The organism is Pantoea sp. ICBG 828 (assembly GCF_002928355.1).
Taxonomy (GTDB): Bacteria; Pseudomonadota; Gammaproteobacteria; order Enterobacterales; family Enterobacteriaceae; genus Pantoea; species Pantoea dispersa.
On the sequence record NZ_POWN01000001.1, the window covers coordinates 1 to 56,573 of the forward strand.

General features: G+C 55.6%; 56 protein-coding genes, 2 tRNA genes, 1 other RNA gene, 1 pseudogene and 1 other annotated feature (1 of these 61 running past the window's edge). Of the genes and pseudogenes, 32 read left to right on the top strand and 28 right to left on the bottom strand.

What is annotated here, in order from left to right:
• Positions 1-306 precede the first annotated feature (306 nt).
• The 5 genes from C1Y43_RS00005 to C1Y43_RS00025 all read right to left on the bottom strand — a co-directional run bounded on the left by C1Y43_RS00005 (position 307) and on the right by C1Y43_RS00025 (position 2,192).
• Positions 307-433, bottom strand: a non-coding RNA gene (locus C1Y43_RS00005) — RtT sRNA.
• 39 nt (positions 434-472) lie between these two features.
• Positions 473-557, bottom strand: a tRNA-Tyr gene (locus tag C1Y43_RS00010).
• A gap of 44 nt (positions 558-601) precedes the next feature.
• Positions 602-686, bottom strand: a tRNA-Tyr gene (locus C1Y43_RS00015).
• Positions 687-830: 144 nt separating this feature from the next.
• Positions 831-1,679 carry a formyltetrahydrofolate deformylase gene (gene purU, locus C1Y43_RS00020; protein WP_031280214.1) on the bottom strand — a complete coding sequence of 283 codons (849 nt, stop codon included), beginning with the start codon at positions 1,677-1,679 and terminating at the stop codon, positions 831-833.
• A gap of 57 nt (positions 1,680-1,736) precedes the next feature.
• Positions 1,737-2,192 carry a YchJ family protein gene (locus C1Y43_RS00025; protein ID WP_040679954.1) on the bottom strand — a complete coding sequence of 152 codons (456 nt, stop codon included), beginning with the start codon at positions 2,190-2,192 and terminating at the stop codon, positions 1,737-1,739.
• A 96-nt stretch (positions 2,193-2,288) separates the two neighbouring features.
• Here C1Y43_RS00025 and rssA point away from each other — a divergent pair, with 96 nt between their 5' ends.
• The 5 genes from rssA (at position 2,289) to C1Y43_RS00050 (ending at position 7,799) form a co-directional block, all read left to right on the top strand.
• The gene (gene rssA, locus C1Y43_RS00030) at positions 2,289-3,194 is read left to right on the top strand and encodes a patatin-like phospholipase RssA (RefSeq protein ID WP_021510074.1); all 906 of its coding nucleotides are present in this window, start codon (positions 2,289-2,291) and stop codon (positions 3,192-3,194) included.
• A gap of 101 nt (positions 3,195-3,295) precedes the next feature.
• Positions 3,296-4,312: a two-component system response regulator RssB gene (gene rssB / locus C1Y43_RS00035; protein ID WP_021510075.1), complete on the top strand. Its 1,017-nt coding sequence runs from the start codon at positions 3,296-3,298 to the stop codon at positions 4,310-4,312.
• Positions 4,313-4,504: 192 nt separating this feature from the next.
• The gene (gene galU / locus C1Y43_RS00040) at positions 4,505-5,413 is read left to right on the top strand and encodes a UTP--glucose-1-phosphate uridylyltransferase GalU (protein WP_021510076.1); all 909 of its coding nucleotides are present in this window, start codon (positions 4,505-4,507) and stop codon (positions 5,411-5,413) included.
• A gap of 23 nt (positions 5,414-5,436) precedes the next feature.
• Positions 5,437-6,777 (top strand): UDP-glucose/GDP-mannose dehydrogenase family protein, encoded by a 1,341-nt coding sequence (locus tag C1Y43_RS00045; protein ID WP_021510077.1) that lies wholly within the window; start codon positions 5,437-5,439, stop codon positions 6,775-6,777.
• Positions 6,778-6,791: 14 nt separating this feature from the next.
• The gene (locus C1Y43_RS00050; protein ID WP_104186560.1) at positions 6,792-7,799 is read left to right on the top strand and encodes an NAD-dependent epimerase; all 1,008 of its coding nucleotides are present in this window, start codon (positions 6,792-6,794) and stop codon (positions 7,797-7,799) included.
• Positions 7,800-7,897: 98 nt separating this feature from the next.
• Here the strand turns inward: C1Y43_RS00050 and hns are convergent, their stop codons facing one another.
• Both hns and C1Y43_RS23535 read right to left on the bottom strand, forming a co-directional pair.
• Positions 7,898-8,305 carry a histone-like nucleoid-structuring protein H-NS gene (gene hns, locus C1Y43_RS00055; protein ID WP_031280215.1) on the bottom strand — a complete coding sequence of 136 codons (408 nt, stop codon included), beginning with the start codon at positions 8,303-8,305 and terminating at the stop codon, positions 7,898-7,900.
• A gap of 82 nt (positions 8,306-8,387) precedes the next feature.
• Positions 8,388-8,699 (bottom strand): hypothetical protein, encoded by a 312-nt coding sequence (locus tag C1Y43_RS23535; RefSeq protein WP_127834136.1) that lies wholly within the window; start codon positions 8,697-8,699, stop codon positions 8,388-8,390.
• A gap of 9 nt (positions 8,700-8,708) precedes the next feature.
• Here C1Y43_RS23535 and tdk point away from each other — a divergent pair, with 9 nt between their 5' ends.
• Positions 8,709-9,329, top strand: coding sequence for a thymidine kinase (tdk, locus tag C1Y43_RS00060; RefSeq protein ID WP_058774613.1), 621 nt, complete (start codon positions 8,709-8,711; stop codon positions 9,327-9,329).
• A 53-nt stretch (positions 9,330-9,382) separates the two neighbouring features.
• Here the strand turns inward: tdk and adhE are convergent, their stop codons facing one another.
• A complete protein-coding gene (adhE, locus tag C1Y43_RS00065; RefSeq protein WP_104186562.1) occupies positions 9,383-12,061 on the bottom strand; it encodes a bifunctional acetaldehyde-CoA/alcohol dehydrogenase in 2,679 nt (892 codons plus the stop codon).
• 444 nt (positions 12,062-12,505) lie between these two features.
• On the opposite strand from adhE, the gene C1Y43_RS00070 reads away from it, so the two are divergent.
• From C1Y43_RS00070 to oppF, 7 genes are all read left to right on the top strand, one after another.
• Complete coding sequence (locus C1Y43_RS00070; RefSeq protein ID WP_031280216.1) at positions 12,506-13,153, top strand: YchE family NAAT transporter; 648 nt, start codon at positions 12,506-12,508, stop codon at positions 13,151-13,153.
• A gap of 570 nt (positions 13,154-13,723) precedes the next feature.
• Positions 13,724-15,358: an ABC transporter substrate-binding protein gene (locus C1Y43_RS00075; RefSeq protein WP_104186563.1), complete on the top strand. Its 1,635-nt coding sequence runs from the start codon at positions 13,724-13,726 to the stop codon at positions 15,356-15,358.
• A 158-nt stretch (positions 15,359-15,516) separates the two neighbouring features.
• Positions 15,517-17,157 (top strand): oligopeptide ABC transporter substrate-binding protein OppA, encoded by a 1,641-nt coding sequence (gene oppA, locus C1Y43_RS00080; RefSeq protein WP_021510084.1) that lies wholly within the window; start codon positions 15,517-15,519, stop codon positions 17,155-17,157.
• 81 nt (positions 17,158-17,238) lie between these two features.
• A complete protein-coding gene (gene oppB, locus C1Y43_RS00085) occupies positions 17,239-18,159 on the top strand; it encodes an oligopeptide ABC transporter permease OppB (protein ID WP_104186565.1) in 921 nt (306 codons plus the stop codon).
• Positions 18,160-18,174: 15 nt separating this feature from the next.
• Positions 18,175-19,083, top strand: coding sequence for an oligopeptide ABC transporter permease OppC (gene oppC / locus C1Y43_RS00090; protein WP_021510086.1), 909 nt, complete (start codon positions 18,175-18,177; stop codon positions 19,081-19,083).
• A gap of 11 nt (positions 19,084-19,094) precedes the next feature.
• The gene (locus C1Y43_RS00095) at positions 19,095-20,114 is read left to right on the top strand and encodes an ABC transporter ATP-binding protein (protein WP_021510087.1); all 1,020 of its coding nucleotides are present in this window, start codon (positions 19,095-19,097) and stop codon (positions 20,112-20,114) included.
• Entirely contained in the window at positions 20,111-21,115 is a 1,005-nt protein-coding gene (oppF, locus tag C1Y43_RS00100) for a murein tripeptide/oligopeptide ABC transporter ATP binding protein OppF (RefSeq protein WP_104186567.1), read from the top strand. The genes C1Y43_RS00095 and oppF overlap by 4 nt, the downstream gene beginning before the upstream one ends.
• A gap of 58 nt (positions 21,116-21,173) precedes the next feature.
• On the opposite strand, the gene C1Y43_RS00105 is transcribed toward oppF, so the two are convergent.
• Together C1Y43_RS00105 and cls are read right to left on the bottom strand one after the other, a co-directional pair.
• Positions 21,174-21,503, bottom strand: a complete 330-nt coding sequence (locus C1Y43_RS00105) for an HI1450 family dsDNA-mimic protein (RefSeq protein ID WP_013509338.1) — start codon at positions 21,501-21,503, stop codon at positions 21,174-21,176.
• A 37-nt stretch (positions 21,504-21,540) separates the two neighbouring features.
• Positions 21,541-23,001 (bottom strand): cardiolipin synthase, encoded by a 1,461-nt coding sequence (gene cls / locus C1Y43_RS00110; RefSeq protein WP_021510090.1) that lies wholly within the window; start codon positions 22,999-23,001, stop codon positions 21,541-21,543.
• A gap of 162 nt (positions 23,002-23,163) precedes the next feature.
• On the opposite strand from cls, the gene C1Y43_RS23540 reads away from it, so the two are divergent.
• Positions 23,164-23,337, top strand: coding sequence for a YciY family protein (locus tag C1Y43_RS23540; protein WP_088517180.1), 174 nt, complete (start codon positions 23,164-23,166; stop codon positions 23,335-23,337).
• A gap of 16 nt (positions 23,338-23,353) precedes the next feature.
• Here C1Y43_RS23540 and C1Y43_RS23865 read toward each other — a convergent pair whose 3' ends face one another.
• Both C1Y43_RS23865 and C1Y43_RS00115 read right to left on the bottom strand, forming a co-directional pair.
• Positions 23,354-23,527 (bottom strand): hypothetical protein, encoded by a 174-nt coding sequence (locus C1Y43_RS23865; RefSeq protein WP_021510092.1) that lies wholly within the window; start codon positions 23,525-23,527, stop codon positions 23,354-23,356.
• A complete protein-coding gene (locus tag C1Y43_RS00115; protein WP_010617723.1) occupies positions 23,527-23,823 on the bottom strand; it encodes a YciI family protein in 297 nt (98 codons plus the stop codon). The genes C1Y43_RS23865 and C1Y43_RS00115 overlap by 1 nt, the downstream gene beginning before the upstream one ends.
• 205 nt (positions 23,824-24,028) lie before the next feature.
• On the opposite strand from C1Y43_RS00115, the gene tonB reads away from it, so the two are divergent.
• Positions 24,029-24,760 (top strand): TonB system transport protein TonB, encoded by a 732-nt coding sequence (gene tonB / locus C1Y43_RS00120; protein ID WP_181444748.1) that lies wholly within the window; start codon positions 24,029-24,031, stop codon positions 24,758-24,760.
• 52 nt (positions 24,761-24,812) lie between these two features.
• Here the strand turns inward: tonB and yciA are convergent, their stop codons facing one another.
• The 4 genes from yciA to C1Y43_RS00140 are packed head-to-tail and all read right to left on the bottom strand — an operon-like array spanning position 24,813 to position 27,062.
• Positions 24,813-25,229 carry an acyl-CoA thioester hydrolase YciA gene (yciA, locus tag C1Y43_RS00125; protein ID WP_058758638.1) on the bottom strand — a complete coding sequence of 139 codons (417 nt, stop codon included), beginning with the start codon at positions 25,227-25,229 and terminating at the stop codon, positions 24,813-24,815.
• Between the two features lie 54 nt (positions 25,230-25,283).
• Positions 25,284-25,823, bottom strand: a complete 540-nt coding sequence (locus C1Y43_RS00130) for a septation protein A (protein ID WP_058758637.1) — start codon at positions 25,821-25,823, stop codon at positions 25,284-25,286.
• A gap of 60 nt (positions 25,824-25,883) precedes the next feature.
• Positions 25,884-26,618 carry a YciC family protein gene (locus C1Y43_RS00135; protein ID WP_058758636.1) on the bottom strand — a complete coding sequence of 245 codons (735 nt, stop codon included), beginning with the start codon at positions 26,616-26,618 and terminating at the stop codon, positions 25,884-25,886.
• A 27-nt stretch (positions 26,619-26,645) separates the two neighbouring features.
• Entirely contained in the window at positions 26,646-27,062 is a 417-nt protein-coding gene (locus C1Y43_RS00140) for a YkgJ family cysteine cluster protein (RefSeq protein ID WP_104186569.1), read from the bottom strand.
• Between the two features lie 245 nt (positions 27,063-27,307).
• On the opposite strand from C1Y43_RS00140, the gene ompW reads away from it, so the two are divergent.
• Positions 27,308-27,940, top strand: a complete 633-nt coding sequence (gene ompW / locus C1Y43_RS00145) for an outer membrane protein OmpW (protein ID WP_104186571.1) — start codon at positions 27,308-27,310, stop codon at positions 27,938-27,940.
• 47 nt (positions 27,941-27,987) lie between these two features.
• On the opposite strand, the gene C1Y43_RS00150 is transcribed toward ompW, so the two are convergent.
• From C1Y43_RS00150 to C1Y43_RS00180, 6 genes and pseudogenes are all read right to left on the bottom strand, one after another.
• Complete coding sequence (locus C1Y43_RS00150; protein WP_021510099.1) at positions 27,988-28,302, bottom strand: BON domain-containing protein; 315 nt, start codon at positions 28,300-28,302, stop codon at positions 27,988-27,990.
• Positions 28,303-28,474: 172 nt separating this feature from the next.
• Entirely contained in the window at positions 28,475-29,278 is an 804-nt protein-coding gene (gene trpA, locus C1Y43_RS00155) for a tryptophan synthase subunit alpha (RefSeq protein ID WP_104186573.1), read from the bottom strand.
• Positions 29,278-30,471 carry a tryptophan synthase subunit beta gene (gene trpB / locus C1Y43_RS00160; protein ID WP_021510101.1) on the bottom strand — a complete coding sequence of 398 codons (1,194 nt, stop codon included), beginning with the start codon at positions 30,469-30,471 and terminating at the stop codon, positions 29,278-29,280. The genes trpA and trpB overlap by 1 nt, the downstream gene beginning before the upstream one ends.
• A 46-nt stretch (positions 30,472-30,517) precedes the next feature.
• Entirely contained in the window at positions 30,518-31,885 is a 1,368-nt protein-coding gene (trpCF, locus tag C1Y43_RS00165) for a bifunctional indole-3-glycerol-phosphate synthase TrpC/phosphoribosylanthranilate isomerase TrpF (RefSeq protein ID WP_104186575.1), read from the bottom strand.
• Between the two features lies 1 nt (position 31,886).
• A pseudogene (trpD, locus tag C1Y43_RS24025) lies at positions 31,887-33,480 on the bottom strand (bifunctional anthranilate synthase glutamate amidotransferase component TrpG/anthranilate phosphoribosyltransferase TrpD).
• Positions 33,480-35,042, bottom strand: coding sequence for an anthranilate synthase component 1 (locus C1Y43_RS00180; protein ID WP_031280219.1), 1,563 nt, complete (start codon positions 35,040-35,042; stop codon positions 33,480-33,482). Before C1Y43_RS00180 ends, trpD begins: the two are co-directional and overlap by 1 nt.
• 23 nt (positions 35,043-35,065) lie before the next feature.
• Positions 35,066-35,170 (bottom strand) — a sequence feature (Trp leader region).
• Positions 35,171-35,325: 155 nt separating this feature from the next.
• Here C1Y43_RS00180 and C1Y43_RS00185 point away from each other — a divergent pair.
• Positions 35,326-36,210, top strand: coding sequence for a PHP domain-containing protein (locus C1Y43_RS00185; protein ID WP_088517175.1), 885 nt, complete (start codon positions 35,326-35,328; stop codon positions 36,208-36,210).
• 12 nt (positions 36,211-36,222) lie between these two features.
• A complete protein-coding gene (locus C1Y43_RS00190) occupies positions 36,223-36,843 on the top strand; it encodes an L-threonylcarbamoyladenylate synthase (RefSeq protein ID WP_021510107.1) in 621 nt (206 codons plus the stop codon).
• On the opposite strand, the gene C1Y43_RS00195 is transcribed toward C1Y43_RS00190, so the two are convergent.
• Positions 36,844-37,500 (bottom strand): serine protease, encoded by a 657-nt coding sequence (locus C1Y43_RS00195; protein WP_199189130.1) that lies wholly within the window; start codon positions 37,498-37,500, stop codon positions 36,844-36,846.
• An 818-nt stretch (positions 37,501-38,318) separates the two neighbouring features.
• Here C1Y43_RS00195 and rluB point away from each other — a divergent pair.
• The gene (gene rluB, locus C1Y43_RS00200) at positions 38,319-39,197 is read left to right on the top strand and encodes a 23S rRNA pseudouridine(2605) synthase RluB (RefSeq protein WP_059011621.1); all 879 of its coding nucleotides are present in this window, start codon (positions 38,319-38,321) and stop codon (positions 39,195-39,197) included.
• Positions 39,198-39,229: 32 nt separating this feature from the next.
• On the opposite strand, the gene cobO is transcribed toward rluB, so the two are convergent.
• Together cobO and C1Y43_RS00210 are read right to left on the bottom strand one after the other, a co-directional pair.
• Positions 39,230-39,817 (bottom strand): cob(I)yrinic acid a,c-diamide adenosyltransferase, encoded by a 588-nt coding sequence (cobO, locus tag C1Y43_RS00205; RefSeq protein WP_021510111.1) that lies wholly within the window; start codon positions 39,815-39,817, stop codon positions 39,230-39,232.
• The gene (locus tag C1Y43_RS00210; protein ID WP_021510112.1) at positions 39,814-40,578 is read right to left on the bottom strand and encodes a YciK family oxidoreductase; all 765 of its coding nucleotides are present in this window, start codon (positions 40,576-40,578) and stop codon (positions 39,814-39,816) included. The genes cobO and C1Y43_RS00210 overlap by 4 nt, the downstream gene beginning before the upstream one ends.
• A gap of 174 nt (positions 40,579-40,752) precedes the next feature.
• Between C1Y43_RS00210 and sohB the strand changes: the two genes are divergently transcribed.
• Entirely contained in the window at positions 40,753-41,799 is a 1,047-nt protein-coding gene (gene sohB, locus C1Y43_RS00215) for a protease SohB (RefSeq protein WP_058758624.1), read from the top strand.
• A gap of 26 nt (positions 41,800-41,825) precedes the next feature.
• Here the strand turns inward: sohB and C1Y43_RS00220 are convergent, their stop codons facing one another.
• On the bottom strand, positions 41,826-42,074 hold the full coding sequence (locus tag C1Y43_RS00220; RefSeq protein ID WP_058771275.1) for a DUF2498 family protein: 249 nt from the start codon (positions 42,072-42,074) through the stop codon (positions 41,826-41,828).
• Between the two features lie 370 nt (positions 42,075-42,444).
• Here C1Y43_RS00220 and topA point away from each other — a divergent pair, with 370 nt between their 5' ends.
• From topA to acnA, 5 genes are all read left to right on the top strand, one after another.
• The gene (topA, locus tag C1Y43_RS00225) at positions 42,445-45,042 is read left to right on the top strand and encodes a type I DNA topoisomerase (RefSeq protein ID WP_058774627.1); all 2,598 of its coding nucleotides are present in this window, start codon (positions 42,445-42,447) and stop codon (positions 45,040-45,042) included.
• 192 nt (positions 45,043-45,234) lie between these two features.
• On the top strand, positions 45,235-46,209 hold the full coding sequence (gene cysB, locus C1Y43_RS00230; protein ID WP_021510116.1) for an HTH-type transcriptional regulator CysB: 975 nt from the start codon (positions 45,235-45,237) through the stop codon (positions 46,207-46,209).
• Positions 46,210-46,701: 492 nt separating this feature from the next.
• Positions 46,702-46,860, top strand: coding sequence for a YmiA family putative membrane protein (locus C1Y43_RS00235; RefSeq protein ID WP_071813666.1), 159 nt, complete (start codon positions 46,702-46,704; stop codon positions 46,858-46,860).
• Positions 46,861-46,863: 3 nt separating this feature from the next.
• Positions 46,864-47,040, top strand: a complete 177-nt coding sequence (locus C1Y43_RS23870) for a hypothetical protein (protein ID WP_021314644.1) — start codon at positions 46,864-46,866, stop codon at positions 47,038-47,040.
• 437 nt (positions 47,041-47,477) lie between these two features.
• Positions 47,478-50,159, top strand: a complete 2,682-nt coding sequence (gene acnA / locus C1Y43_RS00240) for an aconitate hydratase AcnA (RefSeq protein ID WP_104186578.1) — start codon at positions 47,478-47,480, stop codon at positions 50,157-50,159.
• 72 nt (positions 50,160-50,231) lie between these two features.
• Here the strand turns inward: acnA and ribA are convergent, their stop codons facing one another.
• Positions 50,232-50,825 (bottom strand): GTP cyclohydrolase II, encoded by a 594-nt coding sequence (ribA, locus tag C1Y43_RS00245; protein ID WP_058758620.1) that lies wholly within the window; start codon positions 50,823-50,825, stop codon positions 50,232-50,234.
• 230 nt (positions 50,826-51,055) lie between these two features.
• Between ribA and pgpB the strand changes: the two genes are divergently transcribed.
• From pgpB to yciH, 5 genes are all read left to right on the top strand, one after another.
• The gene (pgpB, locus tag C1Y43_RS00250) at positions 51,056-51,820 is read left to right on the top strand and encodes a phosphatidylglycerophosphatase B (protein ID WP_021505947.1); all 765 of its coding nucleotides are present in this window, start codon (positions 51,056-51,058) and stop codon (positions 51,818-51,820) included.
• A 126-nt stretch (positions 51,821-51,946) separates the two neighbouring features.
• Complete coding sequence (locus C1Y43_RS00255) at positions 51,947-52,252, top strand: LapA family protein (RefSeq protein WP_058771279.1); 306 nt, start codon at positions 51,947-51,949, stop codon at positions 52,250-52,252.
• Between the two features lie 6 nt (positions 52,253-52,258).
• Positions 52,259-53,428, top strand: a complete 1,170-nt coding sequence (lapB, locus tag C1Y43_RS00260; protein ID WP_058758617.1) for a lipopolysaccharide assembly protein LapB — start codon at positions 52,259-52,261, stop codon at positions 53,426-53,428.
• A 205-nt stretch (positions 53,429-53,633) separates the two neighbouring features.
• Positions 53,634-54,341 (top strand): orotidine-5'-phosphate decarboxylase, encoded by a 708-nt coding sequence (pyrF, locus tag C1Y43_RS00265; RefSeq protein ID WP_104186579.1) that lies wholly within the window; start codon positions 53,634-53,636, stop codon positions 54,339-54,341.
• The gene (gene yciH, locus C1Y43_RS00270; protein WP_021505951.1) at positions 54,341-54,664 is read left to right on the top strand and encodes a stress response translation initiation inhibitor YciH; all 324 of its coding nucleotides are present in this window, start codon (positions 54,341-54,343) and stop codon (positions 54,662-54,664) included. Before pyrF ends, yciH begins: the two co-directional genes overlap by 1 nt.
• A gap of 69 nt (positions 54,665-54,733) precedes the next feature.
• On the opposite strand, the gene osmB is transcribed toward yciH, so the two are convergent.
• Positions 54,734-54,949, bottom strand: a complete 216-nt coding sequence (osmB, locus tag C1Y43_RS00275) for an osmotically-inducible lipoprotein OsmB (RefSeq protein WP_031279061.1) — start codon at positions 54,947-54,949, stop codon at positions 54,734-54,736.
• A gap of 383 nt (positions 54,950-55,332) precedes the next feature.
• Here osmB and araD point away from each other — a divergent pair, with 383 nt between their 5' ends.
• On the top strand, positions 55,333-56,031 hold the full coding sequence (araD, locus tag C1Y43_RS00280; protein ID WP_021505953.1) for an L-ribulose-5-phosphate 4-epimerase: 699 nt from the start codon (positions 55,333-55,335) through the stop codon (positions 56,029-56,031).
• Between the two features lie 293 nt (positions 56,032-56,324).
• Positions 56,325-56,573 carry the beginning of a crotonase/enoyl-CoA hydratase family protein gene (locus C1Y43_RS00285; protein WP_021505954.1) on the top strand. It continues 618 nt past the right edge of the window, so 249 of the gene's 867 nt are visible here — the first part of the coding sequence; it begins with the start codon at positions 56,325-56,327; its stop codon lies beyond the right edge, outside the window.

Consider the following 56,573-nt stretch of genomic DNA (forward strand, 5'->3'; position numbering starts at 1 on the left):
AGGCATACGGGTTTGCATAGATTCTCCTTAACAGCACAGGGAAACCGCCATGACCATCCTTATGGATGCGTGCTCGGGGCACAGGATACCGTCCGGTCTTGAAGGCGGGAGTTAAGTTGCCGGGGATGAATCTACGAAGCAGGCTTTATGCCCAGGGGGCGCCCCCATCTCACCAGCAACTTCCCGATGATCAGTCGGGGATCATCATACCCGGAGGAGAATGATCGGGATATAAGGGGCGCCATTGATGGCGACCAGGCATCGCGTAAATTCAGATGTCGGTCTGGTGAAAAGTGCAGCATGAAATGGTGGCGGGAGAAGGATTATTCGCCGCAAGCGGCTCACCCTGCGGGCCGCGCTGCGCGCGTTGTCTCACTGCGTTCGACCCGAACCTTCGGTCGAAGCTTCTCATCCTTCTCCGGATGTTATTTATTGGTTTTTCTATCGGCTGGAGGAGATGTGCAGCATGAAATGGTGGCGGGAGAAGGATTCGAACCTTCGAAGTCGATGACGGCAGATTTACAGTCTGCTCCCTTTGGCCGCTCGGGAATCCCGCCAGGGATATGAAGCTCAGAAGATTCAGGCGCAGAATGGATTCAGATGGTGGCGGGAGAAGGATTCGAACCTTCGAAGTCGATGACGGCAGATTTACAGTCTGCTCCCTTTGGCCGCTCGGGAATCCCGCCACTGGCCTGAATCTTTATGCCTGAAAGCGGGGCGCATCATACCAAATGCGTTCAGTCTGTAAAGCGCCCGCAGTAAAAAACTCAATCGTTTGCCCACTTTTTACGCGTGGCGCTGAAGAGTTGCGCAAATCAGCGCCGCAGTGGTTAAAGAATGATCGTGCGGTTGCCGTAAACAAACACGCGCTGGCCCAGCACTTTATACAGCGCGCGGCTCAGTACATTCTTTTCCACGTCGCGTCCGGCACGCATCATCTCTTCAGCGGTATAGCTGTGATCGACGTTAATCACGTCCTGCATGATGATCGGGCCTTCATCCAGGTTGTCGTTCACGTAGTGCGCGGTGGCACCGATGATCTTCACGCCGCGCTCATAGGCCTGATGATAAGGACGGGCGCCAATAAAGGCTGGCAGGAACGAGTGGTGAATATTGATGATCTGGTTGGGATAACGCTGTACAAACGCCGGCGTCAGCACGCGCATATATTTCGCCAGCACCACGTAATCCGGCTGATAGCGATCGATCTCATCCGCCATGCGGTTATCGTGCTCTTCGCGCGTCAGGCCTTCATGGCTGACCAGCACGAACGGGATGTCAAAACGCTCGACCAGCGAACGCAGCGTTTCATGGTTACCAATAACGGCGGCGATTTCCATATCCAGACCACCAAAGGCGCTCTTCATCAGCAGATCGCCCAGGCAATGCGCCTCTTTGGTGACCAGAATCACCACGCGGCGACGTCCGGCGCTGTGCAGCTCACGTACCGAACCGGTCGGCAGCGCGCTGTCGAGGTCAGCCAGCAGCGTGTTGTCGTTGAAAATGCCTTCCAGCTCTGTGCGCATGAAAAAGCGCCCGGTACGGTGATCGACGAACTCATTGTTCTGCACAATGTTCAGTTCGTGCTTGTAGCAAATGTTGGTGATCTTGGCGATCAGACCTTTGGCATCGGGGCAAATGGTCCGTAAAACTTTTCGTTGCATGGTTTGCGCTTGCATCTCGATCAGAGTCCTGTCAAAGCGATGAATGGTGAAGCTGTTGGGCATCTGTCCAGATTAGCCACAACATTTTTTGTATTTTTTATCGGAGCCACAAGGACAGCGATCGTTACGCCCTAACTCCGGCGTTGTTCCGTCGACATAGTACCAGCGTTGATCCTCGCGAAGAAAGCGTGAACATTCATACAGGCTGCAGGTACGGCCTTTTTCGAGATAACGCGCAAAAAAAGTCACGAAGGCTTCATTCTCATGGCTTCCGTGATTACAACGGGTTACATTCAGGCCAAGCCATTCTGTGGTGGCGAAACTTTCGGATAATAGCGTCTCCAGTCCGGCCACGCGCTGGCTGGGATGCCAGGTTTCTACCAGCCAGGCGGCGTTTTGCTTAACGTAAGCGCTGTAACGCGAGCGCATTAACTGTTCAGCGCGCTGTGGCGTTTGTTGCCCGTTCAGAAAGGGCTGACAACATAGGCTATACTGCTCTCCGCTGCAGCAGGGGCACTTTTCGGACACATCATCTCCTGAGAGTGATTAAAGTTAATGAAAGTGTGCGCTATGTTAGCCGACTGGCCAGCGTGAAGCTACGCATCAGGTTGATCACGAGGTGAGATGAGAAAAGTCAGGATTGGGCTGGCCCTGGGATCGGGCGCTGCCAAAGGCTGGGCGCATATTGGTGTCATCAACGCGCTGGAGCGCGCCGGTATTGAGGTGGATGTCGTCGCCGGCTGTTCCGTCGGCGCACTGGTGGGTTCTGCCTACGTCAACGGCCGTCTGGCGTTGATGGAGAAGTGGGTCAGCGCATTTCGCTACTGGGATGTTATCCGTCTGATGGACCTCTCATGGCAGCGTGGCGGCCTGCTGCGCGGCGACCGGGTGTTTAGCCATATCCGTCAGCTGATCCCTAACGAGCTCATCGAAGACGCGGATAAGCGCTTTGGCGTGGTGGCAACCAACCTCAGCACCGGACGCGAGCTGTGGCTGACCGAGGGGGATTTGCACCAGGCGGTGCGTGCATCGTGTAGTATGCCAGGCTTATTGCCTCCGGTTGGCTACAATGGTTATTGGCTGGTGGATGGTGCAGTGGTCAATCCGGTGCCGATTTCGCTAACCCGCGCGCTGGGCGCTGACATTGTGATTGCCGTTGACCTGCAACATGATGCGCACTTGATGCAGCAGGATCTGCTGTCGGTCACGCCGCAGAGCGGTGAAGAGGCGGCAGCGGCAGAAGCACTGAGCTGGGGCAAAAAACTGCGCCAGCGTCTGATGGGGTTGACCCATCGGCGCGCCAGCCAGTCTCCAGGCGCGATGGAAATTATGTCAACGTCAATCCAGGTATTGGAAAATCGCCTGAAACGTAACCGTATGGCAGGCGATCCGCCGGATGTGCTGATTCAGCCTTTTTGTCCGCAGATTTCAACGCTGGACTTTCATCGGGCTGAAGAGGCCATTGCGGCAGGCAAGGCCGCCGTGGAGAAAAAAATGGATGAACTATTACCGCTGGTCCGTAGCAGATAATCAGTTGTTCATTCACGGGGGTTGTGACTTCAGCCAATTCTGAAAGGCGCAACGGCGTTTTATGAACCACTATTGAAATATCTGGTACGCAGGGGGAGAGAATGGAAAAACCGCTAATCGGCAAAAAGATACTCATTGTCGAAGATGAGGTCGTTTTCCGTTCATTGCTGGACACATTGTTAACTGGCCTTGGAGCCAGCACGTTCGAAGCGGGCGACGGACTCGACGGCCTGAATTTACTCGCCGCGCAGTCGGTGGACCTGGTCATTTGCGATCTGGAAATGCCGCGCATGGGCGGTATTGAGTTTGTCGAGCGAATTCGTACACGCGGTAATAGCGTGCCCATCCTGATCATCTCCGCCACGCAGAACATGGCCGATATTGCCCACGTGCTGCGCCTTGGCGTGCAGGATGTGCTGCTCAAGCCGCTAAAAAACCTGGAACGTTTCCGTGAAGCGGTGTTTGAGTGCCTCTATCCTTCGATGTTCACCTCGAAAGTGGAAGAAGATGAACAGCTCTTTCAGGACTGGGATGCCCTGGTGCGCGATCCGCTCGCTGCCGCCAAGCTGCTCAAACAGCTGCAACCGCCAGTCCAGCAAACCATCGCCAGCTGCCGCATAAACTATCGTCAACTCACCATGGCGGAACAGCCGGGGCTGGTGCTGGATATCGCCGCGCTGTCGGACAAAGATCTGGCGTTTTATTGCCTGGACGTAACGCGTGCCGGCGACAACGGCGTGCTGGCTGCATTATTGCTCAGAGCACTGTTTAACGGTTTATTGCAGGAGCAACTGTCCGGGCAAAAGCAGCGTCTGCCGGAACTCAATGGTCTGCTGCGCCAGGTGAATATGCTGTTGCGTCAGGCCAACCTGAACGGTCAGTTCCCGCTGCTGGTGGGCTACTATCATCGTCAGTTGAAAAATCTGATTCTGGTCTCAGCCGGTCTGAATGCCACGCTGCACATCAATACTCAGCAAATCCAGCTCAGTAACGGTGTGCCGCTTGGCACTATGGGCAGCACCCATCTTAATCAAATCAGCCAGCGCGCCGATGCCTGGCAATGTCACGTCTGGGGAGCCGGCGGCCGGCTTCGCCTGATGTTATCGTCCGAAGAATAGCCACTCAGATTTATATTTTCCGCGGGTTAAAGACAGGGCCAAAGCTTAGCTTTACACTTGGGTAATAGTCTTAAATTCCGCGGATTAACTCCATCCAGGATAAATCCGTCTGACACTAACTGATATACTCATTTCGTTTTTAAACCGACATATCAAGTATTAACTTGAACGGCCTATTAAGAGAGGTATTTGATGTCTGCCTATAAGTCTAAAGTAAAAAAAGCGGTAATCCCGGTTGCAGGTCTGGGTACGCGTATGCTGCCTGCCACCAAAGCTATTCCAAAAGAGATGTTACCGCTGGTCGATAAGCCGTTGATCCAGTATGTCGTGAACGAGTGTATTGCTGCGGGTATTAATGAGATCGTGCTGGTTACGCACTCCTCTAAAAACTCCATCGAAAACCATTTTGATACCAGTTTCGAACTGGAAGCGATGCTGGAAAAACGCGTGAAGCGTCAGCTGCTGGATGAAATCCAGTCAATCTGCCCGCCACACGTCACCATCATGCAGGTACGTCAGGGTATCGCCAAGGGCCTCGGTCACGCCGTGATGTGTGCTCATCCGCTGGTCGGTGATGAGCCAGTCGCGGTGATTCTGCCAGACGTGATCATTGATGAGTACGAATCTAACCCAACCAAAGATAACCTGGCAGAAATGCTGACGCGCTTCGAAGAGAGCGGTCGCAGCCAGATCATGGTTGAGCCAGTTGCCGATGTCACCGCTTACGGCGTGGTTGACTGCCAGGGCGCAGAGCTGGCACCGGGCCAGAGTGCACCGATGGTGGGCGTGGTTGAGAAGCCAAAAGCCTCGGAAGCGCCATCTAACCTGGCGGTAGTCGGTCGTTACGTGCTGTCTGCGGACATCTGGCCTCTGCTGGCGAAAACCCCTCCGGGTGCTGGCGGCGAAGTACAGCTGACCGACTCCATCGCCATGCTGATGGAAAAAGAGACCGTAGAAGCTTACCACCTGACCGGCGTGAGCCACGACTGCGGTAACAAACTGGGTTATATGCAAGCTTTTGTTGAGTATGGCGTGCGTCATCCGGTGCTGGGCAAAGATTTCGCTCAGTGGCTCGACGGCGTTGCAGGCAACAAAAAGTAATTCATTAAGCACAGGATAATTCAATGAAAGTCACTGTATTTGGTATCGGCTATGTCGGTCTGGTTCAGGCTGCGGTGTTGGCCGAAGTCGGACATGACGTTCTCTGTATTGATGTCGACGAAAAGAAAGTCGAAAACCTGAAAAAGGGCATCATCCCAATTTTTGAACCGGGCCTGACGCCGCTGGTTATGTCGAACTATGAAGCGGGGCGTCTGAAATTCAGCACCAACGCAGAAGAGGGCGTAAACCATGGCGTAATGCAGTTTATTGCTGTGGGCACGCCGCCGGATGAGGATGGCTCTGCCGACCTGAAATATGTGACTGCGGTTGCGCGTACTATCGCGCAGCACATGAACGATCACAAAGTCGTCATCGACAAATCTACCGTACCGGTAGGCACCGCTGACCGCGTGCGCGCGGTGATGAGCGAAACGCTGAAGCAGCGTGATGCCAATATCGCGTTCGATGTGGTCTCCAACCCGGAGTTCCTGAAAGAGGGTGCCGCAGTTAACGATTGCATGCGTCCGGAACGTATCGTGGTGGGCACCGACAATGATGAGGTGGTCGAACTGCTGCGTGAACTGTACGAGCCGTTTAACCGTAATCACGACCGCATGATTCTGATGGATATCCGCAGTGCAGAGCTGACCAAATATGCAGCTAACTGCATGCTGGCAACCAAAATCAGCTTCATGAACGAGATTTCCAACCTTGCGGAACGCCTGGGTGCTGACGTGGAAAAAGTACGTCAGGGCATCGGTTCTGATTCACGCATCGGTTATCACTTTATTTATCCGGGCTGTGGTTACGGCGGTTCCTGCTTCCCGAAAGACGTGCAGGCGCTGATTCGCACTGCAGAGTCAATCGGCTACACCCCGCGCCTGTTGCAGGCGGTAGAAGACGTCAACGATTCGCAGAAGAACAAGCTGCCGACGTTTATTAAACGTCACTTTGGCGACGATCTGCGTGGCAAGACGTTTGCGCTGTGGGGGCTGGCGTTCAAACCGAACACCGACGACATGCGTGAAGCTTCAAGCCGCGTGCTGATGGAAGCACTGTGGCAGGCGGGCGCAACGGTGCAGGCGTTTGATCCGGAAGCGATGGAAGAAGCCCAGCGCATCTACGGCCATCGTGACGATCTGAAGCTGTGCGGCACTAAAGAAGCTGCGCTGCAGGGCGCCGATGGTCTGGTGATCTGCACCGAGTGGCAGAACTTCCGTGCTCCGGATTTCGACGTGATTAAATCCTCGTTAAAACAACCCGTGATTTTTGATGGTCGTAACCTGTATGATCCGGAGCGTATCAGCAAACGCGGTTTCGTTTATTATGCAATCGGCCGCGGAGCGTCTATTCAAATTGTGTAATAAATGAGGGATTTATGAATTTTCTGGTCACCGGCGCGGCAGGATTTATTGGTTTTCACGTTAGTCAGCGTTTGCTGGCTGCCGGTCACCAGGTTGTTGGTATCGATAACCTGAATGATTACTACGATGTCAGCCTGAAACAGGCGCGCCTCGACCAGATTACCGCACATCCCGCGTTTACTTTTCTTAAAATGGACCTGGCAGATCGCCAGGCCATTTCTTCCCTGTTTGAACAGTATGCTTTTGCGCGTGTGATCCATTTAGGTGCACAGGCGGGTGTTCGCTATTCCATCGAGAATCCGCACGCCTACGCTGATGCCAACCTGATTGGTCACTTAAATATTCTGGAAGGTTGCCGTCATCATAAGATTGGCCACCTGCTGTATGCTTCATCGAGTTCGGTTTATGGCCTGAACCGTAAAATGCCGTTCTCCACGGATGATTCCGTTGATCATCCGGTATCACTTTATGCTGCGACGAAAAAAGCCAACGAATTAATGTCGCATACCTATTCACACCTTTACCAATTACCTACCACCGGATTGCGCTTCTTTACCGTTTATGGTCCGTGGGGCCGTCCGGATATGGCGCTGTTTAAGTTCACCCGCGCGATACTGGCCGGTGACGCGATTGATGTGTATAACCGCGGCCAGATGACACGTGACTTTACCTATATTGATGATATTGCCGAAGCGATTGTGCGTTTGCAGGACGTGATTCCGCAGGCAGATGAAAACTGGACGGTGGAAAACGGCTCGCCTGCCACCAGTTCGGCGCCGTATCGCGTGTACAATATTGGCAATAGTCAGCCTACCAGCCTGATGACTTACATTGAGTCGCTGGAAAAAGCGCTGGGGATTGAGGCGAAGAAAAATATGCTGCCGATGCAGCCCGGCGATGTATTAGGCACCAGTGCAGACACCCAGCCGCTGTATGACGCGATAAATTTCCGCCCGCAGACCAGCGTAGAGCAGGGCGTGCAGCATTTTGTTGACTGGTACCGCGACTTCTATCAGCAATAAGTCGCGATAAAAAAAGGAAGCCAGCGGCTTCCTTTTTTCTTACCCGGTGTAAAACAGAGCACAGCGCCAGGGCTGGCATGCTGCGAAGCACTGGTTCCTTACAGCAGGAAATCGTCCAGTTGTTTACCTTGTTCTTCAATCGCTTTTTTAATCACGGCTGGCGTACGTCCCTGGCCGGTCCAGGTACGGTTCTCACCGTTCTCGTCGACGTAACCATACTTCGCCGGACGTGCCGCGCGTTTGGCTTTACCTGGCGCTTTGGTTTCAGCTAATGCCTGCAGCAGTTCGTTTGGATCAATACCGTCTGCCATCAGCATTTCACGATATTGTTCCAGCTTACGGCTGCGCTCGGCATTTTCCGCCTGGGCAAGAGATTCTTCTTCACGACGTTCATTCACCACAACCTCAAGTTTTTCCAGCATCTCTTCCAGTGTTTCCAGAGAGCATTCCCGAGCCTGCGCGCGCAATGTACGGATATTATTAAGAATTTTAAGTGCTTCGCTCATTGTCCTAATCTCAAAATATAATAAATGGAGTTGTTCTGCCGCCTCATAATAGTGGCGGTGAAAAATAACTGCAATAGCCAGATTAAAAAGCAAAACGTAAAGTTAATGTTGTTAAGCTTTTTAAGGCGCTATTTATTATTCTTTTTATAGATTTGATAGCACAGGTTTTGCAGGGATAAATACCGCTGTGCGCCTTTCGCCCGGGCATCAGCGATAATAATACTGAATAAAATTGCTGCATGATCACGGCTTTGACATAACGTGCGAAATGTTGATAACGATGCTGCTGATCTATGACGATGACGTTAATTTGAGCAGTTGATAAAAATAATGCATCGCAACAGTGCAGCAGCTTTATGATAGACTCACGCGCAACAGTTTCGGGCAGTGACAAGAGACATTTATGGCGCAACTCTATTTTTATTACTCAGCGATGAACGCGGGAAAATCCACCGCATTGCTGCAGTCTTCCTACAATTACCATGAGCGCGGCATGCGTACGCTGGTGTATACCGCGGAAATTGACGACCGCTTCGGCGCCGGAAAAGTCAGCTCGCGTATTGGTCTTTCGTCTCCGGCTTTTTTATATAACGCGCAGACCAACCTGGAAAGTGAAATTGCGGAACAGCACGCGAAGCAGACGGTTCACTGTGTACTGGTGGATGAGAGCCAGTTTCTGACGCGTGAGCAGGTGAAAGCCCTGTCGGACGTGGTAGATAATCTGGATATTCCGGTGCTGTGTTATGGTCTGCGTACCGACTTTCGCGGTGAGTTATTTACCGGCAGTCAGTATTTACTGGCCTGGGCCGATAAGCTGGTGGAATTGAAAACCGTGTGTCACTGTGGACGCAAAGCCAGCATGGTGTTACGACTGGATGCTAAGGGTAAACCGTTCAGCGAAGGGGAGCAGGTGGTGATCGGTGGTAATGAGCGCTATATCTCTGTGTGCCGCAAGCACTATAAACAGGCGATTAATGACGGCTCGCTAAACGCCATTTACGGTTCACAACTGCCTCACGCCTGAATAGCCGCAGCATAAAAAAACCCGCCGCAGCGGGTTTTTTTGTATCAGGCCAATCAGGCCTTCTTGGTTTTCTTCTCACTCTTAACGGCTTTAGCTTCACCCTCAGCAGCAACACTGTTATCTGCTTCTGAGAACTCACGGCCATAGAAGGTATCCAGCATGATTTGTTTCAGTTCAGCAATCAGCGGATAGCGTGGGTTAGCACCGGTACACTGGTCATCGAACGCATCATCCGCCAGCTTGTCGACTTTCGCCAGGAAGTCAGCTTCCTGCACGCCCGCTTCGCGGATAGAGGTTGGGATACCCAGCTGAGTTTTCATCTCTTCCAGCCATGCCAGCAGTTTTTCAATTTTCTGCGCGGTACGGTCACCGGCAGCGCTCAGACCGAGATGGTCAGCAATCTCCGCATAGCGGCGGCGTGCCTGCGGACGGTCGTACTGGCTGAAGGCAGTCTGCTTGGTTGGATTGTCATTCGCGTTGTAGCGAATCACGTTACAAATCAGCAGGGCGTTGGCCAGACCGTGTGGAATGTGGAACTCAGAGCCCAGTTTATGCGCCATGGAGTGACACACGCCGAGGAAGGCGTTGGCGAAAGCGATACCGGCAATGGTCGCCGCATTGTGAACACGCTCACGCGCCACAGGATTTTTCGCGCCGTCACGATAGCTGGCAGGCAGATTCTCTTTCAGCAGCTTCAGTGCCTGCAGCGCCTGACCGTCAGAGTATTCGTTGGCCAGTACCGATACGTAGGCTTCCAGCGCATGGGTGACGGCATCCAGACCCCCAAAGGCGCACAGCGAACGCGGCATCTCCATTACCAGGTTGGCATCGACAATCGCCATATCCGGCGTCAGCGCATAATCTGCCAGCGGGTATTTCTGACCAGTCGCATCGTCGGTAACCACTGCAAACGGGGTAACTTCTGAACCGGTACCTGAAGTCGTGGTAATCGCCACCATACGTGCTTTGACACCCATTTTCGGGAACTTGTAGATACGTTTACGGATGTCCATAAAGCGCAGCGCCAGTTCTTCAAAGTGAGTTTCCGGATGTTCATACATCACCCACATAATCTTGGCCGCATCCATCGGTGAACCCCCGCCCAGTGCGATAATCACATCAGGTTTGAAGCTGTTCATCTGCTCGGCACCTTTACGCACGATGCTCAGCGTTGGGTCTGCTTCTACTTCAAAGAACACTTCGGTTTCAATACCGTGCGACTTCAGCACGCGGGTGACCTGGTCAGCATAACCGTTGTTGAACAGGAAGCGGTCGGTGACGATAAAGGCGCGTTTCGCACCGTCAGTCGCCACTTCTTCCAGCGCAATTGGCAGTGAACCGCGGCGGAAGTAGATAGACTTCGGAAGTTTATGCCACAACATATTTTCAGCTCGCTTGGCCACGGTTTTCTTGTTGATCAGGTGTTTTGGACCCACGTTTTCAGAGATAGAGTTACCACCCCATGAACCGCAGCCCAGCGTGAGTGAAGGGGCCAGCTTGAAGTTATACAGGTCACCGATCCCGCCCTGTGAAGCCGGGGTGTTGATCAGGATGCGCGCGGTTTTCATTTTGTCGCCGAAGAAGTTTACGCGCTCGCGCTGGTTGTCCTGGTCGGTATAAAGACAGGAGGTGTGGCCGATACCGCCCATTGCCACCAGTTTTTCTGCTTTATCCACCGCATCGTAATAGTCTTTCGCGCGGTACATGGCCAGCGTTGGCGAGAGCTTCTCATGGGCGAACGGCTCAGACTCATCCACCAGTTTCACTTCACCAATCAGAATTTTGGTGCTCACCGGCACGCTAATCCCTGCCAGTTCAGCAATTTTGTAAGCCGGCTGGCCGACAATCGCCGCATTCAGCGCGCCACTTTTCAGGATGATATCCTGCACCGCTTTCAGCTCTTTGCCCTGCAGCAGGTAGCCACCGTGGCTGGCGAAGCGCTCACGCACGGCATCATAGACAGAATCCACGACAATCACTGACTGTTCAGACGCACAAATCACGCCGTTGTCGAAGGTTTTTGACATCAGGATCGAGGCAACCGCGCGTTTGATATCGGCCGTTTCGTCAATCACCACCGGGGTGTTACCCGCGCCCACACCAATCGCTGGTTTGCCGGAGCTGTAAGCCGCTTTCACCATGCCCGGACCACCGGTGGCGAGAATCAGGTTGATATCCGGGTGATGCATCAGCTGGTTAGAGAGTTCAACCGATGGCGCATCAATCCAGCCAATAATGTCTTTTGGCGCACCGGCCGCGATAGCAGCCTGCAGTACGATATCTGCCGCTTTATTGGTGGCATCTTTGGCACGTGGATGAGGAGAGAAGATGATACCGTTACGGGTTTTCAGGCTAATCAGGGCCTTGAAGATGGCGGTAGAGGTCGGGTTGGTGGTGGGCACGATGCCACAAATCAGGCCAATCGGCTCAGCGATGGTGATGGTGCCAAAGGTATCATCGGTGTCCAGCACGCCACAGGTTTTTTCGTCTTTGTAAGCGTTATAAATATATTCGGAAGCGAAGTGGTTTTTGATGACTTTATCTTCAACGATACCCATGCCGGATTCGGCAACGGCCATTTTGGCGAGAGGGATACGGGCATCGGCAGCGGCGAGGGCGGCCGCACGGAAAATGGTATCAACTTGTTCCTGACTAAAATTGGCGTATTCGCGCTGTGCCTTTTTAACACGTTCTACCAGTGCGTTAAGCTCGGCAACATTAGTAACGGCCATAATACTCTCCTAAGGAAGTTAAACTTTTTTAGTAAACAAGCCTGAATCCAGAAGTATAGTCTCGTTACGCTTATGGATAGCTAAGGATGGCGATGCCCGTGCCGTTGCTTACTAAAAAGGTTTTTCCGCCAGGATGACCTGTGTCACAGGGTTGAGTTCCGATGGGCTAAGATTACCCCTGATGGGGTAGGCAATTTATGATGCAGATCAATTTAACTATCAGCTGACACCTTTCAGCGCTCACTTTTGCAAGTAAAGTTAGCGTCGACGGCTACAGAAGCCGATCTGACCGGCTGCAGGCCGATAACATAGCGCTAACAGTAGCGGAATAAACTGGGATAGTGCTTCAAGTGCAGCATTTATTTCTGCGTTAGCCTCTGGTGTTTCGCCAGGCTTTTGCACTACATTAAGCGCGATTTTTTTCGCCATCACCTGGAGCCCACCGTGACCCCTGCGCTACTCGATCTTTCTGGCTACATTAAATTTTTTGTGGGTTTGTTCGCGCTGGTTAACCCGGTCGGCATTATTCCGGTATTTATCAGCATGACCAGCTACCAGGCGGTGGCGGAGCGCAATAAAACTAACCTGACCGCGAACCTGGCGGTGGCGATTATCCTCTGGACCTCGCTATTCCTTGGCGACGGTATCCTGCATCTGTTTGGTATCTCGATTGACTCTTTCCGCATCGCCGGTGGCATTCTGGTGGTCACCATCGCCATGTCGATGATCAGCGGCAAGCTGGGTGAAGACAAACAGAACAAGCAGGAGAAGTCAGAAACGGCGATTCGCGAAAGCATCGGCGTGGTGCCGCTGGCGCTGCCGCTGATGGCGGGGCCGGGCGCGATCAGCTCGACCATTGTCTGGAGCTCGCGTTATCACAGCTGGCCAAATCTGCTGGGCTTTACCCTGGCGATTGCGATATTTGCCTTCTGCTGCTGGTTATTATTCCGGGCCGCACCGCTGATGGTGCGCGTATTGGGACAAACCGGTATCAACGTCATTACGCGTATCATGGGGCTGCTGCTCATGGCGCTGGGCATTGAATTTGTCGTGACCGGAATGAAAGCCCTGTTTCCAGGATTACTGAATTAACGGCGGTTATTTTTTATCGCTAAGCGCTTTGTGAACCAGAATGGTGCAATTAAACGAAATATTGCACCATTATAGTGATTTTATTTGTCGCGCTTAATATTGGCTTAACCTCATCAGTTTTACTACTTATGCCATCCTGCACATAGCCTGACCCGCAAAATACTGTGATAATTGTCACAGTATATCCCTCTGCTCTGCAAATAATCAGCAGTATCATTCTATGGCTTGCGCTGTAAATCCGAATAAATATCCGGGCTTCAGCATTGAAAGCAGCAATATTCGTAAATATTATAAAGTTAGTTGATTAACGAATAATTAACGTGCAAATCAGGCTGAAATTCATTGTTTATCAGTGGATTAATCGATAATTCTGCTCAAGAATTAACACTTTTCCTGTGCGCGGCAACGTGATAAAAGAGAATCAGCTAACATTTTTGTGGTTTAGCTTTGGCGTGCGGGCAACGCTTCTGATAATTTTCGGCTCACCGCAAAATTTTTTATCTGCTAGCAACAAATGTGTACGCTTCTTGCTTACTGCTATCAGGTTATGTTGAAGGTTGATATTGGTTGATGAAAAGCATGGTAGCGAAAACGGCAGCGCGCACGTTTCTGGCGCTTTGCCTCTCCAGTGCGCTGGCGCAAAGTCAGGCCGCTGAGATCCCAGCCGGGATATCATTAGCGGATACGCAACGCATCGTTATTAACAATGGCAGCGAAGTGTCCTCGCTTGATCCACAAAAAGTCGAGGGCGTGCCGGAATCCAATGTGATTCGCAATCTGCTGGAAGGACTGGTTGAGACCGACAATAACGGTCAACTGGTGCCTGGCGTGGCGCAGCAGTGGCAAAATCAGCAGGGCCGCATCTGGACGTTCACGCTGCGTAAAGACGCCCGCTGGAGCAATGGTGAGCCGGTCACCGCGCAGGATTTTGTCTACAGCTGGCAGCGTCTGGCCGATCCCCGCACCGCCTCGCCGTACGCCAGCTATTTGCAGGCTGCGCACATCAGCAACATTGATGCCATCCTCGCCGGTAAAGCTGCGCCTTCCCAGCTGGGCGTGAAAGCGCTGGACGATCATCATTTGCAGGTTACGCTCTCTGAACCGGTCCCGTATTTTGTTGATATGCTGGCTCATACTTCGATGAAACCGGTGTATCGTCCGGCGGTAGAGCAGTGGGGCGATGCCTGGACACAGCCGCAGCACTACGTGGGTAATGGTGCTTACACGCTGGCAGATTGGGTGGTGAACGAGCAGATCGTGGTGAAGCGTAATCCGCACTACTGGGACAATGCCCATACCACGCTGGACGAAGGCGTGTTTCTGGCGCTCACGTCTGAGAATAGTGATATCAACCGCTATCGCAGTGGCGGCACTGACATGACCAACAGCGTGGTGCCGCCCGATATGTTCAAAAAACTGCAGCAGTCGCTGGGAGATGAAGTAAAAGTCAGCCCGCTACTGTGCACCTTCTATTACGAAATCAATAACAAGAAAGCGCCGTTTGACGACGTCCGCGTACGCAGCGCGCTGAAGTTAACGCTCGACCGCGACATCATCGCACAGAAAATTATGGGGCAGGGACAGATCCCGGCCTACGGCCTGACGCCGCCCTTTATTCACGGTATTGCTCTCAATACGCCGGCGTGGGCGCAGCAGACACAGGCGCAACGTAACGCGGCAGCGAAGCAGCTGCTGGCGGAAGCTGGCTTCAATGCCCGGCATCCGCTGCGTTTTACCCTGCTGTATAACACTTCAGAACAGAACAAGCGTCAGGCGATTGCGGCTGCCTCGATGTGGCAAAAGAATCTCGGTGCACAGGTGACGCTGCAAAATCAGGAGTGGAAAACGCTACTGGAGACCCGTCATCAGGCACAGTTTGATGTGGTGCGCGCCACCTGGTGTGCGGATTACAACGAGCCATCCAGCTTCCTCAATCTGCTGCTGAGTGGCTCCTCCATCAACACCGCGTTTTATCACAGCGCCGCATTTGATGCGCTGATGGCGCAAACGCTCAACACCGCTGATGACGCGCAGCGCGCGCAACTCTATCAGCAGGCGGAACAACAGCTGGATCAGGATTCACCGATCATCCCGGTTTACTACCGCGTTAGCGTGCGGCTGGTGAAGCCGTGGGTGGGCGGTTTCAGCGGCAAAGATCCGCAGGATATGCTGGCGCTGAAATACTATTACATAAAGAAACATTGAGTAATGTGACGATCCGGCGCTACAGTCGGGCGTCACGTTGCCGTGGTAACCCTGCAGGGTGGTAGTGATCTTCGCGCAGACAGGCGGAGATCTCCCGGAAACGGGGTACGCCGGGCGGTCAGCCGACCCGGTGACGATAATAAAACTGGAGCGTAATAATGAACAACATCACGAAAAAAAGCCTGATCGCCGCAGGCGTACTGGCGGCCATCGGCGCGCTGGCAGGGAATGCTGCACTGGCGGCCAACGTACCGGCGGGTACCGAATTGGCAGCGAAACAGGAACTGGTGCGCGGCAATGGCGATGAAGTGCAGTCGCTGGATCCGCACAAAATCGAAGGCGTGCCGGAAGATAATATCGCCCGTGACCTGTATGAAGGTCTGATCGTGAGCGACAGCAACGGCAAGCCGGTTCCGGGCGTCGCGGAAAGCTGGGAAAACAAAGACTACAAAGTCTGGACCTTCCATCTGCGTAAAAATGCCAAATGGTCAAACGGCGAGCCGGTCACCGCGCAGGACTTCGTCTACAGCTGGCAGCGTCTGGTCGATCCAAAAACCGCCTCGCCTTATGCGAGCTACCCGCAGTATGGCCACATCCTCAACGTGGATGACATCATCGCCGGTAAAAAACCGACCTCCGATCTTGGCGTGAAAGCACTGGATGACCACACGCTGGAAGTGACGCTGAGCGAGCCGGTACCGTACTTCGATAAGCTGCTGATCAACGCGGTGATGTCACCGGTGTATAAGCCCGCCATTGAGAAGTTTGGCGACCAGTGGACGCAGCCGCAGAACTGGGTCGGCAACGGTGCATTTAAACTGGAATCTCACGTGATCAACGAACGCGTGACGCTGGTGCGTAACCCGGAATACTGGGACAACGAACATACCGTACTGAATAAAGTCACCTTCCTGCCAATCAACTCCGAAGTCAGCGATGTGAACCGTTATTTCTCCGAGAACGGCAGCGACATCACTTACAACAACATGCCGATCGAGCTGTTTAAAAAACTGCAGCGTGATAACGGTAAAGAGCTGATGGTGAAACCGTATCTGTGCACCTACTACTATGAAATCAACAACCAGAAAGCACCGTTTACCGATGTTCGCGTGCGTACCGCGCTGAAGCTGGGTCTGGATCGCGACATCATGGTGAACAAAGTGCTGGCGCAGGGTCAACAGCCGGCCTACAGCTTCACACCGCCAGCCACTGACGGCATGGAACTGCTGCCGCCGGACTGGTACAAGTGGGATCAGAACAAGCGTAACGAAGAAGCGAAGAAACTGCTGGCCGAAGCCGGTTATACCGCCGACAAACCGCTGACCTTCAACCTGCTGTATAACACCTCCGATCTGCACAAAAAACTGGCGATTGCCGCTTCGTCTATCTGGAAAAAGAACATCGGCGTGAACATCAAGCTGGAAAACCAGGAGTGGAAAACCTTCCTGGATACCCGTCATCAGGGCAACTTCGATGTCTCCCGCGCAGCATGGTGTGCCGACTATAACGAACCGACTTCCTTCCTGAACATCATGCTGTCGGACAGCAGCAGTAACACCTCGCACTATAAGAGCGCGGACTTCGACAAAGTGATTCACGATGCGGTGAAAGCGGCGGATGACAAAGCGCGCGTGGCCGATTATCAGAAAGCAGAGCAGATCCTGGATAAAGACAGCACCATCGTGCCGGTTTACTACTACGTGAACGCGCGTCTGGTGAAACCGTACGTTGGCGGCTACACCGGCAACGATCCGCTGGATAAAACCCTGGATAAGAACCTGTACATCATTAAGCATTAATAGCACTCAGGCTATCGACAGTGGCGGTGCTGCGGCGCCGCCTTTTTGACTTTGTGAAGCAACAGCCTGGTAGGTACGGCAATGTTAAAATTCATCCTGCGTCGGCTCCTTGAAGCCATCCCGACGCTATTCATTCTGATCACCATCTCCTTCTTTATGATGCGACTGGCACCCGGCAGTCCGTTCACCGGCGAGCGTGCGCTGGCGCCGGAAGTCATGGCCAACATTGAGGCCAAATATCACCTCAACGACCCGATCGGCAAACAATATCTCAGCTACCTGGTGCAGCTGGCACACGGCGATTTCGGGCCGTCGTTTAAATATAAAGACTACTCGGTTAACTACCTGGTCGGTCATGCGTTTCCGGTATCGGCCAAACTGGGGCTGGCAGCATTCTTCCTTGCGGTGATGCTGGGCGTGACGGCGGGGGTTATCGCCGCGCTGAAGCAAAACAGTTTGTGGGATTATGCGGTCATGGGGGTGGCGATGACCGGGGTGGTCATTCCCAGCTTCGTGGTGGCACCGCTACTGGTACTGATCTTTGCCATCACCCTGCGCTGGCTGCCGGGCGGCGGCTGGAATGGCGGGCAGTGGAACTACATGCTACTGCCGATGGTGGCGCTGTCACTGGCTTACATCGCCAGTATCGCCCGTATCACCCGCGGCTCGATGATTGAAGTGATGCACTCTAACTTCATCCGCACCGCGCGTGCGAAAGGTCTGCCGCTGCGCCGTATTGTGCTGCGCCACGCGCTAAAGCCGGCGCTGCTGCCGGTGCTCTCCTATATGGGGCCGGCGTTTGTTGGCATCATCACCGGTTCGATGGTAATCGAATCAATTTACGGTCTGCCGGGCATCGGTCAGCTGTTTGTCAACGGCGCACTGAACCGTGACTACTCGCTGGTGATGAGCCTGACCATTCTGGTCGGCGTGCTGACCATCCTGTTCAACGCGATCGTTGACGTGCTGTACGCCGTTATCGATCCGAAAATTCGTTACTGATGGTGGAGCTCGCTCATGATGTTAAGTAAGAAAAATAGCGAAGCTCTGGACGCGTTCAGCGAAAAGCTGGAAGTGGAAGGGCGCAGCCTGTGGCAGGACGCACGTCGCCGCTTTATTCATAACCGTGCGGCCCTTATCAGCCTGCTGGTGCTGCTGGTGATTGCGCTGTTCGTGGTGTTCGCCCCGATGCTGGCGCAGTTCAAATATGATGATACCGACTGGGCGATGATGTCTGCACCGCCGGACACCACCTCAGGGCACTGGTTTGGCACCGACTCTTCGGGACGTGACCTGCTGGTGCGCGTGGCGATTGGCGGCCGTATCTCACTGATGGTTGGCATCGCTTCAGCGCTGATCGCGGTGCTGGTGGGCACGCTGTACGGTTCGCTGGCCGGCTACCTTGGCGGCAAGATTGACTCGGTGATGATGCGTATCCTGGAAATCCTCAACTCGTTCCCGTTTATGTTCTTCGTCATCCTGCTGGTGACCTTCTTTGGCCGCAATATCCTGCTGATCTTCGTTGCCATTGGCATGGTGTCATGGCTGGATATGGCGCGTATCGTGCGCGGCCAGACGCTGGGACTGAAGCGCAAAGAGTTCATCGAAGCGGCGCAGGTCGGCGGTGTTTCTACCGGCAATATCGTGCTGCGCCACATCGTGCCGAACGTGCTGGGCGTGGTGGTGGTGTATGCCTCGCTGCTGGTGCCAAGCATGATCCTGTTTGAATCCTTCCTGAGCTTCCTTGGCCTCGGTACCCAGGAGCCACTGAGCAGCTGGGGCGCGCTGTTGAGCGACGGCGCCAACTCGATGGAAGTATCACCGTGGCTGCTGATGTTCCCGGCGGGCTTCCTGGTGGTGACGTTGTTCTGTTTCAACTTTATCGGCGATGGCCTGCGTGACGCCCTCGACCCGAAAGATCGTTAAGGAGTTTCCCGATGACCCATCATGATACTCAGCAGCCGCTGGCGGCTGCACCTGCGGGAAACGCTAACCTGCTGCTGGACGTTAAAGATCTGCGCGTCACCTTTAGTACTCACGACGGCGACGTGACCGCTGTGAACGACCTCAACTTTTCCCTGCGCGCCGGTGAAACGCTGGGCATTGTCGGTGAATCCGGCTCCGGAAAATCGCAAACCGCGTTTGCACTGATGGGACTGCTGGCGAAAAATGGTCGCATTGGCGGCTCGGCGCAGTTCAACGGCAGCGAAATCCTCAATCTGCCGGAAAGCAAGCTGAACAAGCTGCGCGCGGAGCAGATTGCGATGATTTTCCAGGACCCGATGACATCGCTCAATCCGTACATGCGCGTCGGCGAACAGCTGATGGAGGTGCTGAAACTGCACAAAGGCATGAGCAGCGCCCAGGCGTTTGAAGAGTCGGTGCGCATGCTGGACGCGGTGAAAATGCCGGAAGCGCGCAAACGCATGAAGATGTTCCCGCACGAGTTTTCCGGTGGCATGCGTCAGCGCGTAATGATCGCCATGGCGCTGCTGTGCCGGCCAAAGCTGCTGATTGCCGATGAGCCAACCACTGCGCTGGATGTCACCGTGCAGGCGCAAATCATGACGCTGTTGAATGAGCTGAAGCGTGAATTTAACACCGCCATCATCATGATCACTCACGATCTCGGCGTTGTTGCCGGGATCTGTGACAAGGTACTGGTGATGTATGCCGGGCGCACCATGGAATATGGCCGTGCGCGCGATGTGTTCTACCAGCCGGCCCATCCGTACTCGATCGGTTTGCTGAGCGCGGTGCCGCGTCTTGACGCGGAGGGAGAGTCGCTGACCACCATTCCCGGCAACCCGCCCAATCTGTTGCGTCTGCCGCAGGGCTGTCCGTTCCAGCCGCGCTGCGCATATGCCATGGATATTTGTGCCAAATCACCGCCGCTTGAACCGTTTGCCGAAGGGCGCCTGCGCGCCTGCTTCAAACCGGTGGAGGAGTTAGTATGAGCACCGTAATCGAAGAAAAAAAAGTGTTGCTGGAAATCGCCGATCTCAGGGTGCATTTCGATATCAAAGACGGCAAGCAGTGGTTCTGGCAGCCGCCGAAAACCCTGAAAGCGGTGGATGGTGTCAGTCTGCGTTTGTATGAAGGCGAAACCCTCGGCGTGGTGGGTGAATCCGGCTGCGGCAAATCCACGCTGGCGCGCGCCATTATCGGTCTGGTGAAAGCCACCGACGGGCGCGTGGCGTGGCTGGGGCGCGATCTGCTGGGCCAGAGCCAGGAAGAGTGGCGTCAGGCGCGCAGTGACATTCAGATGATCTTCCAGGACCCGCTGGCCTCGCTCAACCCGCGTATGACCATTGGTGACATCATCGCCGAACCGCTGCGCACCTACTATCCAAAGATGCCGCGTCAGGAAGTGAAGGATAAGGTTAAAAACATGATGATGAAGGTCGGTCTGCTGCCGAACCTCATCAACCGCTATCCGCACGAGTTCTCCGGTGGCCAGTGCCAGCGTATCGGTATCGCCCGTGCGCTGATTCTTGAGCCGAAGCTGATTATCTGTGATGAGCCGGTGTCGGCGCTCGACGTGTCGATTCAGGCGCAGGTGGTCAACCTGCTGCAGAAACTGCAGCGTGAAATGGGCCTGTCGCTGATCTTCATCGCGCATGACCTGGCGGTGGTGAAGCACATCTCTGATCGCGTACTGGTGATGTATCTCGGCCACGCGGTTGAGCTGGGGACCTATGATGCGGTATATAACGATCCGCAGCATCCGTACACCAAAGCGCTGATGTCGGCGGTGCCGATTCCTGATCCGGACCTGGAGAAAAATAAGCAGATTCAGCTGCTGGAAGGGGAACTGCCGTCGCCAATCAATCCGCCATCAGGCTGCGTGTTCCGCACCCGCTGCCCGATTGCCGGCCCGGAGTGCGCCAAAACCCGACCGCTACTCGAAGGCAGTTTCCGCCATGCGGTGTCCTGTCTGAAGGTTGATCCGCTTTAATAGCGGTGCCATAAACAACAACGCCGGGCAGTGCCCGGCGTTTTTTATGCGCTGCGGCTTATTCACGCCACAGAATATGACACAGCTTATGATCTTTCTCGCGGCACAGCAGGATCCGCGCGAACACATCGGTAATCGGTTCGCCGTCCGCTTCACCGAGGCCGATCACCACTTCTGAGAAGAAGTCAGGGTTGAGATCGAAATCCACATGTTCCTGCCAGTCTTCGGATGGATCAAACAGCTCGGCACCGCCGCGCTCTTCAAATTGCAGATTGAACAGAATGATGTCTGCCGGATCGAGGTTATCGCCTGCCAGCTCAAGAAAAATATCGTAAGCCTGTTCCAGCGTTTCATCTTCAGTAAGGCGATTATTTAAATCCATGGTCATTCCTGCTTGCCCTGAGGCGGTAATATTTTCGCTCGTTTTACAGTAAAGGGCTAAAGAAGTAAAACAGTCGTTCGACGATGCGCTGCCACCAGGCACGTTTTGCCCAGCGCGCGCCGTCCAGCAGACGCGAACGGGCGATATAATCATCCTGGACCGTGGCGAGATCGCTACCAAAGCCGTCATCATCCACCACCAGCGTGATCTCGAAGTTGAGCCACAGGCTGCGCATATCCAGGTTCACCGTGCCCACCAGGCTGAGCTGACCGTCCACCAGCACGCTCTTGGTGTGCAACAGGCCATCTTCAAACTGATAGATTTTCACCCCGGCTTCCAGCAGTTCAGTGAAGAAGGCGCGGCTGGCCCAGCCGACCAGCAGCGAGTCATTATGGCGCGGTACAACAATGCTCACCTCAACGCCACGCAGCGCGGCGGTACAGATGGCGTGCAGTAAGTCGTCGCTCGGCACGAAGTAGGGCGTGGTCATGATCAGCTGCTCGCGCGCTGAATACACCGCCGTCAGCAGCGCCTGATGAATCATGTCCTCGGGGAAGCCCGGACCTGAGGCGATCACCTGAATGGTGTGACCGCTCTCCTGCTCAAACGGCATCACATTGCCGTCCGGCGCCGGCGGCAGAATGCGTTTGCCGGTTTCGATTTCCCAGTCGCAGGCGTAGACGATGCCCATGGTAGTGGCCACCGGGCCCTCCATGCGCGCCATCAGATCAATCCATTGACCCACGCCAGCATCCTGTTTAAAGAAGCGCGGATCCACCAGATTCATGCTGCCGGTATAGGCAATGTAGTTATCGATCAGCACCACTTTGCGGTGCTGACGCAAATCCATGCGGCGCAGGAACACACGCCACAGGCTGACCTGCAATGCCTCGACCACATCAATACCGGCGTTGCGCATCATGCCTACCCACGGACTGCGGAAGAACGCCACGCTGCCGGCGGAGTCCAGCATCAGGCGGCAGTGCACGCCGCGCCGTGAGGCAGCCATCAGCGATTCCGCCACATCATCAGCCAGACCACCCGGCTGCCAGATGTAGAACACCATCTCAATATTATGGCGCGCCAGCTGAATATCGCGGATCAGCGCCTGCATCACGTCATCGGCGCTGGTCAGCAGCTGCAGCTGATTGCCTTTAACGCCGGCAATACCCTGACGATGACGGCACAGCTCGAACAGGGAGCGCGCCACGTCACTGTGTTCAGTCGCGAAAATGTGACGACACTGTTTCAGGTCGTTGAGCCATTTGGCGGTCGAGGGCCACATGGTGCGGGCGCGTTCAGCGCGACGTTTACCTAAATGCAGTTCGCCAAACGACAGATAGGCGATAATACCCACCAGCGGCAGAATGTAGATGATCAGCAGCCAGGCCATCGCTGAGGTCACCGCTCGCCGCTTCATCAGGATGCGCAGCGTAACCCCGGCAATCAGCAGCCAGTAGCCAAACAGCAGCAACCAACTGATAAGGGTATAAAATGTGGTCATAAAGTGGACGTCCCGTTCGCGCTTTGATGGGCAAAGTTTACGTGTTGATCTGCGCCAGCGAAACCTTTAATCGTTGATGACGTTTCGATGAAGGTTTCGATTTGGCATTTTTAGCCAGATCACTATAATGCGTCGCGGGTTTAGCCAGTCAGAGAGGATGTGATGAGACGCAGCAGAAATGAAGTGGCCCGCTGGAGAATGTTACGCCAGGCGCATCGCCGTCGTGCCCGCTGGCTGGAAGGGCAGTCACGTCGTTATAAGCGCATCCATGCGATTCGTCATCAGGTGGCGCAGCAGCAGCGTCGCTCTATCCTGTTTATCACGCAGAATACCTGAGCAATGAACGCGGTCGTCAGTGGCCGCGTAATACCAGTGAAACATTCACTATCTGCAGGGCCGCCGCCAGTACCACCAGCATGACGATGTGCTGGCGCGCCTGACGCCAGCCCTGACGGCGCCACAGCCACAGCGCACGACCAATCAGCAGCAGCACCAGCACTAACAACAGAAGGGGCTGCCACTGCATCAGAACACCCGTTTAAACGGTTTAACCGTGACTTTATCGTACACGCCAGCGGCGATATACGGATCGTCATTGGCCCACGACTGGGCCGTTTCCAGCGATGAGAACTCGGCAACAATCACAGAACCGGTGAAACCAGCCGGGCCCGGCTCATTACTGTCGACGGCAGGCAGAGGACCGGCGACAATCAGACGCCCCTCATCCTGCAGCAGCTGCAGACGCGCCAGGTGTGCCGGGCGCACAGAGTTACGTTTTTCCAGTGAATCTGCGGTATCTTCCGCATAAATGACGTAAAGCACGATGGGATACTCCCGTTAGACTTGCCGAATTTGCGAGACACGTTAAGTGATCGCTAAACAGAGTGCAAACGAAAGATAATGGGCGCGCGCTGCAACGCAGGCAGGGTTAAAAAGCGCCTTTCTTTTGGCCTTCAGTAGCGTGCTTATTGAAACTGATTGCTATTTGCATTTAAAATCAGCGCTTCACTCAATGAACATGACTGATATGACGACGTTGACTACGCCTTTTCCAACCCGAACGCCTGTGTCCGTGATTTTGTCCGTGCTCCTTCACGGTTCGGTAATCGCCGGCATTCTTTATGCTTCATTTCATCAGACCATTGAGGTTCCTAAAGCGTCTCAGCCTATCAGCATTAGCATGGTGGCACCGGAAGTGCAGCCTGAACCGGCACCGGCAGCAGTAACCCCGCCGCCGCCGCCCGAACCGGAACCCGAGCCGGAGGTCGCACCAGAGCCACCAAAAGCCGAGCCGGTGCCGATCCCTAAGCCGGAACCTAAACCGAAGCCAAAACCGAAACCGAAGCCAAAGGTGGAGAAAAAGGCAGAGCCGAAGCCGCGCCAGCAGGTGAAGCCGCAGGAGAATCCGTTTAAACAGGACGCGCCAGCCGCGCAAACGCGCCCCTCGACGGCACCGAAGAGTAACCCGTCCCCAACGCAGACGGTGTCGGATGGACCGAAAGCGATGAGCGTCAGCAAGCCGGCGTATCCGGCGCGTGCGTTCGCGCTGCGCGTTGAAGGGCGGGTGCGGGTGAAGTTTGACGTGGACAGCGATGGGCGCGTCGATAACGTCGAGATTTTGTCCGCCGAGCCGCGCAACATGTTTGAGCGCGAAGTGAAGCAGGCGATGAAGAAGTGGCGCTATCAGCCAGGGCGGCCGGGCAAGGGGCTGACGATGAACATCGTGTTCCGCATTAACGGCGGCGCGAACATCGAGTAAAGCCAGACAGGCAAAGAAAAAGCGGCCATTCCGGGCCGCTTTTTTTATACGCTTAATTGCTCAGATTGGCCTGGCCTTCCGGCAGCGGACGGGATTTCCCGCTGTTATCGACCGCTACGTAAACAAACACCGCTTCGGTGGCGCAGTAAGTCTGGCCGATCGGTTCGGACGACACTTTTTTAATCCACACTTCCACGTTAATGGTCATCGAGCTATTGCCGGTGCGGATGCAGCGCGCGTAGCAGCTCACCACATCCCCGACGGCGACGGGCTTGAGGAAGGTCATACCATCCACGCGCACCGTTACCACGCGGCCTTTGGCAATCTCTTTAGCCAGTATCGCGCCGCCCATATCCATCTGCGACATCAGCCAGCCGCCGAAGATATCACCGTTGGCATTGGTATCTGCCGGCATCGCCAGGGTACGCGAGACCATCTCGCCTTGCGGCAACTTATGTTTTTCGTCCATTGCTCAGTTCTTCTGCAGGTGAAGACAAGCCCGGCGGAGACCGGGCTGCATCGATTATTTTTGTTCTTGTTGCGGCATCTGTCGCCAGATGTACAGGCCGCTTAACAGCGTAAACAGCAGGGTCAGGCCGGTAAGACCGAACACCTTAAAGTTAACCCAAAACGCCTGGGATAACCAAAACGCGACATAAATATTCGCCAGGCCGCAGGCCAGGAAGAACAGGGCCCAGGCGATATTCAGCCGACGCCATACCGCACCCGGCAGCTGCAGCTCTTTGCCAAGCATGGTCTGGATCAGCGGTTGCTGCATAAACCACTGGCTGTACAGCAGTGCCAGCGCAAACAGCGAGTAAATCACCGTGACTTTCCACTTGATGAACTCATCGTTGTGGAACACATAGGTCAGGGTGCCGAACACCGCAACCAGCACAAAGGTGAAAATGGTCATCTTTTCCAGCTTGCGGTACAGCACCCAGCTGACCACCAGCGCGATACCGGTCGCCACCACCAGCGCGCCGGAGGCGACGAAAATGTCGTACAGCTTGTAGAAAATAAAGAAAACTACCAGGGGAAGAAAATCGAGTAACTGCTTCATAGCGTTTCCAGTCAGGGGCAGGAGCGTTGAGTTACGGCGCCGCCGCGGGCGCCATAACGCTTAACGTAACAGCATATACAGCCGGTACAAATAGATAATCAGAATGGCTGATACCAGGTTGCCCAGCGCGTTGAGCACCACTGAAGCGATATTGGCAGGCAGCACGGTCAGCGAGGAGAAGAAGAACATCAGCGCAATTTTCGCCAGCAGCCACAGAATAATTGCCGGGGCGATCACCTTAACGTTCTTCCAGGCCAGACGCATACTGGCGCGCATCGCACTGAAAATGCCCATTTTTTCACTTGCCAGCATCACCGGCGCCAGCGACAGCAGAATCGCCAGAATCACACCCGGCACCATCAGTACCATAAAGCCCAGCTGCACCAGCAGGGTGATCAGGAAGGTCTGCACCAGCAGTTTCGGCAGCAGCGGCGCAGAGGCGCCAATCGCGCGCAGCGCGCTGACGCGCTGTCCACTGGATACCATCGGCAGCAGGCACAGCATGCCGCCCAATAGCAGCGTGTTGCCAATCAGGGCAGCGAAAGTGCCGGCGGCAGAGGCGCGCAGCAGAATGCGTTGCTGATCCGGTGACATGTTCTGGACGATTTCAAACAGCGAAGAGGCGCTGCTGTCGGTCTGGCTGAGCAGGGATAACTGATCCTCGCCCGGCGTCAGGGCGTGGCCAACAATCACGGTAATAAACGAGGTCAGCAACGCCATCAGCACGATGGTGACCAGCTGATGGCGCAGAAAATTTCCTGTGTCACGGTATAACGAGCTTGCCGTGATAGACATGTACACTCCTTGAAGGAACCGGGTTAATTAACCCGGCGATTGTACATGTTCTTCAGGCAGGCTGGCACCCGGAATCCCATAACTTTCTGTCATCTCAGGTAAAGAAGGGTGAAAAAGCGCGGGTAAACCATAGCGCGCCCGCGCGCGATCGCAGGCGTCATTCGGCACGCCATTTTCGCCGGACATGGCGAACTCCCGGCACGGTGACGGCCGCTGCGCATAAATCCCACAGGAAACACAGCCGCCAATTTCACCCTGCAGCGCCACGCAGCGCGGGGCACGATCGTTGGTGCCGCGCATGTTGCGCATCATCAGGCTCAGGGGTTCTGTCAGTTCAACCGGCACCGCGCCACCGCCGTCGTCGGCTTCGGCCCAGTAAAAAGAAACGCGAAAATGGGCGCAGCAGGCGCCACAGGTCATACAGGGGTTAAGTAAATCGCTCATCTGATCGCCCGCCACTCCTGAGGCTTCGAACCAAAATCACAAAAGGGGAATAGCAACATAATCACGCCGTGTCATGGCGGCAACAGGATTTTTATGTCCGCTTGTAAAGGCAAAATTGATCTGAATCAATTCATTGTTTTATAAGTGATTAATTTGAATTGATGCTGATGATCTTTTCGCAAAAAAGGGGTAAATCTTGTGCCGCGATTAACCTCAATACCCTTTTTTCCGGCAAAGGAGTGATTATGAAACTGGCTAAATGCGCGCTGCTGCTGGCGCTGGCGATCCCGCAACTGGCACTGGCTCACCAGGCCGGTGATTTTTTTGTGCGCGCCGGTAGCGCGACCGTTCGTCCGACCGAAGGCTCTGATAATGTGCTGGGTATGGGCGGCTTCAGCGTCAGTAATGATACCCAGCTGGGTCTGACGTTTACCTGCATGGCGACCGACAATATCGGCGTTGAGCTGCTGGCGGCCACGCCGTTCCGCCACAAAGTGGGACTTGGCCCGACCGGCAACCTCGCTACCGTGCGTCAGCTGCCGCCCACCCTGATGGCGCAGTACTACTTTTTCGACAGCCAAAGCGCGCTGCGCCCTTACGTTGGTGTCGGGATCAACTACACCACCTTCTACGATGCGAAGTTCAACCAGACCGGGCAGGATGCGCAGCTGAGCGATTTGAGCGTGAAAGATTCATGGGGCGTGGCGGGTCAGGTCGGGCTGGATTATCAGATCAACCGCGACTGGATGCTCAACGCGTCATTGTGGTACATGGACATCGATACCGAGGTGAAATTCAAAGCGGCGGGCGAACAGCAGAATATCAATACCCGCATCGATCCATGGGTGTTCTTCTTTGGCGCGGGCTACCGTTTCTGATTTTTACACCAGAAAGAAAAAGGGCGACCCGCAGGTCGCCCGTTTAGTTACTTAATCTGCATATTGTTGACGACGGATTTTACCCCCGCTACGTTACGCGTTACCGCAACCGCGCGGTTGGCCATCTGCGGCGAGCTGACAAAGCCGCTCAGCTGTACTTTCCCTTTGAAGGTCTCAACGTTAATTTCTGTCGATTTCAGCGCCTCGTCATTCAGCAGCTGTGCCTTCACTTTGGTGGTAATGACCGTGTCATCGATGTAACCGCCGGTCCCTTCCTTTGTTGCTGTTGGTGCACAGGCACTTAAGGTGAGCGCCATCACTGCAGCCACTAAAAAACCCGCAACGACTTTGAACAATTTCATTGGTTATCTCCCTGTCATAGATGGTGGTGCACCGTAACGTGACGGCACGCTTAAGTGTGGGCCGTGCCTCGCATTTCGGCAACTCAGGTGCGATGAAAAAGTTTGTCGCAGGGGAGAAAAAAAGAGGCAGGAAGTAAGAAGGGCCCTGCAGCCAGTGCAGGGCCGTGCCAACTTAGCGGGTAGCCGCTTTGAGATCGCTGACGAACGTTTGCAGTTCGCTGAGCAGCGCCGTTGGGTCGTTCTGATTACGCTCGATGATTTTCACGATGGCCGAGCCGGAGATGGCTCCGGCGGCTCCGGCGGCAACTGCCTCTTTCACCTGACCCGGCTCAGAGATGCCGAAGCCCTGCAGCGGTGGCGCAGCATGATATTCGCGCAGCTTCTCGATCAGATGATGCAGCGGCAGGCTGGCGCGATTTTCCGCACCGGTAACGCCGGCGCGTGACAGCAGATAGGTGTAGCCACGGCCGTGCGAGGCGATTTCGCGCAGCAGATCGTCATCCGCGTTGGGCGGACAGATAAAGATCGGCGCAATGTTGTGACGCATCGCCGCCTGGCGGAATGGTGCCGACTCTTCCACCGGCACGTCAGCCACCAGCACCGAGTCAACGCCCACCGCAGCACACTGCGCGTAGAAGTTGTCGATACCTCTGCTGAACACCAGGTTAGCGTACATCAGCAAACCAATCGGTAGCTCGGGGTATTTCTGGCGCACGGTGGCGAGCATTTCAAAACACTGCGCCACGGTGGTGCCGGCGGCAAAGGCACGCAGCGTAGCGCCCTGAATCGTCGGGCCATCGGCCAGCGGATCAGAGAACGGAATGCCCAGCTCCAGCGCATCCGCACCGCCCGCGACCAGCGCATCAATAATCTTCAGCGACAGCGCCGGCGACGGATCGCCAAGGGTGACGAAGGGCACAAATGCGCCTTCCTGTTTCGCGGACAGACGTTGAAACAGCTGATTATAACGCTCCATCAGATCTCTCCCTTAGCTTTCAGAATATCGTGAACGGTAAAGATGTCTTTGTCGCCGCGGCCGGAAAGGTTTACCACCAGCAACTGCTCTTTGTCCGGGTTTTCGCGGATCATCTTCAGCGCATACGCCAGCGCGTGCGATGACTCCAGTGCCGGAATGATGCCTTCGGCACGACACAACGTTTTAAAGGCATCCAGCGCTTCATCATCCGTGATTGACACGTAGTCAGCGCGGCCGGTGCTGTTCAGGTGCGCATGCTGCGGACCGACCGACGGGAAATCGAGACCGGCAGAGATGGAGTAGGACTCTTCGATCTGTCCCTCTTCGGTCTGCATCATCGGCGCCTTCATGCCGAAATAGATGCCGACGCGACCGTGCTTGAGCGGCGCACCGTGCTCACCGGTGTCAATACCGTGACCCGCAGGCTCCACGCCGATCAGGCGCACGCTGCTCTCTTCGATGAAATCCGCAAACATGCCGATGGCGTTAGAACCGCCGCCGACGCACGCCAGTACCGCATCCGGCAGGCGACCCTCTTTTTCAAGAATCTGCGCTTTGGTCTCTTCGCCAATCATGCGCTGGAATTCACGCACAATGGTCGGGAACGGGTGCGGACCTGCGGCAGTGCCGAGCATGTAGTGTGCGGTTTCGTAGCTGCCGGACCAGTCGCGCAGCGCCTCGTTACAGGCATCTTTCAGCGTGGCCGAGCCGCTGTGTACCGGAATCACCTCTGCGCCCATCAGCCGCATACGGAACACGTTGGGTGACTGGCGCTCAACGTCTTTCGCGCCCATGTAAATACGGCATTTCATGCCGAGCAGGGCACACGCCAGTGCCGACGCCACGCCGTGCTGACCGGCGCCGGTTTCCGCGATGATCTCGTTTTTGCCCATGCGTTTTGCCAGCAGCGCCTGGCCCAGCACCTGGTTAGTTTTGTGTGCGCCGCCGTGCAGCAGGTCTTCGCGCTTCAGGTACAGGCGGGTTTTGCTGCCTTTGGTCAGGTTGCTGCACAGCGTCAGGGCCGTCGGGCGACCGGCGTAGTTTTTCAGCAGGTCAGTGAATTCAGCCTGAAACGCCGGATCGCGCTGTGCTTCAACAAAGGCCGTTTCCAGCTGACGCAGTGCTGGCATCAAAATCTGCGGCACATACTGGCCGCCAAATTCGCCAAAGTAGGGATTAAGTAATGTCGTCATCGTGTCCTCTTCCTTATCCGGCCCGCCCGCAGGCGGGCAGACGCAATTAATAGGCGCGCAGCGTGCGGAATACCGCCGCGACTTTGCTGGCATCTTTGATGCCCGGCGCGGATTCCACGCCGGAGTTGAAGTCGAGGCCGGCACAGCCGAGCTGAGCGGCTTCGACGCAGTTATCGGCGCTCAGGCCTCCGGCCAGCAGCACATCAGCCAGCTCTTCACCCTGCAGCAGCGACCAGTCAAAGCGCTGACCGCTGCCACCCTGGCCATTATCCAGCACGTAGCGATCAACGTGCGGCCAGTCGCGTGGCGGCAACCGATCTTGAATGCTCAGCGCCTTCCAGATGCGCACGCTGGCTGGCAGCGCCTGGCGAAGTTCCGCAACGTAGGCTTTGTCTTCGTCGCCGTGCAGCTGGACGGCCGCAAGCGATAAACGTGTGGCTAACGTGACAACGTCACCGATAGGCTGATTGCGGAACACGCCGACATACTTCAGCGGCGCAGCGGCGATCACCACCTGCGCCTGCGCCTCGTTAACCTGGCGCGGCGAACCGGCGGCAAAGATCACGCCGCCATACAGCGCGCCAGCCTGATGCGCGGCCTGCGCATCTTCCGGGCGGGTCAGGCCGCACACCTTGTTATCGCCCAGCAGCACGCGGCGTACACCGGCGTCGAGGTCGTGCTCTTCCATCAGCGCCGAGCCAATTAAAAAGCCGTTAGCAAAATGGCTCAGCTCGCGCACCTGGGCGTAATTATGGATGCCGGACTCGCTGATTACGGTGACGCCATGGCTGAGACGCGGGGCCAGCTGACGCGTGCGATTCAGGTCAATCGACAAATCACGCAGATCGCGGTTGTTGATGCCGACCACTTTAGCTTCCAGCGCAATAGCGCGCTCCAGCTCTTCTTCGTTACTGACTTCGGTCAGCACGCCCATTTTCAGACTGTGCGCCACCGCAGCCAGCTGACGGTACTGCTCATCATCCAGTACGGACAGCATCAGCAGAATGGCATCGGCCTGATAATGGCGCGCCAGGTAAATCTGGTAGGGATCAATAATAAAGTCTTTGCACAGCACCGGCTGCGTGATGGCGGCGCTGACCACCGGCAGGAAATCAAAGCTGCCCTGGAAATATTTCTCATCGGTCAGCACTGACACCGCAGTGGCGTAATGGCGGTAGATCCCGGCGATAGTCGCGGGATCAAAATCGGCGCGAATCAGCCCTTTCGACGGGGAGGCTTTTTTACACTCCAGAATGAAGACGGTGCGCGTGCCACGGAGCGCTTCGTAAAAATGACGCTCCGCCGGCTGCAGATCGTTCTGGAAGGAGGCCAGCGGCTGCTGCGATTTCCGTGCTTCAACCCATAGGGCTTTATCCTGCACAATTTTCTCTAATACGGTGCCCTTGATACTCATTTCATCCTCTCGCTGCCAGTGCCACAACGCGCTCGTACGCCTGACCGCTGCGAATGGCAGCCATGGCGCGCTCAGCGTTATCGCGCAAATCTTCATTTCCGAATACTTTCAGCAACATTGCGACATTTACCGCAACGGCCTGCTCGTGGGCGGGCTGGCCTTTACCCTGGAGCAAACGCGTCAGAATGTCACGGTTTTCTTCCGGTGTGCCGCCGGCCAGTGCCTCTTTCGGCTGGAAGCTGAAGCCAAAGTCTTCCGGCGTCAACTGGTAACTGGTGATCTCGCCGTCACGCAGCTCAGCGACCTGGGTCGCACTGTGCAGCGCCACTTCATCCATGCCGCCACCGTGCACCACGGCAGCACGCTGGTAGCCCAGCACTTTCAGCGTCTGGGCAATGGGCAGCACCAGTTCCGGACTGTAGACGCCAATCACCGCCAGCGGTGGGCGCGCCGGGTTGATCAGCGGACCAAGTACGTTAAACAGCGTGCGGGTTTTCAGCTGCTGGCGCACCGGCATCGCGTGGCGGAAACCGCTGTGATACTGCGGCGCAAACAGGAAGCAGACGTTGAGATCGTCCAGCGCCTGCCGTGCCTGCTGCGCCGGCATGTCGAGATTGATACCGAAAGCGGCCAGCAGATCGGAAGATCCGGATTTGCTGGAGACGCTGCGGTTGCCGTGCTTGGCCACTTTCAGCCCGCAGGTGGCGGCGACAAAGGCGCTGGCCGTTGAAATATTAATGCTGTTGCTGCCATCACCGCCGGTGCCAACGATATCGGCAAAGGTATAGTCCGGACGCGGGAAAGGTCTGGCATCGGCCAGCAGCGCGGAGGCGGCACCGGCGATCTCTTCCGGGCGCTCGCCACGCACTTTCATGGCGATCAGCGCCGCTGCCAGCTGCGTCGGCTCCAGCTGTCCGGTAATAATCGCGCTGAACAGCTGGTGGCTCTCGGCCTGGCTCAGCGTTTGCGCCTGATACAGTTTTTCCAGAATAGTTTGCATCATCATCTCCCTGTTATTTCGCCAGCGCCCAGGCCAGTGTTTGCTCCAGCAGACGTGCGCCCTGCGTGGTGAGAATCGACTCAGGATGGAACTGGAAGCCGCACACGCGGTCCGTTTCGTGACGCACCGCCATCACCATGCCGTTGTAGCTGGCGTTAACCGTCAGTTCCGCCGGCGTATTGCTGCCCACCAGCGAGTGGTAACGCGCCACCGGCAGCGGGTTGCTGAGGCCGGTAAACATTGCCTCGCCATCATGGGTAATGGCGGAGGCTTTACCATGCAGAATTTCGCCCGCCTGGCCGACGTGCCCGCCGTAAGCTTCGACGATGGCCTGATGGCCGAGACAGATACCAATGATCGGCAGCTGACCGCGCAGCGCCTGTAACAGCTGCGGCATGCAGCCGGCATCTTTCGGTGCGCCAGGGCCGGGTGAGAGCATCAGCACCGGGTTTTCCATCTGCTGCAGGCGGTCGATCAGCACTTCTGCCGGGACGTTGTTGCGGTAAATCACCACGTTGTGGCCAAAGGTACGCAGCTGATCAACGAGGTTGTAGGTAAAGGAGTCGATATTATCGAGCAGCAGGATATCGGCCATCAGAAAATCTCCTTGCAGTGATGGGCAGTAGCGATGGCGCGCAATACCGCGCGGGCTTTGTTGCGGCTCTCATCCGCTTCAGCCTGAGGCTGAGAATCCAGCACCACGCCGGCACCGGCCTGCACAGTGGCGACGCCACCTTCCACCCAGGCGGAGCGGATGACGATGCAGGTATCAAGGTCGCCGCTGGCGGTAAAGTAGCCGACCGCGCCGCCGTAGCTGCCGCGCCGCGTGCCTTCTTTTTCCGCAATCAGCTGCATCGCACGCACTTTCGGTGCACCACTCAGCGTGCCCATGTTCATGCAGGCGCGATAGGCGTGCAGCACATCAAGATCGTTGCGCAGCGTGCCAACCACGCGGGACACCAGATGCATCACAAACGAGTAGCGGTCCACTTTGGTTAAATCCGCCACGTAACGGCTGCCGGGCACACAGATACGCGCCAGGTCGTTGCGCGCCAGATCCACCAGCATCAGGTGCTCAGCCAGCTCTTTATGATCGGTGCGCATTTCCAGTTCAATACGGCTGTCCAGGTCGCGATCCAGCGAGCCATCCGCATGGCGACCGCGCGGACGCGTACCGGCAATCGGGTAGATTTCGATCTGGCGTGAGCTGGCGTCATACTTCAGCGAGCTCTCCGGCGAAGCGCCGAACAGCGCAAAATCCTGATCCTGCATAAAGAACATATACGGGCTGGGGTTGCTGTTTTTCAGCGTATCGTAAGCCGCCAGCGGTGACGGGCACGGCAGTGAGAAGCGGCGCGATGGTACCACCTGGAAAATTTCACCGATGCGAATGGCCTGCTGCAGTTCGCTTACCACGTTGCAGTAAGCTTCATCGCTCTGGCTGGTGCTCAGCGTCATCTGCTCGACGCGCTGCACCGGCAGCGCTGGCGCTGGCTGCGTCATCTGACCGTGCAGCTGTTCGATACGGCTCTGCAGACGCTGAAACTCGCTGGTGGACGGCGCAAACAGGCTGGCCTGCAGACGGGCGCTGCGCTGCTGGTGATCGATCACCAGTAACGTTTCGGCGAGGTAGAAACAGTAATCCGGGCAGCTTTGGTCATTGCGCAGCGGCGGCAGATCTTCAAATCCCGCCACCAGATCGTAGGCAAACAGGCCGCCCAGCAGCATGGCTTCACGTTCTTCGGCCGGGCTGTTAACCAGATGCGGAATCAGACGCAGCGCATCAAACACCGACAGCGCTTTCAGGCGGGAGTCTTCATCGTGCAGACCCTCAACCGGCGTGAAATGCAGCTCACGTCCGTCCGGGCGCACGGCGATGCGCACCTCGGGGGGCAGTGCTTCGTCCAGCAGCGGCAGCAGCGCGCGGCCGTTTTCCGACAGCGCCTGCAGGGTAACAACATTGCCCAGGGCGCTGATGCGCAGCGCGCTGTCGACAATCAGCAGGCTTTTCAGGTTCTGCTTGCTGTCGATATCGGCAGATTCAAGCAGCAGAGTTGCCGGACGTGCGCCGCATAATTGATGAAACACTGCGGCCGGATCTTCGCGGTAGGGCGCGGTACCGGTAATCAACTTCAATGTAGGTTTCGCATTAGCCATAATGGATTCTCTGAATTTCGCTCAAAAAAAAGCCCGCTCGGTGGCGGGCTCAGGTATCTGCACTGCGGTTACGCAAAATGTGCATGACGACGTCGCCCGTGAAAGGGATCATCGCGCCACCAACCATTAACATGCGTACCGATAAGAGCCATGATTAAATACCCGTTACGTGTGAACTTGTGTACTAGTTAACTGGTTCGGGTGAAAAAAGTCAATACCCTTTTTCAGTTACGGGCAAAATCGTTATCATGCCAGCCGGTTTAATGCAGTCGCTGGAGTGACCTTGTCAGATATCGCCCGTTTTCCACTTTATGATTTACACAGCCATACCCAGGCTTCTGACGGTTTGCTGACGCCGACCGCGCTGGTGCAGCGCGCCGTTGAGATGCACGTCGGCGTGCTGGCGATTACCGATCACGACAGCGTGGCGGGCGTTGCTGAAGCGCAGGCGGCGGTGCAGCAGCTTCAGCTACCGCTACGGGTACTGGCCGGTGTGGAAGCGTCGACGCTGTGGGAAAACCACGAAATTCATATTGTCGGGCTCAACGTTGATACGCAGCATCCGGCGTTAACCGCTTTTCTGGCGCAGCAGCACCAGTGCCGTATGGCACGTGCAGAGTTGATTGCTGAACGGCTGGAGCGCGCGCGCATTCCTGACGCGCTGGCCGGCGCTCAGCGTCTGGCGCAGGGCGGGGTGATCACCCGCGGGCATTTTGCCCGCTATCTGGTAGAGCTGGGCAAAGCCGATAACATGGCGCAGGTATTTAAAAACTATCTGGCGCGCGGCAAAACCGGCTACGTGCCACCACAATGGTGTACAATTAAACAAGCCATTGATGCTATTCATCATTCTGGTGGCGTGGCGGTGCTGGCCCATCCTGCGCGCTACGGACTGTCGGCCAAATGGCTGAAGCGACTGATTGCGCATTTTGCCGCAGAAGGCGGCGATGCGATGGAAGTGGCGCAGTGTCAGCAGGCACCGAATGAACGTACCCAGCTGGCGAGCTATGCGCGCGATAATCAGCTGGCGGCTTCGCAGGGGTCCGATTTTCACCAACCCTGTCCGTGGATTGAACTGGGGCGCAAGCTATGGCTGCCGGGCGGCGTGGAGCCGGTCTGGGAGCGTTTTCCCGCTTTAGCGCCGGTCAGATCGCACGTTGATGGGTGATATGAGGTTTTTATGAGTCAACTTTTTCACATTCATCCGGAAAATCCGCAGCCGCGTCTGGTTAATCAGGCGGTGGATTATCTCAATAAAGGCAGCGTTATTGTCTATCCGACCGATTCCGGCTACGCGCTGGGATGCCGTCTGGAAGAGAAGAATGCCATGGAACGCATCTGCCGCATTCGTCAGCTCGATGGTAACCATAACTTTACCCTGATGTGCCGCGATCTTTCTGAGCTGTCGACCTATTCGCAGGTGGATAACAGCGCGTTTCGCATTCTGAAAAACAATACGCCAGGCAATTACACCTTCATTCTGAAGGCCACTAAAGAAGTGCCGCGTCGCCTGATGAACGATAAACGTAAAACCATCGGCCTGCGCGTCCCGTCAAACCCGGTGGCGCTGGCGCTGCTGGAACGCCTCAATGAGCCGATGATGTCGACCTCACTGATGCTGCCAGGCAATGATTTCACTGAATCCGATCCGGAAGAGATCCAGCACAGCATCGGCAAGCTGGTGGATTTAATTATCGATGGCGGCACGCTGGGCCAGCAGCCAACCACCGTGATCGATCTCACCAGCGATGCGCCCGTCATCGTGCGTGAAGGGGCAGGCGATACCCGCCCGTTCCTGTGATTACGCCGGGCCGGGCGCTGTTTGTGGCGTCTGGCCGATATTGGCTTCCAGCCAGCGTTTGAAATCGCCGTACGGAATGTACAGCGAGACATCTTTTAAGATGACTTTTTTGCTGCGTACGTTAGCAATTTCATGGCTGTAACCCACAATCACTCCGCTGATTGTCTGGTCGGCATTATAGACAGCTCCACCCGACATCCCCTGAACGACACCGGCATCGGAAGCCATTGCCATGCAGGGCTTTTTATTCCAGCGATTATTAATGGCGGTGCGCGCCAGATTAACGCCGCTCGACTCGACCGGCATCGCGGAAATAAAACTGTAGCCATACATTTTAATTGGCTCGCCCACCGCGCTGCTGCGGAATTTCGCCAGCGTATCCGGACTGTTTTTATGATAAATAATCGCGACGTCGCAATAGGGGTGATAAGCCTTCACGCGCTGCACGGCGGTTTTGGCCACGTGCGCGGCAGTCAGACTGTATTCCGGCGTTAACGGAATGGTTGTACCGAGGATGCCCAAACCGAGTACCGTCGGGATGCCGGTCACGCTCATATCCACGTGCTGCAGCGCCGTACGACTGTACTCAGTATGGCCCACGGAACAGCCGCTCAGTGCCAGCGCTGTAAGCGCCGGCCAAAGCAGGGAGGTTCTCATGATGGCGGTCTTCATTTAATGTCCGTCAGCAAAATCCCTGGTGAAGACTTTCGACAGACAAATTAAATTCAATCCGTGAAACGATTAGCGCGCCATTTCCTGAGCGCGCCGGATTATATTATCAGGCCAGCTGTACCATTATTTGTTAATGGCTTGTTGTTTGAAAGCTTATAAAAAGTAATTAAAATTTTTTCTGATACTGCTTAGCCGAATTCAGGATTAAATTTTACACAGTTTTCGCGGCAGAACAATTCATCATATTTAATCTTTATCAAATAAAAACGAAAATACAGACTTAATCCAACCTGCAGCGCCAATCCGCTGTATGGCTGGGGCTGCTGGCTGCAATAAGCTTTACTAACACCACTATTTAGTTCTTTATGCTGATTTTGGTGTTTTGCGCCGATTTTCTGTTTGCACAACTGCAGCCTGGCCGGGAACGCTGCGGGTAACAGACTGGTGAGTCTCTTTAATCTATTGCGGCACTAATCGGCGCAACATTAAATAAATAAACGGTCTCAGGCAAAACGACGTAATTTCAGCGGGTTGCGCAGGCTATCATCACGCTCTTTACGCAAATCAATCAGAAATCTGAATCAATGACCTTGCTGCCCGCTTCAGCCTCCGGATCACAGGCGCTTTATTATCGGCAGAAAAGGAAAAGGTGTTAACGAAACTGTAGCTGGTGTAAAATCTCCGGCCGTCCGCGCTGGCACCTGGCGCGAAGCGGTCACAGATTCTGATACGGGACCTGGTAACGCCGGTATCTTACCTCTTCATTACCACGACGCCTGGGAAGGCGACAACGAGGCAGCTCCATGAGCGAGAAATTACAAAAAGTATTAGCGCGCGCCGGACACGGTTCGCGCCGTGAAATCGAAGCAATGATTTCAGCCGGACGCATCAGCGTCGATGGCAAACTGGCGACGCTGGGCGATCGCATCGAAAATGACAAAACCCTGAAAATCCGTATTGATGGCCATCTGGTATCGATTGCTGAATCGGCCACCGAGGTGTGTCGCGTACTGGCGTATTACAAACCGGAAGGTGAGCTGTGCACGCGCAACGATCCGGAAGGGCGCCCAACGGTATTTGATCGCCTGCCGCGCCTGCGCGGTTCACGCTGGATTGCCGTCGGCCGTCTGGACGTGAACACCTGCGGTCTGATGTTGTTCACCACCGACGGTGAGCTGGCCAACCGCCTGATGCACCCAAGCCGCGAAGTTGAGCGTGAATACGCAGTGCGCGTATTCGGTGAAGTGGATGACGAAAAAGTGCGTCAGCTGAGCAAGGGCGTGCAGCTGGAAGACGGCCCGGCAGCGTTCAAAACCATCAAATTCGCCGGCGGTGAAGGCATTAACCAGTGGTACAACGTCACCCTGACGGAAGGGCGTAACCGTGAGGTGCGTCGTCTGTGGGAAGCGGTTGGCGTGCAGGTAAGCCGTCTGATGCGCGTGCGCTACGGCGATATTCAGCTGCCAAAAGGTCTGCCGCGCGGCGGCTGGATGGAGATGGAACTGCCGGCGGTCAACTACCTGCGTAAGCTGGTGGGACTGCCGGAAGAGACGGTGACCAAAGTGGCGGTCGAGAAAGATCGTCGCCGCACCAAAGCGAACCAAATCCGCCGGGCGGTGAAACGTCATAGCGCGGTAAGCAATAACAGCCCGCGTCGCAACAGTAATAAACGCGGTTCCTGATGCTCCCTGACGCCGCGCCTGCGGCGTCAGTTTTACCAGTCGATTCCCTGCTGTGCCTGAATTCCAGCGTCGAACGCGTGTTTGACCGGACGCATCTCGCTGACGGTATCCGCCAGTTCCAGTAGCGTGCGGTGACAGCCGCGCCCGGTTATGATCACACTTTGCTGCGGCGGACGCTGCTGCAGTGCAGTGACCAGCTCATCCAGATCGAGATAATCCATACTCACCATGTAGGTGATTTCATCCAGTATCACCAGATCCAGCGACGCGTCTTGCAGCATGCGTCTGGCGTGTTGCCACACCTGCTGGCAGGCGGCCGTATCGCTGGCACGGTTTTGCGTCTCCCAGGTAAAGCCGGTGGCCATCACCTGAAACTCCACGCCGTGCTGCGCCAGCAGATTACGTTCACCATTGGGCCATTCGCCCTTAATAAACTGCACGGCAGCCACATTTTTACCGTGGCCGCAGGCACGTAAAGCGGTGCCAAAAGCGGCGGTGGTTTTACCTTTGCCGTTGCCGGTAAACACCATCAGGATGCCGCGCGTTTCGGTGGCGGCGGCGATGCGGGCGTCAACCTGTTCTTTCAGCCGCTGCTGGCGTTGCTGGTGACGATCGCTCATGCGCTGGCCGGTCCCGGTTTGCGCCCCGGTTGTGCATCGTAGCTGATCCCGGTTTTACGGCGGCTGTCATCACCCATCAGATAGAGGTAGAGTGGCATCAGGTCGGCCGGGGTTTTCAGCAGGCTGGCATTCTCCTCCGGGAAGGCGCTGGCACGCATTTTGGTGCGCGTGCCGCCGGGATTGATGCAGTTCACCCGAAGATGGCGGTTTTTATACTCATCGGCCAGCACCTGCATCATGCCTTCGGTGGCGAATTTCGACACGGCATACGCGCCCCAGCCTGCGCGGCCGGTGCGGCCCACGCTGGAGGTGGTGAACACCAGCGAACCGGCGTCGGATTTTAGCAGCAGCGGCAGCAGCGCCTGCGTTAAATAGAAGGTGGCGTCGAGGTTGATTTGCATCACCTGCTGCCAGACCGCCGGATCGAGTTCCGCCAGCGGCACGATCTCACCGAGAATGCCAGCGTTATGCAGCACGCCATCCAGCCGCGGCACCAGCGCGGCAACCTGTTGTGCCAGCTGCTGGCAGCTTTCCGGTGTGGCGTGCGCCAGATCCAGCAGCAGCGTAGCCGCGGGCTGTTTATTGAGCTGATTAATCGCCTCAGCGGTTTGCTGCAGCGTGGTGGCATTGCGGCCGAGCAGAATCACGCGCGCACCGTAGCGCGCATAGGTCAGGGCGGCTTCACGGCCGATGCCGTCGGAAGCACCGGTCACGAGAATGATGCGATTGTCCAGCAGGTCGCTTTTCGGTTGATAATGCACAGCGATGTCCTTTGCAGGTCAGAGGGTTTTTTGGCTTTATGCCTCAATTTGGCGCAAGGTGCAATCGCCGCAACGCGCATTCTGTGCCGCCTGCCGGCATTTCAGGCGACGAACGGCATCAAAGCGGGTAAACTCAGGGTTTGACTGTAATTCACTGTTTAATAAGGCGGCAGAATGGATTTACTCTCCAGCTATGGATTATTTCTGGCCAAGGCCGTCACCGTCGTGGTGGCGATCGCAGCTATTGTACTGATTGTGCTAAATGCCGCGCTGCGTAAACGTCACAGCGGCGGTCAGCTGCGCTTAACCCATCTCGACGAAGCCTATCGTGAGATGAAAGAGGACCTGCAGCTGGCGAAGATGAAGCCGCAGGCGCAAAAAGTGTGGCTGAAGCAGCATAAGAAAGAAGAGAAACAGAAAGCCAAAGCCGAAAAGCGCAATGCCAAAGCCGGTGTAACTGAAGCGGCGAAGCCGACTCTCTATGTGCTGGAGTTCAAAGGCAGTATGGACGCCGGCGAAGTCAGCTCGCTGCGCGAAGAGATCTCCGCGGTGCTGGCGGTGGCACAGCCGGGTGATGAAGTGCTGCTGCGGCTGGAAAGCCCCGGTGGCGTGGTGCACGGTTATGGCCTGGCCGCGTCGCAGTTACAACGTCTGCGTGATGCGGGGCTGCAACTGACGGCGGTGGTGGATAAAGTTGCCGCCAGCGGTGGATACATGATGGCCTGCGTTGCGGATCGCATCGTGGCGGCGCCGTTCTCCATCATTGGTTCCATCGGCGTGGTGGCGCAAATCCCCAACTTTAACCGGCTGCTGAAGCGTAACGACATTGATGTGGAGCTGCACACTGCCGGCCAGTACAAACGTACGCTGACGCTGTTTGGTGAGAATACCGAGGAAGGGCGGGAGAAGTTTCAGGAAGACCTGAATGAAACCCATCAGCTGTTTAAAGATTTTGTGCATCAGATGCGTCCGGCGCTGGATCTGGACAAAGTGGCGACGGGCGAACACTGGTATGGCCGTCAGGCGCTGGATCTGGGGCTGATTGATGAGATTGGTACCAGCGATGCGCTGATCATTGCGCGCATGGACCGTTTTAGCGTGCTGGGCGTGCACTTCGCGCGCAAGAAAAAAATGATTGATCGCGTGACCCACAGTGCCAGCGTGGCAGCCGAGCGGCTGATTCTGAAAATCTGGCAGCGCGGTGATAAACCGCTGTTGTGAACCAACCCGGCGCAGGCCGGGTTTTTTTATGCCAGGTGATACTGCGCGGAGAGCACCACGGCAAGGTGCTTAAACACGTTAAACACCGCCGTGGTTTTGGCGGTCGGCAACCCTTCATCGTCGAGGAACCACGGGCCGCGAAACACCAGAACCTCGCCCTGCTGAATCACCTCAGTGGCTTCCATCCCGGCAAAATATTCATCGTGCTGCTGAAGGAGCTGATTAGCGATTTCCAGTAGCGCCTGGTGTGAAATGGATTCCGTTTCTGCTGACATTTTTCACCTCTTTTTTGACAGCGAATTTTCTCCTTCTATATTACTTGCCTGTCGGTGCGTTCAGCAAATCAGCGTTCGGTCAGAAAACTGGCGAGAAATTAAACAGAATGCTAATTAAGTTGCGTAACAGATTTTATCAGGTAGAGTGTGGGCGATTCAGCTTTCAGGGAGATCACACCAGGATGTGTGATACCGTCAGACGGAAAACTCGCTCTTAATCATCAAGTTGCAAATGCCGATGCAATCTGACCAGAGATTGTCCCCGCTGGCTTGAAAAGCAAAAAGTCAGCAGCAATATTGAACCCATTGGGTTTTGGGGCTGCCAATCCTCTCCCGTTTATCAGGACGTTTCAATTAGGTAAAGGTACATATGGGTAAAGCACTCGTCATCGTTGAGTCCCCGGCAAAGGCCAAAACAATCAATAAATACCTCGGTAATGACTACGTGGTGAAATCCAGCGTCGGTCATATCCGTGATTTGCCGACCAGTGGTTCAACGGCCCGTAAAAGTGCCGACGGGGAAAAGGCGAAAACCGGCAAGAAAGTAAAGAAAGATGAAAAGGCCGCGCTGGTTAATCGCATGGGCGTTGACCCGTGGCACGGCTGGGAAGCGGACTATCAGATTCTGCCCGGCAAGGAAAAAGTCGTCTCCGAACTGAAGAACCTGGCTGCCGATGCCGACCACATCTATCTCGCAACCGACCTTGACCGCGAAGGGGAAGCCATTGCCTGGCACCTGCGGGAAGTGATCGGCGGCGATGACAAACGCTTCAGCCGCGTGGTGTTTAACGAAATCACCAAAAATGCGATTCGTCAGGCGTTCGAGAAGCCGGGCGAACTGAATATTGAGCGCGTCAATGCGCAGCAGGCGCGTCGTTTTATGGACCGCGTGGTGGGCTATATGGTCTCGCCGCTGCTGTGGAAAAAAATTGCCCGTGGCCTGTCAGCCGGACGCGTGCAGTCGGTTGCTGTGCGTCTGGTGGTGGAGCGCGAGCGCGAAATCAAAGCCTTCGTACCGGAAGAGTACTGGGAAATTGACGCCGATCTGTCGACGCCGAAAGGCGATGCGCTGGCGGTCAGGGTGACGCATCAGGGCGACAAAGCGTTCCGCCCGGTGAACCGCGAGCAAACCGAAGCGGCCGTGGCCATCCTGGAAAAGGCGCGTTACGCCGTTCTGGATCGTGAAGACAAGCCGACCAGCAGCAAACCGTCGGCGCCGTTTATTACCTCGACGCTGCAGCAGGCGGCGAGCACCCGCCTTGGTTTTGGCGTGAAGAAAACCATGATGATGGCGCAGCGTCTGTATGAAGCCGGTCACATCACCTATATGCGTACCGATTCCACCAACCTGAGTCAGGATGCGGTGGCGATGGCGCGTGGCTACGTGGAGAAAAAATTCGGTAAGAACTACCTGCCGGATGCGCCCAACACCTACGCCAGCAAAGAGAATTCACAGGAAGCGCACGAAGCGATTCGTCCTTCTGATGTCAACGTTGCCGCCGAGCAGCTGAAGGATATGGAAGCGGATGCGCAGAAGCTGTATCAGCTGATCTGGCGCCAGTTCGTGGCCTGCCAGATGGTGCCCGCGCAATATGATTCCACCACGCTGACCGTCGGCGCGGCAGATTTCAAACTGAAAGCGAAAGGGCGTACACTGCGTTTCGACGGCTGGACCAAAGTGATGCCGGCGCTGCGTAAAAATGATGAAGATTTGACGCTGCCGCCGGTGAACGTGGGCGACACGCTGGATCTGAAATCCCTGCTGCCGGGCCAGCACTTTACCAAGCCGCCGGCGCGCTTCAGCGAAGCTTCGCTGGTGCGCGAGCTGGAGAAGCGTGGCATTGGCCGCCCGTCTACCTATGCCTCGATCATTTCCACCATCCAGGATCGCGGTTACGTGCGGGTGGAAAACCGCCGTTTCTACGCCGAGAAGATGGGGGAGATTGTTACCGATCGTCTGGAAGAGAACTTCCGTGAGCTGATGAATTATGATTTCACCGCGCACATGGAAGACAGTCTCGACCAGGTCGCGAATAACGAAGCGCAATGGAAAGCGGTGCTGGATTCATTCTTCAGTGATTTCAGCCAGCAGCTGGAGCAGGCGGAGAAAGATCCGGAAGAGGGCGGCATGCAGCCGAACCAGATGGTGCTGACCTCCATCGATTGCCCAACCTGCGGACGTAAAATGGGGATTCGCACCGCCAGTACCGGCGTGTTCCTGGGCTGTTCCGGTTATGCACTGCCGCCGAAAGAGCGCTGCAAGCAGACCATTAACCTGATCCCGGAAAACGAAGTGCTTAATGTGCTGGAAGGCGATGATGCCGAAACCAACGCGCTGCGCGCCCGTCGTCGCTGCCAGAAGTGCGGCACCGCGATGGACAGCTACCTGATCGACAACGGCCGTAAACTGCACGTCTGTGGTAATAACCCGGAGTGTGACGGTTATGAAATCGAGCAGGGTGAATTCCGTATTAAAGGTTATGACGGTCCGATTGTTGAGTGCGAAAAATGTGGCTCTGAAATGCACCTGAAGATGGGGCGTTTTGGTAAGTACATGGCCTGTACCAACGACGAGTGTAAAAATACCCGTAAGATTCTGCGTAACGGCGAAGTCGCGCCGCCGAAAGAAGATCCGGTACCGCTGCCGGAGCTGCCGTGCGAGAAATCGGATGCGTATTTTGTGCTGCGTGACGGAGCTGCGGGCGTGTTCCTGGCCGCTAACACCTTCCCGAAATCGCGTGAAACCCGTGCGCCGCTGGTGGAAGAGCTGCAGCGCTTTGCTGACCGTCTGCCGGAGAAACTGAAATATCTGGCCGAAGCGCCGGCAGTGGATCCGGAAGGCAATAAAACGCTGGTGCGTTTTAGCCGTAAGACTAAACAGCAGTATGTTGCCTCAGAAAAAGAGGGCAAAGCGACCGGCTGGTCAGTTTTCTATATCGACGGTAAGTGGCAGGAAGCGAAGAAGTAATCCCCCTGGAGGCCAGCGTTCGCTGGCCTTTTTCCCATCCTTATAGCTAATCGTTCTACATTCTTACGTTAACTGATATAGTAGTTATAGCTTATTGCATTTTGCTGACTCGCTTTCCCTCATTATTACGCCATCAGGGCGGATACACGCCTGCAGGGAATGCACCTCTGTCGCTATCGGGAAGATATAACTATGAAATTGCAGCAGTTGCGTTACATCGTTGAAGTCGTTAACCACAACCTCAATGTCTCCTCCACGGCAGAGGGGCTGTATACCTCGCAACCGGGCATCAGTAAGCAGGTGCGCATGCTGGAAGATGAGCTGGGCGTGCAGATTTTTGCCCGCAGCGGCAAACATCTGACGCAGGTGACGCCAGCGGGTGAAGAGATTATCCGTATTGCCCGCGAAGTTTTGTCCAAAGTGGATGCGATCAAATCGGTCGCCGGTGAACACACCTGGCCAGATAAAGGATCGCTGTACGTGGCCACGACCCACACTCAGGCGCGTTATGCACTGCCTGGCGTAATCAAAGGCTTTATCGAACGCTATCCGCGCGTTTCCCTGCATATGCATCAGGGCTCGCCCACACAAATTGCTGAGGCGGTCTCCAAAGGCAATGCCGATTTCGCCATTGCCACCGAAGCGCTGCATCTGTACGACGACTTAATTATGCTGCCGTGCTATCACTGGAACCGTGCCATTGTGGTCACGCCGGATCATCCGCTGGCGGGGAAATCCAATGTGTCGATTGAGGAGCTGGCTGATTTCCCGCTGGTGACTTACACCTTTGGTTTTACCGGCCGCTCAGAACTGGATACTGCGTTTAACCGTGCCGGTTTAACGCCGCGTATTGTTTTTACCGCAACCGATGCCGACGTGATCAAAACCTATGTGCGTTTAGGCCTGGGGGTTGGGGTGATTGCCAGCATGGCGGTGGACCCGGTTTCCGATCCGGATCTGGTGCGCATTGAAGCTTCAGAAATCTTTACCAATAGCACCACCAAGATTGGTTTCCGGCGCAGCACCTTCCTGCGCAGCTATATGTATGATTTCATTCAGCGCTTCGCACCGCATCTGACGCGAGACGTGGTGGACGCCGCTGTGGCGCTGCGCTCAAACGAAGATATCGAAGCGATGTTCCGCGATATCAAGCTTCCTTTCAGGTAATCACCTAACTCATTATTTTTGCGGGATGTCCAGCGACTTCCCGCACACCTCCCGCCGCTTAGCACCAGCAGAACCTCAAAAAATTCCATTATTTTTTTGTAAATGAAACATGCGTCACATGTTTTTTCATTGTTATTTATTAAATGCGAATCAGTACACAATTTTTACTTTGCCGCTTTGCGGACTGCCAGGAATATTCCCATACTCCAGTTAAGAGCTGATGAGAAAGGGCTTTTTAACTGGCTCGTTAAATTAAACTCAAATTTAGAGTGGATCTAATTTTGGTTTAAGCCAAATTTACAATGTAACTATTAAATTAATAGTTTGCAGCGTGCTTAAATTTATCTCATCAGTTTTGGCGGTTTTGATAAATAGCGTTAATCGTTGTGCTCAATAAAAATAACTGGATTTTTGGACTTAACAAGTTTAGGATTCGTCCTAAATCTTCATCGTTGTTATCAATCGTTTTATTGAGAGTGATTATCAAAAACTATGACTACGAGATTAACTGTACAACCGGACTTCCGGGCTAAAAGCACCAAGGTAGAGCGTTCAGGTAACATCCGTCGCAAAGCCTGGTTGACTGTCTTCGCTGCTTCAGCACTGTTCTGGGTAGTGGTGGCGTTAATGATTTGGCGTATGTGGGGTTAAGCCATGTGGGCAAATACACTCAGTCGTAAATATCCGGTCGCTGCGCGTCAGCCTAAAGCACCGGTGTGCAAAGCCAAAGAAGCGCCTGCTGAACCGCAAGTGGCAATCCCGGCTTCCTGGGAACTGAGTGAACAGCAGCGCAGCTTTATTGAATCATTCATGGATCCGAAGTCTAAATAACGCAGTCTGCGTCCAATTCTTATTAAGACATACTGTCGCGCATTTTTACCGGACTCTCCGGTGGGCACGTTAAAAGCCCGTCCTTTAACACTCAGCATCTAAAAAAACGGTGTCATCAGTACAACGCTGAAGACGATGGCTTTTTGTTGCCCGCGATCCGGGAGGAGTGACAGATGAATACCACAACTTTTTCATGGCTCAGCGTTTATGCCTTCTCAATGGCCTTTTGGGCTGCGGCCGTCTGGGCCGTCCTGTAATTCGCTAATCCTGCCAGTTAACGCTTTCTGAATGCCCTGACATTAGTCAGGGCATTTTTCGTTGCGGTTTTGTGTGTCAATTCGTGTTGTTATCAAAACGTTAACGAAAATGTGGTCTATCTTTAAGCTAAACCTTGCACTCTCTGAGGTTTAGCAGAAGAGCCCATAAAAGGAGGAGTTATGTCGTTAACGTTACGTGAGCAGAGTCAGGATGCGCTGGAAGTAGGGGCAAAAAAATATCATTACTACAGCTTGCCGAAAGCCGCTCAGCAGGTCGGTGACATCGATCGCTTACCAAAATCCCTCAAGGTTCTGCTGGAAAACCTGCTGCGCTGGCAGGATGAAGATTCCGTAACGGCAGCAGATATTCAGGCGCTGGTGGCGTGGCAGCAAACTGCACATGCCGATCGCGAAATTGCTTATCGTCCGGCGCGCGTATTAATGCAGGATTTCACCGGTGTACCGGCCGTGGTTGACCTTGCGGCGATGCGTGAAGCCGTTAAGCGGCTGGGCGGTGATGTGGCGAAAGTTAACCCGCTGTCACCGGTCGATCTGGTGATTGACCACTCGGTCACGGTCGACCATTTTGGCGATGACGATGCATTTGAAGAAAACGTGCGCCTGGAGATGGAACGCAACCACGAACGCTATGTTTTCCTGCGCTGGGGGCAAAAAGCCTTTAACCGTTTCCGCGTCGTGCCGCCGGGCACCGGTATCTGTCATCAGGTCAATCTGGAGTACCTCGGTAAAGCCATCTGGCATGAAACGCTGGACGGCAAAGAAGTAGCTTATCCGGATACGCTGGTCGGTACCGATTCCCATACCACCATGATTAACGCCCTGGGCGTGCTTGGCTGGGGCGTGGGCGGCATTGAAGCTGAGGCCGCCATGCTGGGCCAGCCGGTTTCAATGCTGATTCCCGATGTGGTGGGTTTCAAGCTGACCGGCAAACTGCGTCCCGGTATCACCGCCACCGACCTGGTATTAACCGTGACGCAGATGCTGCGCAAGCACGGAGTGGTCGGTAAGTTTGTCGAATTCTACGGTGATGGACTGGCCGATCTGCCGCTGGCGGATCGCGCAACCATCGCCAACATGGCGCCGGAATATGGTGCAACCTGCGGTTTCTTCCCGATTGATGAAGTAACGCTCAGCTACATGACGCTCACCGGGCGCGATGCGCAGCAGGTTGAGCTGGTGGAAGCCTATGCAAAACAGCAGGGGCTGTGGCGTAAACCGGGCGATGAGCCCATCTTCACCAGCACGCTGGCGCTGGATATGGCCGAGGTCGAATCCAGCCTGGCCGGTCCGAAACGTCCGCAGGACCGCGTATCACTTGGTGATGTGCCGGCGGCGTTTGATGCCAGCAACGAGCTGGAAGTGAATCACGCGCAGAAGCCGCACAAAACCGTCAGCTATCGGGACAGCGAAACCGGCGACTCAATTCAGCTGGATGATGGTGCCGTGGTGATCTCCGCGATTACGTCCTGTACCAACACCTCGAACCCCAGCGTCTTAATGGCGGCTGGCCTGCTGGCGAAAAAAGCCGTCGAGCGCGGACTAATGCGTAAACCCTGGGTAAAAGCCTCGCTGGCACCAGGATCAAAAGTGGTGTCGGATTATCTCGCCGTGGCGCAGCTGACACCGTACCTCGATGAGCTGGGCTTTAACCTCGTGGGTTACGGCTGTACCACCTGTATCGGTAACTCCGGCCCGCTGCCGGATGAGATCGAAAGCGCCATCAAAGAGGGCGATCTGACGGTGGGTGCCGTATTGTCCGGCAACCGTAACTTTGAAGGGCGCATCCATCCGCTGGTGAAAACCAACTGGCTGGCGTCTCCGCCGCTGGTGGTGGCGTATGCGCTGGCGGGTAACATGAAGATCAACCTGCAGACTGATCCGATCGGTCAGGATCAGCAGGGCAATGATGTCTATCTGCAGGACATCTGGCCATCGCCGGAAGAGATTGCCGCATCGGTGCAGAAAGTCACCAGCGACATGTTCCATAAAGAGTATGCCGAGGTGTTCGACGGTACGCCCGAGTGGCAGCAGATCAAAGTCAGCGAAGCCGCCACCTACGACTGGGATGAAGGCTCCACCTATATCCGGCTGTCCCCGTTCTTTGACGATATGGAAAAAACGCCGCAGCCGGTGCAGGACATCAGTGGCGCGCGCATCCTGGCGATGCTCGGTGATTCGGTGACGACCGACCATATCTCCCCGGCTGGCAGCATTAAAGCGGAGAGTCCGGCGGGGCGTTATCTGCTTGCGCACGGCGTTGAGCGTAACGACTTCAACTCGTATGGTTCACGACGCGGCAACCACGAAGTCATGATGCGCGGTACGTTTGCCAACATCCGTATTCGCAACGAAATGGTGCCCGGCGTCGAGGGCGGTTATACCCGGCACTATCCGAGCCAGGAACAGCTGGCCATCTACGATGCGGCGATGAAGTATCAGGAGGAGGGCGTGCCGCTGGCAGTGATCGCCGGGAAAGAGTACGGCTCCGGCTCCAGCCGCGACTGGGCGGCGAAAGGTCCGCGCCTCCAGGGCGTGCGCGTGGTGATTGCCGAATCGTTCGAGCGTATTCACCGCTCTAACCTGATCGGCATGGGCATTTTACCGCTGGAGTTCCCGACGGGCGTAACGCGTAAGACGCTGCAGCTGACCGGGGAAGAGCGTATCGACGTGGCAAATCTGGCGCAGCTGCAGCCCGGCTGCGGCGTCCCGGTGACGCTGACGCGGGCTGACGGCAGTCAGCAGACGCTGGAAACCCGCTGTCGTATCGATACCGGTAATGAGCTGACCTATTACCAGAACGACGGCATCCTGCATTATGTGATACGCAATATGCTCAACTAAAAAACAAAGCCGGGCATGCCCGGCTTTATTTATTGACGCAGAAAGTGCATGACGCGAGAGCGCACCGCCGCGTTACGATTTTGGCAGCAGATGTCCCATCTTTTCGGCTTTCGTATCGAGATAGTGCGCATTTTTTGGGTTACGGCCAACGATCAGCGGCACGCGCTCAACGATATTGATACCCGCTTCTGACAGTATCTCCACTTTGCGCGGATTGTTGGTCAGCAAACGCACTTCATTGATGCCCAGCAGTTTAAACATGTCGGCGCACAGGGTGAAGTCACGCTCATCGGCGGCAAAGCCCAGCTGATGGTTCGCTTCCACCGTGTCGTAGCCTTTGTCCTGCAACGCATAGGCGCGAATTTTGTTCAGCAGCCCGATATTGCGGCCTTCCTGACGATGGTACAGCAGCACGCCGCGTCCTTCTTCCGCAATGGCGGTCAGCGCGGCTTCCAGCTGGAAGCCACAGTCGCAGCGCAGGCTGAACAGCGCATCGCCGGTAAGACATTCGGAGTGGACGCGCGCCAGCACCGGATTGTGATCGCTAATATCACCATAAACCAGCGCGACGTGGTCGTGGCCGGTTGCCAGTTCTTCAAAACCAACCATCAGGAAATCTCCCCATGGCGTGGGCAGTTTGGCTTCTGCTACCCGTTTCAGCTGCATGTGACTCTCCAGAACCTTCAGAGGATGCGCTATCATCATGATAACGCACGGGCCCGACTGGCCCGACGAAACTGCCGATATTGTGCCACAACCTGAACCAGGGCCGCTAATCAGTCAGAGTGATTGTAGTGATAAAGCACAATTATCTAAGCCGCAACGGGTATGTTATTCTTTTTTCAACTAAAGTTATGCAATACGCCTGTCAGGTCGGGAAACAATAAAGGGACAAGATGTTAAAAATTGTGCAACGCACCACGCTGGGCGCGTTTTTATTACTGCTGATGCCGCTGGGCGTATGGCTTTCCGGCTGGCAGTGGCAACCGGGGGAGAGCGGGCATCTGTTGCGCGTGCTGTTCTGGATCACCGAAACCGTCACCAGTCCGTGGGGCACGCTGACCAGCCTGATTCTGAGCGGCTGGGTATTGTGGTGCCTGCGCTTTCGCCTCCGGCCGGCCATTCTGTTGTTGATTATCATGAACGGCGCGATTCTTGCCGGTCAGTCGACCAAAACCTTTATCAAAGAGCAGGTGCAGGAGCCGCGGCCGTATGTGGTCTGGCTTGAGCACAGCCACGGCGTCAACGAACAGCAGTTTTATCAGCTGAAACGGCAGCAGCGCGGCGAAATGGTGTCCGCCTTGCTCGCCAATGACACAAAGCTGCCCGCCTGGTTAAAAAATCACTGGGCGTTTGAGACGGGCTTTGCTTTTCCGTCTGGCCACACCATGTTTGCCGCCAGCTGGGCGCTGCTGGTGATTGGCCTGTTATGGCCGCGCCGGCATGTTGTCACGGTGGTGGTGCTGTTTGTCTGGGCTACGCTGGTCATGGGCAGCCGGCTGGTACTGGGCATGCACTGGCCGCGCGATCTGGTGGTCGCGACGCTAATCTCGTGGCTGCTGGTGACGCTGGCAACCTGGCTGGCGCAGCGCTTTTGTGGCCCGCTCAGCGTGCCGCCGGAAGAGCAGCGTGAGATTGCCGGGCGCGATGACGGATTGTAATTTCTCCCTTTGCCCCCATATGATTGATTGTACTTGCAGAAAGGGCACTAACTGCTGCGCGGATAAGCAGCAACGGCGGCACTTTTTTGGCATACTCTACCGGATAACCTCACGACAGGACGCATTGTGAAATATTTGCTGATTTTTCTCGTGGTTTTGGTCATTTTCATCATCTCCGTCACGCTCGGAGCGCATAATGACCAGATTGTCACCTTCAACTATCTGCTGGCGCAGGGCGAATTCCGCATTTCAACCTTGCTGGCCTGCCTGTTTGGTGCCGGATTTTTGCTGGGCTGGGCGATCTGTGGCCTGTTCTGGCTGCGCATTCGTGTTTCGCTGGCGCATGCACAGCGCAAACTGAAACGTATGCAGGCGCAAAATGAACAATCTGCTGCGGTAAATAGCACCTCCACTGCAGTGCGTCGGGATTAATGTTCGATGCTTGAATTGCTGTTTCTGCTTCTTCCTGTCGCGGCGGCGTACGGCTGGTATATGGGCCGCCGCAGCGCGCAACAGGATAAGCAACAGGAAGCTAACCGTCTGTCACGCGAATACGTGGCAGGGGTCAACTTTCTCCTTTCTAATCAGCAGGATAAAGCGGTCGATCTGTTCCTCGATATGTTGAAAGAGGACAGCGGCACCGTTGAAGCCCACCTGACGCTCGGTAACCTGTTCCGTTCGCGCGGCGAAGTCGACCGTGCCATCCGCATCCACCAGTCGCTAATGGAAAGCGCGTCGCTTACCTACGATCAGCGTTTGCTGGCCATTCAGCAGCTGGGACGCGACTACATGGCCGCCGGCTTGTACGATCGCGCCGAAGACATGTTCAGTCAGCTGATCGATGAAACCGATTTTCGCATCAGCGCGCTGCAGCAGCTGCTGCTGATTCATCAGGCGACCAGCGACTGGCAGAAAGCCATCGAGGTGGCGGAGCGGCTGGTAAAACTCGGTAAGGATAAGCAGAAGGGCGAAATCGCCCATTTCTACTGCGAGCTGGCGCTGCAGGCGCTGAGCAGTGATGACCTCGATCGTGCCATGAGCCTGTTGAAAAAGGGTGAAGCGGCCGACCACCAAAGCGCGCGCGTTTCCATCATGATGGGACGTATCCTGATGGAGCAGGGCGAATATGCGAAAGCGGCGCAGCGACTGCAGCGCGTGCTGGAACAGGACAAAGAACTGGTGAGCGAAACGCTGCCGATGCTGGAAACCTGCTATCAGCGGCTGGAGCAGCCTGACAGCTGGGCGCAGTTCCTGCAACGCTGCGTTGAAGAGAACACCGGGGCCGCGGCGGAACTCTATCTGGCGGACATTCTGGAGCAGCAGCAGGGGCCGGAAGCGGCGCAGCTCTACATTAACCGTCAGCTGCAGCGTCATCCCACCATGCGTGTATTCCATCGTCTGATGGATTTCCACCTGCACGAGGCGGAAGATGGCCGCGCCAAAGAGAGTCTGATGGTGCTGCGGGATATGGTCGGCGAGCAGATTCGCACTAAACCGCGCTACCGCTGCCAGAAGTGTGGCTTCACCGCACACGCCCTCTACTGGCACTGCCCATCGTGCCGCGCCTGGTCTTCCGTTAAACCGATTCGCGGACTCGACGGCCAGTAAGCTGGCCGCGTTCGGTGATTATTCATAACGCATAGTAGTTACAACATACTTATAGAGAAATTATCATCCACATTTCAGCACTGTGCATCGCCTCGTCAAACAGCAAGGCAATCGCCGTCGCAACGTTGTCGTGGCCGGGTTGCACGGGTAGAATGCTTGCCGTTTGTCCATCGCGCCTGCGGGTGCCAGCCTCTGAGGAAACGTTATGCCTGTTACTCACTCACCGATTCTGGTGGCACTCGACTATCATGATCTCAATAGCGCACTGCAGTTCGTTGACCGTATCGATCCGGGCCAGTGCCGTCTGAAAGTGGGTAAAGAGATGTTTACCCTGTTTGGGCCGTCGCTGGTGAAGACGTTGCATGCGCGCGGTTTCGAGGTATTCCTCGATCTCAAATTTCATGACATCCCGAACACGACGGCACATGCGGTCGCGGCGGCAGCGGATCTCGGCGTGTGGATGGTCAACGTGCATGCCAGCGGCGGGGCGCGGATGATGAATGCGGCACGCGAAGCGCTGCTGCCGTTTGGCAGTGATGCGCCCTTGCTGATTGCGGTAACGGTGCTGACCAGCATGGACGAAGACGATCTCAAAGGTCTTGGCATCACCTTATCGCCGGCGCAGCAGGCTGAGCGTCTGGCACGGCTGACACGCGAATGTGGTCTTGATGGCGTGGTGTGCTCGGCGCAGGAAGCCGCGCACTTCAAACAGGTTATTGGGCAGGATTTCGCGCTGGTCACGCCGGGTATTCGCCCGGCGGGGAGCGAGGCCGGCGATCAGCGTCGCATCATGACGCCGCAGCAGGCACAACAGGCCGGTGTGGATTACATGGTGATTGGGCGACCGATCACCCAATCTGCCGATCCGGCGCAGACGCTGCAGCAAATCCTGCACAGTTTACAGGAGGGCTAATGGCTCAGGACAATCCGCTGGTTTACTCCACCGAAACCGGCCGTATTACACATAGCGAAGAGAAACCGCAGCGACCGAAAGGCGATGGCATCGTGCGCATTCAGCGCCAGACCAGCGGGCGTAAAGGTAAAGGCGTGTGCCTGATCACCGGCATCGATCTCGATGATGACGCGCTGGCAAAGCTGGCGGCCGAGCTTAAGAAGAAGTGCGGCTGCGGCGGGGCGCTGAAAGAGGGCGTGATTGAGATTCAGGGCGATAAGCGCGATTTGCTTAAAACGCTGCTGGAAGCCAAAGGCATGAAGGTTAAACTGGCGGGCGGTTAATGAAAGCGGGCCACGCAAGGTGGCCCGATGTGACGTAGATGCGCTGCGTAGCCTGCTACAATATTATTATTAATCAACCTGATGGCCAATAATGCCGCCCACCGCAGCGCCACCGACAGTGCCCAGCGCGCTGCCGTTGGTGAGCACCGATCCACCAATAGCACCGGCACCGGCGCCAATCGCCGTGTTGCGGTCACGTTTTGACCAGTTGGAACAGCCGCTCAGGGCCACCACTAACGTCGTTGCCAGCACGGCAACTGTCACGCGTTTCATTGTTGTAGTCATGGACATCTCCTTGATGGTTTGCTCAGAGGCAACTCGTTAAGTATAGATGTTACGCCCTGAAGTTGTTCGCCCAATGCACTCAGGCGGTGCTTTTCCTTCAGCCTGCACGCTGGCGCGCAACCACTTGCGCGCGTTGTTCACGCTGCTGGCAAAAACCATTTTGGTACCGCCGCAGGCTTGAGATAATTCTAGGCGTAAGCGGATGTGTATGCAGAAAGAAAACTCTGAAATCCCGACGTGGTGTCCGCATCCGGATCCCGTATCAAACCCCACACTTTGCCCGCTTTAGCCACTTTCCGCTGTTAATCCAGCCATTCCCTCCATAACATTTTTACCGGTGGCTCCGCACAATTCAGTAATGACTGTATGGCGGAGAAAACACAATGCTGGAAGCGCTGAAACAGCAGGTTCTGGAGGCCAATCTTGACCTGCCGCGTTACAACCTGGTGACCTTTACGTGGGGCAATGTCAGTGCGGTAGACCGCGAGCGCGGGCTGCTGGTGATCAAACCCTCGGGCGTTAAATATGAGCAGATGCAGCGCGACGACATGGTGGTGGTCGAACTGGAAAGCGGCAATGTCGTGGAGGGCCAGCTGCGGCCATCCTCGGATACCGCGACACACCGCGCACTGTATCTGGCGTGGCCGGAGATTGGCGGCATCGTGCATACCCATTCGCGCCACGCCACCATCTGGGCGCAGGCGGGCAGGGACATTCCGGCGTGGGGCACCACGCACGCTGATGATTTTTATGGCACCATTCCCTGCACCCGTGCCATGCAGCGGGCAGAGATTGAGCAGGAATATGAATGGCACACCGGCCAGGTCATCATTGAAACCTTTGCGCAGCGCGGCATCGAGCCCGGCGCGATTCCTGCTGCGCTGGTGAACTCCCACGGGCCGTTTGCCTGGGGTAAAGACGCACATAGTGCGGTGCACAGTGCGGTGGTGCTGGAAGAGGTGGCCTATATGGCGCTGCACACTGAGCAGCTGCGCGCGGAGCTGCCGCCTATCGCCCAGACCCTGCTTGACCTGCACTATCTGCGCAAGCATGGGAAGAACGCCTGGTACGGGCAAGGCTGAGCGCGTGATGTTGTCTCAAGGCACCGGCGGGTGCCTTTTTTATTTAAGGGGATTGCGTGCCCGGACGAGACGAGGACTATGGATGCTGTCGTTTATTCACTATGCGTTAAGCGTATTTATGCGCTTGCCGGCTGTTGCGCCGTCATTAAGTAAGCCCGCTAATCTTTCCTCAGGCAGGGGCTCGGGGATCTCTCTGGATTTTACGTTATAAATCAAACTCTCATTTGGTCTGGCCTCACTCTGCATTACGCTGATGTGGCGTTTAACGCATCACATAAATAGAGGATGAGACGATGACAGTAATTAACCAACCAACCTGCCGCCTGTTTACCGAAGTCGGTCAAACCACACAGCTTGCCGCCTATTATGAAGAAGGTCGACACACCATGTGGATGATGCTGCGCGCGCAGCCGCGCCCCAGTTTCAACCACGAATTAATCGAGGAGATTATGAACCTGAGCTACGCCGCCCAGCGTTCCGGTCTGCCGATTGATTTCTGGGTGACCGGATCGCTGGTGCCGCAGATGTTTAACGCCGGGGGC

Coding starts and splice junctions, on each gene's coding strand:
- cobO (WP_021510111.1), bottom strand. CDS start 39,817: ATGAGCGATCGTCACCAGCAACGCCAGCAGCGGCTGAAAGAACAGGTT.
- oppB (WP_104186565.1), top strand. CDS start 17,239: ATGTTAAAATTCATCCTGCGTCGGCTCCTTGAAGCCATCCCGACGCTA.
- acnA (WP_104186578.1), top strand. CDS start 47,478: ATGTCGTTAACGTTACGTGAGCAGAGTCAGGATGCGCTGGAAGTAGGG.
- C1Y43_RS00050 (WP_104186560.1), top strand. CDS start 6,792: ATGAATTTTCTGGTCACCGGCGCGGCAGGATTTATTGGTTTTCACGTT.
- C1Y43_RS00045 (WP_021510077.1), top strand. CDS start 5,437: ATGAAAGTCACTGTATTTGGTATCGGCTATGTCGGTCTGGTTCAGGCT.
- C1Y43_RS00150 (WP_021510099.1), bottom strand. CDS start 28,302: ATGAAATTGTTCAAAGTCGTTGCGGGTTTTTTAGTGGCTGCAGTGATG.
- cls (WP_021510090.1), bottom strand. CDS start 23,001: ATGACCACATTTTATACCCTTATCAGTTGGTTGCTGCTGTTTGGCTAC.
- C1Y43_RS00105 (WP_013509338.1), bottom strand. CDS start 21,503: ATGACCATGGATTTAAATAATCGCCTTACTGAAGATGAAACGCTGGAA.
- C1Y43_RS00180 (WP_031280219.1), bottom strand. CDS start 35,042: ATGGCTAATGCGAAACCTACATTGAAGTTGATTACCGGTACCGCGCCC.
- C1Y43_RS00235 (WP_071813666.1), top strand. CDS start 46,702: ATGACTACGAGATTAACTGTACAACCGGACTTCCGGGCTAAAAGCACC.
- yciH (WP_021505951.1), top strand. CDS start 54,341: ATGGCTCAGGACAATCCGCTGGTTTACTCCACCGAAACCGGCCGTATT.
- pgpB (WP_021505947.1), top strand. CDS start 51,056: ATGTTAAAAATTGTGCAACGCACCACGCTGGGCGCGTTTTTATTACTG.
- C1Y43_RS00140 (WP_104186569.1), bottom strand. CDS start 27,062: ATGAGCGATTTACTTAACCCCTGTATGACCTGTGGCGCCTGCTGCGCC.
- oppA (WP_021510084.1), top strand. CDS start 15,517: ATGAACAACATCACGAAAAAAAGCCTGATCGCCGCAGGCGTACTGGCG.
- hns (WP_031280215.1), bottom strand. CDS start 8,305: ATGAGCGAAGCACTTAAAATTCTTAATAATATCCGTACATTGCGCGCG.
- adhE (WP_104186562.1), bottom strand. CDS start 12,061: ATGGCCGTTACTAATGTTGCCGAGCTTAACGCACTGGTAGAACGTGTT.
- oppC (WP_021510086.1), top strand. CDS start 18,175: ATGATGTTAAGTAAGAAAAATAGCGAAGCTCTGGACGCGTTCAGCGAA.
- C1Y43_RS00195 (WP_199189130.1), bottom strand. CDS start 37,500: ATGAGAACCTCCCTGCTTTGGCCGGCGCTTACAGCGCTGGCACTGAGC.
- yciA (WP_058758638.1), bottom strand. CDS start 25,229: ATGGACGAAAAACATAAGTTGCCGCAAGGCGAGATGGTCTCGCGTACC.
- C1Y43_RS23540 (WP_088517180.1), top strand. CDS start 23,164: ATGAGACGCAGCAGAAATGAAGTGGCCCGCTGGAGAATGTTACGCCAG.
- C1Y43_RS00095 (WP_021510087.1), top strand. CDS start 19,095: ATGACCCATCATGATACTCAGCAGCCGCTGGCGGCTGCACCTGCGGGA.
- trpCF (WP_104186575.1), bottom strand. CDS start 31,885: ATGAGTATCAAGGGCACCGTATTAGAGAAAATTGTGCAGGATAAAGCC.
- C1Y43_RS00075 (WP_104186563.1), top strand. CDS start 13,724: ATGAAAAGCATGGTAGCGAAAACGGCAGCGCGCACGTTTCTGGCGCTT.
- C1Y43_RS00130 (WP_058758637.1), bottom strand. CDS start 25,823: ATGAAGCAGTTACTCGATTTTCTTCCCCTGGTAGTTTTCTTTATTTTC.
- tdk (WP_058774613.1), top strand. CDS start 8,709: ATGGCGCAACTCTATTTTTATTACTCAGCGATGAACGCGGGAAAATCC.
- C1Y43_RS00220 (WP_058771275.1), bottom strand. CDS start 42,074: ATGTCAGCAGAAACGGAATCCATTTCACACCAGGCGCTACTGGAAATC.
- topA (WP_058774627.1), top strand. CDS start 42,445: ATGGGTAAAGCACTCGTCATCGTTGAGTCCCCGGCAAAGGCCAAAACA.
- trpA (WP_104186573.1), bottom strand. CDS start 29,278: ATGGAGCGTTATAATCAGCTGTTTCAACGTCTGTCCGCGAAACAGGAA.
- rluB (WP_059011621.1), top strand. CDS start 38,319: ATGAGCGAGAAATTACAAAAAGTATTAGCGCGCGCCGGACACGGTTCG.
- tonB (WP_181444748.1), top strand. CDS start 24,029: ATGACGACGTTGACTACGCCTTTTCCAACCCGAACGCCTGTGTCCGTG.
- pyrF (WP_104186579.1), top strand. CDS start 53,634: ATGCCTGTTACTCACTCACCGATTCTGGTGGCACTCGACTATCATGAT.
- cysB (WP_021510116.1), top strand. CDS start 45,235: ATGAAATTGCAGCAGTTGCGTTACATCGTTGAAGTCGTTAACCACAAC.
- araD (WP_021505953.1), top strand. CDS start 55,333: ATGCTGGAAGCGCTGAAACAGCAGGTTCTGGAGGCCAATCTTGACCTG.
- ribA (WP_058758620.1), bottom strand. CDS start 50,825: ATGCAGCTGAAACGGGTAGCAGAAGCCAAACTGCCCACGCCATGGGGA.
- rssA (WP_021510074.1), top strand. CDS start 2,289: ATGAGAAAAGTCAGGATTGGGCTGGCCCTGGGATCGGGCGCTGCCAAA.
- osmB (WP_031279061.1), bottom strand. CDS start 54,949: ATGACTACAACAATGAAACGCGTGACAGTTGCCGTGCTGGCAACGACG.
- rssB (WP_021510075.1), top strand. CDS start 3,296: ATGGAAAAACCGCTAATCGGCAAAAAGATACTCATTGTCGAAGATGAG.
- C1Y43_RS00190 (WP_021510107.1), top strand. CDS start 36,223: ATGAGTCAACTTTTTCACATTCATCCGGAAAATCCGCAGCCGCGTCTG.
- trpB (WP_021510101.1), bottom strand. CDS start 30,471: ATGACGACATTACTTAATCCCTACTTTGGCGAATTTGGCGGCCAGTAT.
- C1Y43_RS23870 (WP_021314644.1), top strand. CDS start 46,864: ATGTGGGCAAATACACTCAGTCGTAAATATCCGGTCGCTGCGCGTCAG.
- C1Y43_RS00135 (WP_058758636.1), bottom strand. CDS start 26,618: ATGTCTATCACGGCAAGCTCGTTATACCGTGACACAGGAAATTTTCTG.
- lapB (WP_058758617.1), top strand. CDS start 52,259: ATGCTTGAATTGCTGTTTCTGCTTCTTCCTGTCGCGGCGGCGTACGGC.
- sohB (WP_058758624.1), top strand. CDS start 40,753: ATGGATTTACTCTCCAGCTATGGATTATTTCTGGCCAAGGCCGTCACC.
- C1Y43_RS23865 (WP_021510092.1), bottom strand. CDS start 23,527: ATGCAGTGGCAGCCCCTTCTGTTGTTAGTGCTGGTGCTGCTGCTGATT.
- ompW (WP_104186571.1), top strand. CDS start 27,308: ATGAAACTGGCTAAATGCGCGCTGCTGCTGGCGCTGGCGATCCCGCAA.
- purU (WP_031280214.1), bottom strand. CDS start 1,679: ATGCAAGCGCAAACCATGCAACGAAAAGTTTTACGGACCATTTGCCCC.
- oppF (WP_104186567.1), top strand. CDS start 20,111: ATGAGCACCGTAATCGAAGAAAAAAAAGTGTTGCTGGAAATCGCCGAT.
- galU (WP_021510076.1), top strand. CDS start 4,505: ATGTCTGCCTATAAGTCTAAAGTAAAAAAAGCGGTAATCCCGGTTGCA.